Origin of the sequence: Bacillus sp. BHET2, from assembly GCF_005938125.1 — a bacterium.
In the GTDB taxonomy this organism is placed as follows: Bacteria; Bacillota; Bacilli; order Bacillales; family Bacillaceae_B; genus Rossellomorea.
In genome coordinates this window covers 461372-519042 of the sequence record NZ_VCQN01000003.1, presented here as the reverse complement: position 1 = coordinate 519042, position 57671 = coordinate 461372, and the positions used below count along the sequence as shown (strand labels likewise).

56 protein-coding genes (2 of these 56 running past the window's edge) are annotated in these 57671 nt (G+C 42.7%); 12 read left to right on the top strand and 44 right to left on the bottom strand.

Annotation, left to right across the window (positions count from 1 at the left end; all coding sequences use genetic code 11):
- The 6 genes from nagE to mnmH form a co-directional block, all read right to left on the bottom strand.
- Nucleotides 1–376: the start of an N-acetylglucosamine-specific PTS transporter subunit IIBC gene (gene nagE / locus FGG79_RS15145; RefSeq protein ID WP_138779741.1), read on the bottom strand. 1073 nt of this gene lie to the left of the window's left edge; the window shows 376 of its 1449 coding nt (coding positions 1–376); its start codon is at nucleotides 374–376; its stop codon lies beyond the left edge, outside the window.
- 320 nt (nucleotides 377–696) lie between these two features.
- Complete coding sequence (locus FGG79_RS15140; RefSeq protein WP_138779739.1) at nucleotides 697–2184, bottom strand: glutamate synthase subunit beta; 1488 nt, start codon at nucleotides 2182–2184, stop codon at nucleotides 697–699.
- A 17-nt stretch (nucleotides 2185–2201) separates the two neighbouring features.
- Nucleotides 2202–6800 carry a glutamate synthase large subunit gene (gene gltB, locus FGG79_RS15135; protein WP_138779737.1) on the bottom strand — a complete coding sequence of 1533 codons (4599 nt, stop codon included), beginning with the start codon at nucleotides 6798–6800 and terminating at the stop codon, nucleotides 2202–2204.
- Between the two features lie 405 nt (nucleotides 6801–7205).
- Entirely contained in the window at nucleotides 7206–7661 is a 456-nt protein-coding gene (locus FGG79_RS15130; RefSeq protein ID WP_138779735.1) for an SRPBCC family protein, read from the bottom strand.
- Nucleotides 7654–8004, bottom strand: coding sequence for a MerR family DNA-binding transcriptional regulator (locus FGG79_RS15125; protein WP_138779733.1), 351 nt, complete (start codon nucleotides 8002–8004; stop codon nucleotides 7654–7656). Before FGG79_RS15125 ends, FGG79_RS15130 begins: the two co-directional genes overlap by 8 nt.
- Before the next feature lie 99 nt (nucleotides 8005–8103).
- On the bottom strand, nucleotides 8104–9159 hold the full coding sequence (gene mnmH, locus FGG79_RS15120) for a tRNA 2-selenouridine(34) synthase MnmH (RefSeq protein ID WP_138779731.1): 1056 nt from the start codon (nucleotides 9157–9159) through the stop codon (nucleotides 8104–8106).
- Nucleotides 9160–9460: 301 nt separating this feature from the next.
- On the opposite strand from mnmH, the gene FGG79_RS15115 reads away from it, so the two are divergent.
- Nucleotides 9461–11011, top strand: coding sequence for a glycoside hydrolase family 10-like protein (locus FGG79_RS15115; protein ID WP_138779729.1), 1551 nt, complete (start codon nucleotides 9461–9463; stop codon nucleotides 11009–11011).
- Between the two features lie 41 nt (nucleotides 11012–11052).
- Here the strand turns inward: FGG79_RS15115 and FGG79_RS15110 are convergent, their stop codons facing one another.
- From FGG79_RS15110 to FGG79_RS15080, 7 genes are all read right to left on the bottom strand, one after another.
- A complete protein-coding gene (locus FGG79_RS15110; protein WP_171050957.1) occupies nucleotides 11053–11607 on the bottom strand; it encodes a cysteine dioxygenase in 555 nt (184 codons plus the stop codon).
- A 15-nt stretch (nucleotides 11608–11622) separates the two neighbouring features.
- Entirely contained in the window at nucleotides 11623–12546 is a 924-nt protein-coding gene (locus FGG79_RS15105; protein ID WP_138779727.1) for a DMT family transporter, read from the bottom strand.
- A 373-nt stretch (nucleotides 12547–12919) separates the two neighbouring features.
- Nucleotides 12920–14236, bottom strand: a complete 1317-nt coding sequence (locus FGG79_RS15100) for a 6-phospho-beta-glucosidase (RefSeq protein ID WP_138779725.1) — start codon at nucleotides 14234–14236, stop codon at nucleotides 12920–12922.
- A gap of 18 nt (nucleotides 14237–14254) precedes the next feature.
- On the bottom strand, nucleotides 14255–14545 hold the full coding sequence (locus FGG79_RS15095) for a hypothetical protein (RefSeq protein WP_138779723.1): 291 nt from the start codon (nucleotides 14543–14545) through the stop codon (nucleotides 14255–14257).
- A 772-nt stretch (nucleotides 14546–15317) separates the two neighbouring features.
- Nucleotides 15318–16598 (bottom strand): PTS sugar transporter subunit IIC, encoded by a 1281-nt coding sequence (locus tag FGG79_RS15090; RefSeq protein ID WP_138779721.1) that lies wholly within the window; start codon nucleotides 16596–16598, stop codon nucleotides 15318–15320.
- A 27-nt stretch (nucleotides 16599–16625) separates the two neighbouring features.
- Nucleotides 16626–16931, bottom strand: a complete 306-nt coding sequence (locus FGG79_RS15085) for a PTS sugar transporter subunit IIB (RefSeq protein ID WP_138779719.1) — start codon at nucleotides 16929–16931, stop codon at nucleotides 16626–16628.
- Between the two features lie 3 nt (nucleotides 16932–16934).
- The gene (locus FGG79_RS15080; protein ID WP_138779717.1) at nucleotides 16935–17798 is read right to left on the bottom strand and encodes a MurR/RpiR family transcriptional regulator; all 864 of its coding nucleotides are present in this window, start codon (nucleotides 17796–17798) and stop codon (nucleotides 16935–16937) included.
- A 159-nt stretch (nucleotides 17799–17957) separates the two neighbouring features.
- Between FGG79_RS15080 and FGG79_RS15075 the strand changes: the two genes are divergently transcribed.
- From FGG79_RS15075 to anmK, 4 genes are read left to right on the top strand one after another with little or no spacing between them, the layout of a single operon-like run.
- A complete protein-coding gene (locus FGG79_RS15075) occupies nucleotides 17958–18296 on the top strand; it encodes a PTS lactose/cellobiose transporter subunit IIA (RefSeq protein WP_138779715.1) in 339 nt (112 codons plus the stop codon).
- 12 nt (nucleotides 18297–18308) lie between these two features.
- The gene (locus FGG79_RS15070) at nucleotides 18309–19397 is read left to right on the top strand and encodes a DUF871 domain-containing protein (protein ID WP_138779713.1); all 1089 of its coding nucleotides are present in this window, start codon (nucleotides 18309–18311) and stop codon (nucleotides 19395–19397) included.
- 17 nt (nucleotides 19398–19414) lie between these two features.
- Complete coding sequence (locus FGG79_RS15065; RefSeq protein ID WP_138779711.1) at nucleotides 19415–20332, top strand: BadF/BadG/BcrA/BcrD ATPase family protein; 918 nt, start codon at nucleotides 19415–19417, stop codon at nucleotides 20330–20332.
- Nucleotides 20325–21488, top strand: coding sequence for an anhydro-N-acetylmuramic acid kinase AnmK (gene anmK / locus FGG79_RS15060; RefSeq protein ID WP_138779709.1), 1164 nt, complete (start codon nucleotides 20325–20327; stop codon nucleotides 21486–21488). The genes FGG79_RS15065 and anmK overlap by 8 nt, the downstream gene beginning before the upstream one ends.
- A 142-nt stretch (nucleotides 21489–21630) precedes the next feature.
- Here anmK and FGG79_RS21875 read toward each other — a convergent pair whose 3' ends face one another.
- The 8 genes from FGG79_RS21875 to FGG79_RS15025 all read right to left on the bottom strand — a co-directional run bounded on the left by FGG79_RS21875 (nucleotide 21631) and on the right by FGG79_RS15025 (nucleotide 27214).
- On the bottom strand, nucleotides 21631–21795 hold the full coding sequence (locus FGG79_RS21875) for a hypothetical protein (RefSeq protein ID WP_171050956.1): 165 nt from the start codon (nucleotides 21793–21795) through the stop codon (nucleotides 21631–21633).
- Nucleotides 21796–21989: 194 nt separating this feature from the next.
- On the bottom strand, nucleotides 21990–22907 hold the full coding sequence (locus FGG79_RS15055) for a ketopantoate reductase family protein (protein ID WP_138779707.1): 918 nt from the start codon (nucleotides 22905–22907) through the stop codon (nucleotides 21990–21992).
- Between the two features lie 93 nt (nucleotides 22908–23000).
- The gene (locus FGG79_RS15050) at nucleotides 23001–23609 is read right to left on the bottom strand and encodes a class I SAM-dependent methyltransferase (protein ID WP_138779705.1); all 609 of its coding nucleotides are present in this window, start codon (nucleotides 23607–23609) and stop codon (nucleotides 23001–23003) included.
- 123 nt (nucleotides 23610–23732) lie between these two features.
- Entirely contained in the window at nucleotides 23733–25067 is a 1335-nt protein-coding gene (locus FGG79_RS15045; RefSeq protein ID WP_481747288.1) for a nucleoside recognition domain-containing protein, read from the bottom strand.
- A 43-nt stretch (nucleotides 25068–25110) separates the two neighbouring features.
- A complete protein-coding gene (locus FGG79_RS15040; protein WP_138779703.1) occupies nucleotides 25111–25836 on the bottom strand; it encodes a FeoB small GTPase domain-containing protein in 726 nt (241 codons plus the stop codon).
- A 1-nt stretch (nucleotide 25837) separates the two neighbouring features.
- Nucleotides 25838–26089, bottom strand: coding sequence for a FeoA family protein (locus tag FGG79_RS15035; protein ID WP_138779702.1), 252 nt, complete (start codon nucleotides 26087–26089; stop codon nucleotides 25838–25840).
- A 227-nt stretch (nucleotides 26090–26316) separates the two neighbouring features.
- Entirely contained in the window at nucleotides 26317–26865 is a 549-nt protein-coding gene (locus FGG79_RS15030) for a GNAT family N-acetyltransferase (RefSeq protein ID WP_240794301.1), read from the bottom strand.
- Between the two features lie 58 nt (nucleotides 26866–26923).
- Nucleotides 26924–27214 (bottom strand): hypothetical protein, encoded by a 291-nt coding sequence (locus FGG79_RS15025; RefSeq protein WP_138779700.1) that lies wholly within the window; start codon nucleotides 27212–27214, stop codon nucleotides 26924–26926.
- Nucleotides 27215–27389: 175 nt separating this feature from the next.
- Here FGG79_RS15025 and FGG79_RS15020 point away from each other — a divergent pair, with 175 nt between their 5' ends.
- On the top strand, nucleotides 27390–28064 hold the full coding sequence (locus FGG79_RS15020; protein ID WP_138779698.1) for an NAD(P)H-dependent oxidoreductase: 675 nt from the start codon (nucleotides 27390–27392) through the stop codon (nucleotides 28062–28064).
- 47 nt (nucleotides 28065–28111) lie between these two features.
- On the opposite strand, the gene FGG79_RS15015 is transcribed toward FGG79_RS15020, so the two are convergent.
- The 9 genes from FGG79_RS15015 to FGG79_RS14975 all read right to left on the bottom strand — a co-directional run bounded on the left by FGG79_RS15015 (nucleotide 28112) and on the right by FGG79_RS14975 (nucleotide 36861).
- Entirely contained in the window at nucleotides 28112–29356 is a 1245-nt protein-coding gene (locus tag FGG79_RS15015) for an ATP-binding protein (RefSeq protein WP_138779696.1), read from the bottom strand.
- Nucleotides 29357–29394: 38 nt separating this feature from the next.
- The gene (locus FGG79_RS15010) at nucleotides 29395–29964 is read right to left on the bottom strand and encodes a helix-turn-helix domain-containing protein (RefSeq protein WP_138779694.1); all 570 of its coding nucleotides are present in this window, start codon (nucleotides 29962–29964) and stop codon (nucleotides 29395–29397) included.
- A 217-nt stretch (nucleotides 29965–30181) separates the two neighbouring features.
- On the bottom strand, nucleotides 30182–31240 hold the full coding sequence (locus tag FGG79_RS15005) for a C45 family autoproteolytic acyltransferase/hydrolase (protein WP_138779692.1): 1059 nt from the start codon (nucleotides 31238–31240) through the stop codon (nucleotides 30182–30184).
- Between the two features lie 79 nt (nucleotides 31241–31319).
- Entirely contained in the window at nucleotides 31320–31838 is a 519-nt protein-coding gene (locus FGG79_RS15000; protein WP_171050955.1) for a hypothetical protein, read from the bottom strand.
- Nucleotides 31839–32019: 181 nt separating this feature from the next.
- Nucleotides 32020–32601, bottom strand: a complete 582-nt coding sequence (clpP, locus tag FGG79_RS14995; protein WP_138779688.1) for an ATP-dependent Clp endopeptidase proteolytic subunit ClpP — start codon at nucleotides 32599–32601, stop codon at nucleotides 32020–32022.
- A 22-nt stretch (nucleotides 32602–32623) separates the two neighbouring features.
- Nucleotides 32624–33313 (bottom strand): sigma factor-like helix-turn-helix DNA-binding protein, encoded by a 690-nt coding sequence (locus FGG79_RS14990; RefSeq protein ID WP_171050954.1) that lies wholly within the window; start codon nucleotides 33311–33313, stop codon nucleotides 32624–32626.
- 408 nt (nucleotides 33314–33721) lie between these two features.
- Nucleotides 33722–34747: a beta-carotene 15,15'-monooxygenase gene (locus FGG79_RS14985; protein ID WP_138779684.1), complete on the bottom strand. Its 1026-nt coding sequence runs from the start codon at nucleotides 34745–34747 to the stop codon at nucleotides 33722–33724.
- 40 nt (nucleotides 34748–34787) lie between these two features.
- Nucleotides 34788–35882, bottom strand: coding sequence for a serine hydrolase (locus tag FGG79_RS14980; protein WP_138779683.1), 1095 nt, complete (start codon nucleotides 35880–35882; stop codon nucleotides 34788–34790).
- Between the two features lie 112 nt (nucleotides 35883–35994).
- Nucleotides 35995–36861 carry a DMT family transporter gene (locus FGG79_RS14975; protein WP_138779681.1) on the bottom strand — a complete coding sequence of 289 codons (867 nt, stop codon included), beginning with the start codon at nucleotides 36859–36861 and terminating at the stop codon, nucleotides 35995–35997.
- A 298-nt stretch (nucleotides 36862–37159) separates the two neighbouring features.
- On the opposite strand from FGG79_RS14975, the gene FGG79_RS14970 reads away from it, so the two are divergent.
- Entirely contained in the window at nucleotides 37160–38695 is a 1536-nt protein-coding gene (locus tag FGG79_RS14970; RefSeq protein WP_138779679.1) for a multicopper oxidase family protein, read from the top strand.
- Between the two features lie 66 nt (nucleotides 38696–38761).
- On the opposite strand, the gene FGG79_RS14965 is transcribed toward FGG79_RS14970, so the two are convergent.
- The 3 genes from FGG79_RS14965 to FGG79_RS14955 form a co-directional block, all read right to left on the bottom strand.
- Nucleotides 38762–39196, bottom strand: coding sequence for an SRPBCC family protein (locus tag FGG79_RS14965; protein ID WP_138779677.1), 435 nt, complete (start codon nucleotides 39194–39196; stop codon nucleotides 38762–38764).
- Nucleotides 39197–39257: 61 nt separating this feature from the next.
- A complete protein-coding gene (locus FGG79_RS14960; RefSeq protein ID WP_138779676.1) occupies nucleotides 39258–40034 on the bottom strand; it encodes an SRPBCC domain-containing protein in 777 nt (258 codons plus the stop codon).
- Between the two features lie 277 nt (nucleotides 40035–40311).
- On the bottom strand, nucleotides 40312–41169 hold the full coding sequence (locus tag FGG79_RS14955; RefSeq protein ID WP_138779675.1) for an AraC family transcriptional regulator: 858 nt from the start codon (nucleotides 41167–41169) through the stop codon (nucleotides 40312–40314).
- A 305-nt stretch (nucleotides 41170–41474) separates the two neighbouring features.
- On the opposite strand from FGG79_RS14955, the gene FGG79_RS14950 reads away from it, so the two are divergent.
- The 3 genes from FGG79_RS14950 to FGG79_RS14940 all read left to right on the top strand — a co-directional run bounded on the left by FGG79_RS14950 (nucleotide 41475) and on the right by FGG79_RS14940 (nucleotide 43924).
- Nucleotides 41475–41909, top strand: coding sequence for an SRPBCC family protein (locus FGG79_RS14950; RefSeq protein WP_138779674.1), 435 nt, complete (start codon nucleotides 41475–41477; stop codon nucleotides 41907–41909).
- Nucleotides 41910–42266 (top strand): ArsR/SmtB family transcription factor, encoded by a 357-nt coding sequence (locus FGG79_RS14945; RefSeq protein ID WP_138779673.1) that lies wholly within the window; start codon nucleotides 41910–41912, stop codon nucleotides 42264–42266. It begins immediately after the preceding gene.
- 179 nt (nucleotides 42267–42445) lie between these two features.
- Nucleotides 42446–43924, top strand: a complete 1479-nt coding sequence (locus FGG79_RS14940; protein ID WP_346764075.1) for a flavin monoamine oxidase family protein — start codon at nucleotides 42446–42448, stop codon at nucleotides 43922–43924.
- Between the two features lie 53 nt (nucleotides 43925–43977).
- Here the strand turns inward: FGG79_RS14940 and FGG79_RS14935 are convergent, their stop codons facing one another.
- The 3 genes from FGG79_RS14935 to FGG79_RS14925 all read right to left on the bottom strand — a co-directional run bounded on the left by FGG79_RS14935 (nucleotide 43978) and on the right by FGG79_RS14925 (nucleotide 45662).
- Nucleotides 43978–44235: a permease gene (locus tag FGG79_RS14935; protein ID WP_138779838.1), complete on the bottom strand. Its 258-nt coding sequence runs from the start codon at nucleotides 44233–44235 to the stop codon at nucleotides 43978–43980.
- Nucleotides 44236–44345: 110 nt separating this feature from the next.
- Nucleotides 44346–44555 (bottom strand): helix-turn-helix transcriptional regulator, encoded by a 210-nt coding sequence (locus FGG79_RS14930; protein ID WP_138779672.1) that lies wholly within the window; start codon nucleotides 44553–44555, stop codon nucleotides 44346–44348.
- 171 nt (nucleotides 44556–44726) lie between these two features.
- Nucleotides 44727–45662 (bottom strand): NADP-dependent oxidoreductase, encoded by a 936-nt coding sequence (locus FGG79_RS14925; protein WP_138779671.1) that lies wholly within the window; start codon nucleotides 45660–45662, stop codon nucleotides 44727–44729.
- Between the two features lie 189 nt (nucleotides 45663–45851).
- Here FGG79_RS14925 and FGG79_RS14920 point away from each other — a divergent pair, with 189 nt between their 5' ends.
- Entirely contained in the window at nucleotides 45852–47270 is a 1419-nt protein-coding gene (locus FGG79_RS14920; protein ID WP_138779670.1) for an NAD-dependent succinate-semialdehyde dehydrogenase, read from the top strand.
- A 30-nt stretch (nucleotides 47271–47300) separates the two neighbouring features.
- Here FGG79_RS14920 and FGG79_RS14915 read toward each other — a convergent pair whose 3' ends face one another.
- From FGG79_RS14915 to FGG79_RS14905, 3 genes are all read right to left on the bottom strand, one after another.
- Nucleotides 47301–47486: a hypothetical protein gene (locus FGG79_RS14915; RefSeq protein ID WP_138779669.1), complete on the bottom strand. Its 186-nt coding sequence runs from the start codon at nucleotides 47484–47486 to the stop codon at nucleotides 47301–47303.
- 119 nt (nucleotides 47487–47605) lie between these two features.
- Complete coding sequence (locus FGG79_RS14910; RefSeq protein WP_138779668.1) at nucleotides 47606–48073, bottom strand: GNAT family N-acetyltransferase; 468 nt, start codon at nucleotides 48071–48073, stop codon at nucleotides 47606–47608.
- Nucleotides 48074–48190: 117 nt separating this feature from the next.
- Nucleotides 48191–48685, bottom strand: coding sequence for a lactoylglutathione lyase family protein (locus FGG79_RS14905; RefSeq protein ID WP_138779666.1), 495 nt, complete (start codon nucleotides 48683–48685; stop codon nucleotides 48191–48193).
- Nucleotides 48686–48814: 129 nt separating this feature from the next.
- Here FGG79_RS14905 and FGG79_RS14900 point away from each other — a divergent pair, with 129 nt between their 5' ends.
- Entirely contained in the window at nucleotides 48815–49147 is a 333-nt protein-coding gene (locus FGG79_RS14900) for a winged helix-turn-helix transcriptional regulator (RefSeq protein WP_138779664.1), read from the top strand.
- A gap of 80 nt (nucleotides 49148–49227) precedes the next feature.
- Here FGG79_RS14900 and FGG79_RS14895 read toward each other — a convergent pair whose 3' ends face one another.
- The 5 genes from FGG79_RS14895 to FGG79_RS14875 all read right to left on the bottom strand — a co-directional run.
- A complete protein-coding gene (locus tag FGG79_RS14895; RefSeq protein WP_138779662.1) occupies nucleotides 49228–53790 on the bottom strand; it encodes an FtsX-like permease family protein in 4563 nt (1520 codons plus the stop codon).
- On the bottom strand, nucleotides 53787–54479 hold the full coding sequence (locus tag FGG79_RS14890; protein WP_138779660.1) for an ABC transporter ATP-binding protein: 693 nt from the start codon (nucleotides 54477–54479) through the stop codon (nucleotides 53787–53789). The genes FGG79_RS14895 and FGG79_RS14890 overlap by 4 nt, the downstream gene beginning before the upstream one ends.
- 171 nt (nucleotides 54480–54650) lie before the next feature.
- Nucleotides 54651–54989, bottom strand: coding sequence for a zinc ribbon domain-containing protein YjdM (locus FGG79_RS14885; protein ID WP_138779658.1), 339 nt, complete (start codon nucleotides 54987–54989; stop codon nucleotides 54651–54653).
- Between the two features lie 104 nt (nucleotides 54990–55093).
- Nucleotides 55094–57328 (bottom strand): sensor domain-containing protein, encoded by a 2235-nt coding sequence (locus FGG79_RS14880; RefSeq protein WP_138779656.1) that lies wholly within the window; start codon nucleotides 57326–57328, stop codon nucleotides 55094–55096.
- A 150-nt stretch (nucleotides 57329–57478) separates the two neighbouring features.
- Nucleotides 57479–57671, bottom strand: partial view of a transglutaminase domain-containing protein gene (locus tag FGG79_RS14875; protein ID WP_138779654.1) — the end only. 1508 nt of this gene lie beyond the right edge of the window; the window shows 193 of its 1701 coding nt (coding positions 1509–1701); its start codon lies off the right edge, out of view; the stop codon is at nucleotides 57479–57481.

The window sequence follows — 57671 nt, the reverse complement described above, 5'->3', positions numbered from 1 at the left end:
CTGACAGAATCCCCACAAACTGGTTTCCGATTTTATCAAACGCCGGATTTACCGTAGAAGCATCCACTCCTTGAAGCAGTGCCACCGAATCCGGAGAAAGAAGTGTCGTTATCACCAGATACGCCACTAACCCACTCAGAGCGGCGGAACCATCTTTCGCTTTCGCCATCCCGAGGGCTACCCCGACGGCAAACAGAATCGCCATATTATCGATAATCGAGGCCCCTGCCTTGATTAAAAAAGCAGCAATCGGGCTATCCGCACCCCATCCCGTCGGATCGATCCAGTAACCAATCCCCATCAAAATCGCCGCAGCCGGCAAAACAGCAACCGGAAGCATCAACGAACGACCGATGCGTTGTAAATAGTTCATCATTTTGATTTCCCCCTAACAGTCTTCAAGTTTAGTAAACTAGCAAATAATATATGATTCGTTGTCAATCCCCTCATGGACAAAGCCCATACAGTAGACCATATTCCCGTTCTAGTTCGATTAGAAGTGAAAAACAAACCCTTCCCTCCCCATTTTCAGCTCTGAGGGACGGACCTCAAATAAACTAGAATAAATGGCGTGGTTAAAGGGATGGATGGTGTCTGAGTGGCGGTAAGCGAGGTCCGTCCCTATGTGTAGTTCCTATGTATAAACGAAGAAAAACCCCCGTCAGGCTTAAAGCCCGACGGAGGTCCGTCCCTCTATTAAGGCAATTCAGTTGTGCCCATGAGGTAGCGGTCGCATTCGCGGGCTGCTTCACGGCCTTCGTTGATTGCCCAGACGATAAGGCTTTGGCCTCGGCGCATGTCTCCGGCAGCGAAGATACCATCGACGTTGGTCAGGTATTTTCCGTACTCTGCTTTCACGGTTGAGTTGCTGTTAGTCTCGACTTCAAGCTCTTTGATCAGGTCTTGTTCCGGACCGCTGAAGCCGATTGCGAGAAAGACAAGATCTGCTGGCCATACTTGCTCAGTGCCAGGGATTTCATCACGAATTTTGTTCCCATCTTCGTCATAACGTAACTTTACATTAATCGTGTGGACTTCTTTAATGTGACCATGTTCATCACCGACAAATTTCTTCGTCATCACAGCGTATGCACGTGGATCATCCCCAAGTACTTCAGCTGCTTCTTTTTGACCATATTCCACCCGGTGAATGACCGGGTATTGAGGCCAGGGATTGCCAACTTCATCCCGCATGCTCCCTTTTTTATCATAAATATCGAATTGAGTCAGACTTTTACAGTTATGTCTCACAGAAGTGGCCAGGCAATCTGTACCCGTATCCCCGCCACCGATGACGATGACATTTTTCCCTTCTGCAGAGATATAATTCCCATCTTCCAAATTGGAATCCAATAGACTTTTTGTATTGGAGTGAAGGAATTCCATTGCGTAATGAACGCCTTTCAACTCGCGTCCATCCACTTGGATGTCCCGGTGAACGGCAGCTCCTCCGCACAGGATAACAGCATCAAAGTTTTCACGGAGATTTTCAATCGTATAGTCCTTACCGACTTCCGTGTTTGTTACAAATTCAATGCCTTCTTGTTTTAAAATATCAACGCGGCGTTCGACGATAGAAAAGGGGAGTTTCATTTCCGGTATCCCGTACGTTAAAAGTCCGCCTACCCGGTCATTCTTTTCGAACACCGTCACAAGGTGTCCAGCTTTATTCAGTTGGGCAGCGGAAGCCAACCCTGCCGGACCTGATCCAACGACCGCCACTCGTTTGCCGGTGCGATGTTCAGGAGGTTCAGGAACGACCCACCCCTCTTCAAATCCCCTTTCAATAATTGAACGTTCCACTGTTCTGATCGCAACAGGTGGCTCATTAATTCCGAGTACGCATGCCCCTTCACATGGTGCCGGACAAGCGAAGCCTGTGAACTCCGGGAAGTTGTTCATCTGATGCTCCCGCTTCAGTGCTTCTTTCCATTGTCCCTGGTAAACCAAATCGTTCCATTCCGGTATTAAGTGATAAACAGGACAACCGGTTGTCGCACCGTTGATTTCCATTCCAGACTGACAAGTGGGAACGCCGCAGTCCATGCAGCGTGCCCCTTGTTTCATGACTTCTTTTTCCGAAAGAGGAGATGTATAATCGTTCCAGTCCTTCGTTCGTTCTTCAGGATGTCGTTCAGACATCGTTTGCCTACTATATTCCATGAATCCAGTTGCTTTTCCCATCGTATCCCCCTCCCCTTTTATTTCGCAGGTTCTAATATTTTTTTCTCTTCTTTCGTACCTTCTTCAAATGCTGCCATTTCAGCATCGAATTTTTCCAACCCGCTATTTTCAAGCTCACTTATCCGTTCTCTCATCTTGAGATACGATTTCGGGATGACCCGTACAAATTTGGACACGTATGAATCCCAGTTTTCTAAAATTTTCTTTCCATTATTGCTATTTGTATAATGAACGTATTTCTCGATCATACCGTATACTTCTTTCATTTCTTCCGGATCAAATAAAGGCTGAACGAGGACAAGCTCGTGGTTACATCTTGATCGGAAATTTTCATCTTCATCCAGGACATACGCCACTCCGCCTGACATACCAGCGGCAAAATTGCGTCCTGTGAGGCCAAGAACAACTACTTTTCCGCCTGTCATGTATTCACATCCATGATCCCCGACGCTTTCAACGACAACCTGCGCCCCACTATTACGGACACAAAAGCGCTCGCCGGCAACTCCGTAAATGTAGGCTTCTCCACCAGACGCACCGTAAAAGGAAACGTTACCGATGATCGTATTTCTTTCTGGGATAAATGTAGCAGTCGGATCCGGGTGAACAATGATTTTTCCGCCTGATAACCCTTTTCCGACGAAGTCATTGGAATCTCCCACAAGTCTTAGAGTCAGGCCATTTGGAATATAGGCTCCAAAGCTTTGACCTGCAGATCCTTTGAACGTTAAGCGAATCGTATCTTCTGGAAGGCCATCGGCCCCATATCGTTTTGTGATTTCACTCCCAAGCATCGTACCCGTAACTCGGTGAATATTCCGAATCGCCGTTGTCCATTCAACCGGTTCTCCGGTTTCAATTGCTTGACGACAGCGTGGAATCAGCTCTTGATAATCTAGCGTTTTCTCTAGCTCATGATCCTGTTTGCGAGTAGCATATCGGCCAACCTTCTCAGGTACATCCGGCTGATAAAGAAGGGCAGATAGGTCAATGCCTTTGCCTTTCCAATGATCTATGGCTTCATTTGCTTCAAGAACATCGGTTCTTCCAATCATTTCGTTAATGGTCCTGAACCCTAGTTCTGCCATAAGCTCCCTTGTTTCTTGAGCCACAAAGCGCATGAAGTTTGCTACATGCTCAGGATCACCCGTGTATTTCTTTCGTAATTCAGGGTCTTGTGTCGCAATTCCAACAGGACATGTATTCATATGACAAACGCGCATCATGACACAACCAAGGACAACAAGTGGTGCAGTTGAGAAGCCGTATTCTTCCGCTCCTAGAAGCGATGCAACGACCACATCCCGCCCTGTCATCATTTTCCCATCGGTCTCTACGACGATTCGGTCACGAAGACGGTTCAACAGTAAGGTTTGATGGGCTTCGGCCAGACCGATTTCCCATGGAAGTCCCGTATGCTTCAGACTGGTCCTTGGAGCAGCACCAGTACCTCCGTCATAGCCACTAATTAGGACAACATCCGCTCTCCCTTTTGCCACACCGGCAGCAATTGTTCCAACACCAACAGCTGAAACAAGCTTTACACTAATGCGGGCCTGCGGGTTCGCATTTTTCAAGTTATAAATCAACTCGGCAAGGTCTTCTATGGAGTAGATATCATGATGTGGAGGTGGTGATATCAACTCTACTCCAGGTGTGGATCCCCGCACTTCAGCTACCCAGGGATATACCTTTTTGCCAGGGAGATGTCCCCCTTCACCTGGTTTTGCCCCTTGGGCGACTTTGATTTGGATTTCGTCTGCGTTCACAAGGTAGTGACTTGTGACCCCAAAGCGCCCAGACGCTACTTGTTTTATCGAACTCCGTCGTGAATCACCATTTTCATCCGGGGTGAAACGGCTTGGGTGTTCGCCACCTTCGCCTGAGTTGCTTCGTCCGCCGATTTTATTCATGGCAATCGCTAACGCTTCGTGTGCTTCCTGACTGATGGACCCAAATGACATTGCTCCAGTCTTGAATCTCCGACAGATTTCTTCCACTGACTCTACCTCTTCGATCGGAATCGCCTTGGTTTCTTTAAATGATAGAAGTCCTCGGAGTGATTGAAGATTCTGCTTTTCGTCCGTCAACATGTTGGAGTATTTCTTGAACAACTCATAATTATTCGTCCGGCATGCATGTTGAAGTGTGTGAATCGTATTTGGATTGTATGCATGATCTTCTCCGTTTTTACGATATTGGAATTCGTCTCCTGATTCCAACGTTTGTTGATGATCTTTTCGCTCATTAAACGCTTTTCGGTGGCGCATGAGCACTTCTTTCTCGATAATATCCATTCCGATTCCGCCAAGTCTTGACGCAGTACGAGTGAAGTATTTATCAATGACATCTTTATGGATGCCGACCGCTTCGAAAATTTGTGCGCCACGGTAACTCTGAATCGTGGAAATTCCCATTTTAGAGAGAACTTTGACGACTCCGTCTGTCCCAGATTTCACAAACCTCTTCACAGCTTGAAGGTAGCTGATATCTTGTAGTTCACCCTTTTCAATCAGATCACGCAGTGTCTCATAGGCTAAATACGGGTTGATTGCTTCTGCTCCGTATCCAAGTAGGGTGGCGAAATGGTGGACCTCTCTTGGTTCACCGGATTCCAGCAAGATGCTGACGGTCGTACGGGTCCCCTGACGAATTAAATGATGATGAAGACCTGAAACGGCAAGCAGTGCAGGGATCGCTGCCTTCTCCTTCGTAACGCCACGGTCAGATAAAATCAGAAGTGTCGCGCCCTCTTCTACTGCCTGGTCAGCTCTTTCATAAAGCGCATCCAGTGTGTGATCAAGCTGACTTTCTTCATCTGTCACATCAAATAGTATCGATAACGTCACCGTTTTAAAGCCCTTTTCATTTTGATGACGAAGCTTCTCGAGCTCTTCCCCGGTAATGATCGGTGTCTTCAAATGGATATGTCTGCAGCTCTCAGGACCAGGATGAACAAGGTTTCCTTCTGCACCAATCGTTGTACCAACCGATGTAATGATTTGCTCCCGAATCGCATCGATAGGCGGATTTGTGACTTGAGCAAATAATTGTTTGAAGTAATTATATAGAAGCTGAGGCTTTTTCGATAAAACGGCCAGTGGGGAGTCATACCCCATGGAACCGACCGGATCTTTTCCATCCGTCACCATCGGCTTAATGATTTTATTCAGTTCTTCTGTTGTGTATCCGAACGCTTGCTGTTGCAGAAGTATATCTTCTGTTTCAAATAATACCGGTGCATGGAACGTTTCCGGTAAATCTTCAAGTTCAAATTTATTATGATCAAGCCAGTGTCTATATGGCTGCTCTGAAGCAACACGCAGCTTGATCTCATCATCCGGGATGATTCTTCCCTTTTCCAGGTCAACAAGCAGCATTTTCCCTGGCTGCAGGCGATCTTTGTACACAATATCATCGGCAAAAATATCAAGGGCACCTACTTCAGAACCAAGAACAATCATACCGCCCTTCGTTACATAGTAACGGGCAGGTCTTAGTCCATTACGGTCAAGACATGCACCAATCTGATTTCCATCCGTGAATACAAGAGCAGCAGGTCCATCCCATGGCTCCATTAAACAGCTATGGTATTCATAGAAATCTTTTTTCTTTGGATGGATTGTGTCATCATTTTCCCAAGGTTCAGGTACCATCATCATGGCTGTATGAGCAAGGGATCTACCTGATAAATGAAGGAATTCAAAGCAGTTATCAAACATAGAGGAATCACTGCCTGTCTCGTCAATGACAGGGAGGATCTTTTCCAGATCTTCTTCTTTGAACGCAGTCGAATGGCACAGCTTTTCCCTTGCACGCATCCAGTTGACATTGCCTCGTAATGTATTGAATTCTCCATTATGAATCGTATATCGATTTGGATGAGATCTTTGCCAGCTTGGGAAAGTGTTTGTACTAAAACGGGAATGTACAAGAGCTAAAGCTGAACGGAACTCAGGGTGGTTGAGGTCAATGTAAAAGGAATCGAGCTGTTCCGGGATGAGCATCCCTTTGTAAACAATGGTCGTGGATGACAAGCTGCAAAGGTAGACATCTTCTTGGTCCTCGACGGTTGCAACTTCTTTTTCAATTCGTTTCCGGATTACATACAGCTTACGCTCGAAATCCATCCGGGATTGAATGTCGTCCGATGCACCAATAAATACTTGGCGGATAAACGGCTTAGACTTGGAAGCCACTTTCCCAACAAAGGAATCATTGAGGGGAACAGGTCTCCAACCTAGCGTTTTCTGACCCTCTTCATCAATGATGCGCTCAAAGATTTCCTTACTCTTCATGCGCTTCTCATAATTCTCGGGAAGAAACACCATCCCGATTCCATATTCACCTTTTCGGGGAAGAATAATGTCTTCTTTTTCACATTGCTTTTTGAAGAAATGATGAGGAATTTGGGTAAGGATACCGGCACCGTCACCAGTACTTGTATCAGCTGATTGTCCTCCGCGATGTTCTAAGTTACATAGAATATTAATGGCATTTTGAACGATGTTATGACTCTTTGTCCCATCGATATTTGCAATCATGCCAATTCCACATGCTTCATGTTCTTGCGCAGGATCATACATGCCTTGCGCTACAGGAAGATTCGTTTTCATCCAATGTCCTCCTCTACTAAACGTGTATATTTTTTGAATAATTAACCGATTAATTAAATTTTCTTAATTTTCGTTAGTATATCATGAAATTTAGAAAAAACGAAAAATTAAGTTAACGAGAAAAGTTCATTTTTTCCAAGTATACTTGTAATCATTATGATGAAAGCTAATATATAAACGTTATTACTTACTTAATATTCAGAATCTTTTAAAGCTTGATGCAATAACAAAGAAATCGCTTACAAAAATTAACTAAATGGAACATACTTCAGCAAATTCCAACATGAATTTTCATGCAAAATATTTCCTGAAAAAAATTTTTTAAGCATGAAATTTTTTCATGTTTTTGGGGCTTTATAAGAGGGACGGACCTCCGCACATTTGTGCGGAGGTCCGTCCCTCTTTTCACACTTCTTTCATGGCTTCGCTTTCTACGCGGTCCATGAAATCGGTGACGACTTTGTTGTTGTTTTTTTCTCCCCCCAGCTTCAATAGTACTTTCCCCAGGAAGTTCACTCCTCTGTTTTCGCCTTTATAGATGAATCTGGTTTGATTTTCATCGATTTTATAAAAGGTGAATTCAGTTTCGATTTCAAAGGCTTTAGCTAATGTGAAACCGATTTTGTTGTGCTTTTTTTCAGGGGTATTTTCGTACTCGAGGTCTTCCACGATATATGTTTCAATTCTTTTGCCCTCTTTGTATTTCTGTTGATAGGTCGAACCCACTACGCCTTCCTTTTGTTCCAGTACCTTGTTTTCAACGACGTTCGGCATAATGCGTTGAATGTTTTCAATTTCAAATAAATGCCAGATTGTTTCAATATTGACCGGAATAATGCGTTCTTCATGCCAATTAATCATCTATGCCCTCTCCTATTCCCATCTCAAAGAAATCGTCCATTTCTTCGATCACTATTTGTATTCGTTCTATTTCAGCTTCCAATCCCCGTTTTTTTGCGCGGATCAACTTCTCCAGATTGTCGAAGGACTCATCATTCACAACTGCGAGCATTTCCTGGATGGAAAAGTTAAATTTCCTTAAATAAACCAGTAATCGTCCTACAAGATAAGACCCATTATCGTAATAACGATAGTTGTTTGCAGGATCGATATACACAGGTTCAAGAAGCTTAATCTCAGCATAGTAGCGCAGCGTTTCCTTACTCAGACCAGTCATCTTGGAGAACTCGCTCACCTTGTACATCCCTACCACCTCACACCTAAATCATAAACCATGTGGTGCACTACACGGTCAATCACTTGTATAAACGTTTTGTCAAAAAAGATACACCTTACTCCAGCATCATGAGAAGAGGTCATACTGAGTAGATACAAAAACGTCTTTATCCGAAAGAAGTTGTCTAACTCTTTCACACGCTTCTTTAATGGAGTTGACCTTTATCGTGATCCTTTGATCCTCGGGATATTGATTCGCCATATGTAAGTATCTCGGATCATAATAGTATTGGAGTAACAGCTCAAGGATCCGTTCATAGTTTTTCTCTTTTAACTCATCCTCGATTTGATTGGCAATTGGACTGTGAATCCTTCGTTTGATGTACCGGAATGCTTCTACAAATTCTTCATGATGCTCGTGGAGGCGGTACTCTTCTAAAATATGAACGATTCTTTCCTTCATAGGCATTTCAATAAATATATGAAACGCATTTTCTTTTTTCTCTACTAAAAAATCAGGGAGAAGCAGCTTCCCAATTCGCTTACTTTCTGCTTCAAATAGAAGAAATGGAGATGTCTGCAGCTTCATCAAATTCTGTAGAAGGAGGGAATCGAATGTTTTCTGGTTATGTGCCGTAAGCCCGATTTCTCCAAAGATGGAGCCACGATGGTTAGCCAAGCCTTCAATATCAAGGATCGGATACCCTTCCTTTAGTAGTTCCTTCAGAATAGCTGTTTTCCCGATACCTGTCCCACCATTTAATACAAAAGCTTTAGGTTTTATTTCAAAGTTTTCCAATTCATTCAGCACCCAGTGTCGATAGGCTCTTACGCCTCCTCGAATTCGGAACGTTTTGATACCCATTAAATCCAAGAAGGTTGCAGCCGCTTTGCTTCTCATTCCACCACGCCAGCAAAACACCACTATTTCACCCTCAAGCTTCTTGAATTCTTTCACGATTTGAGGGAGCTTCCTTGAGAATATTTCCAGTCCACGATCCGTTGCTGCTTCTTTGCTCACTTGTTTGTAAAGGGTTCCTACTTCTGCTCTCTCTTCATCATCAAACACCGGGATATTATAACTGCCCGGGATCGTCATCTCTCTATATTCAGAAGGAGATCTTACATCCACGAATGTATACGTATGTAAATCACATTGATCAATTGATAGGTCCTTGAACATGTCATCAACTCTCCTCTTCACATCTAACTTCTATTTTACACCAGTTTAGTTACCTTCGTTCGCAACATTCTGTATTCCTCTTTTTCACTTCAGAACAATACGCCTAGTCTAATCTTCCTAGTTATAGATTGAATATTCAGTTTTTTCACCACATTGGTACTATATACCAGTAGTTTCAGACACATTATAATGAAATTAGAAATTATATTTCATATTTTTAAATTATTTCATGAAGTATTATTTCAATAAAATGAAAACGGTTTCTTTCTATGAACCGTAACTGAGAGAGAGGGATTTGTAAATGAAAACATTGAAGTACTTGATCATGGCGGTCATGTTGTTCTCCATGGGTCTTCCTTTTTCTAACGGGAAAGCAAAAGCGGCAGAAACCAGCTCACCTAAGCATGAAATGCGTGCGGCGTGGATTGCAACAGTAGTAAACATTGATATGGCAGCCGGAATGGACGAGCAGGAGTTTCGGGATTGGGCGACGAGCTCTCTGGACGAATTAAAAACCTTGAAATTCAACACGGTGATCTATCAAGTGAAACCAACTGCTGATGCCTTATACCCTTCTAAACTAGCTCCCTGGTCACAATATATTTCTGGAGATGAGCAAGGAACCGATCCAGGCTATGACCCACTTGAAATCATGATAGAGGAATCGCACAAGCGCGGTATGGAGATTCATGCCTGGGTGAACCCTTATCGGATTACTATGCCCAATCAAACGATCGAATCTCTAGCAGAAAATAACGTTGCCAAACTTCACCCGGATTGGGTCCTGAAATACGGAAAGCAACACTATTTGAATCCTGGTATTCCCGAGGTACAAGAATACTTGATTGATACAGTGAAAGAACTGGTTGGCAATTATGACATCGAAGCCGTTCACATGGATGATTATTTCTACCCTTACAAAATTGCAGGAGAAAGCTTCCCAGATCAAGATACATACGAGAAATATGGCAACTCGTTCGATAATATCGACGATTGGAGACGCAACAATGTCGATGAGCTTGTAGCTGATATTAACTTAGAGATTAAAGACATAAAGGACTATGTTCAATTTGGTATCTCCCCATTTGGTGTATGGAGAAATATTGCCGATGATCCGACTGGAAGCGAGACACAGGCAGGACAAACCAATTTTGACGACCTGTATGCTGACACCCGTCAATGGATCAAAGATGGAAGCATTGATTATATTACTCCGCAAATCTATTGGTCTAGAAAACTTGATGTGGCTAACTACTCCGTTCTCCTGGATTGGTGGAGTCAAGAAGTGAGCAAATATGCAGATAATCACCCAGTCAATCTATATATCGGGATGGCGGATTATAAAGTGGGGGACAATTTTGACCAGGAATGGTTCAATCCTTATGAACTTCCCGGGCAAATCATGGATAATCGCGAGAATGGAACGGCTCTTGGACAAATGCATTTCTCTCTCAGACAAATTTTCGAAAACCCTCTTGGATACGCAGATCTATTACGCAGCGAAGTATACACAGAGAAAGCTTTGACTCCTGCCACGCCTTGGAACAACGATAAGCTTCCGAAGAAACCAAATAAAGTGAAAGCAGTTAAAAAACATGACGGCATCAAGTTGATCATCGATGATAAAAAGCATTCCGATGCAAGAAAGTACGTCATCTATCGTTTTGATGGCGTGAAAGAAGGAGATTACGAGAATGCTGCGAATATCGTGGATATTGTGTATTCCGAAAATCATCTTACAACCTACGAAGATACTTCAGCTAATAAAGGCGGGATGTACACTTATGGGGTGACATCCATTTCTCCAACCGGCGTAGAAAGTAAAGATGCAAAAACTGTAAGAGTCCATTGACAAAAAAATGGCGTTCCTCCTTCACCAGAGGAACGCTCTTTCTATTTTAACTGAATTTCCTTCAACTTTTGCTTGATATGATCCGGCCACCATGCCCCGCATTCCTCTGATACCACACAAGCTGCGCACTTTTCCAGGTCGTACACCATCATCCCTTCAATGGGCGGCGAATAAAGATGGAGCGTGACCAGGTCCTCACTGTTTCCCTTCTTCATTTTATGAACAGACTTCTTCGGTGCAAAAAAGAACGATCCCTCCCGATATTCACGATCAAAAATCTCTTCTGGAAGTTGATGATCATTCACCTCAAAGACCGTATTGACAGACGCACCATCCAGGACTTGAATCCATCCCTTGGACTCTCCGTGATCATGTGGTGCACATTCAATGTCGGACCAATTCATCACAAGTAACTCTACTTCTTTATTATGATACAGGAGCTTTCGATAATACGGCTTTCCATCTGGAGAACGCAAGTATGGCTGTAAGTCGTCGAGACTGATTTGCAGAGACTGTAGGGCTTGTTTAAGCTCTTTAGTGGAAGTGGCATTCAATGGCTCTAATCGCTTGGATATCCGTTCCATTAAGGTCAACATGATTCCTCCCTGATGTTATCGTTTCCTCCATAGATACTGATGGAAAATGGAGATCTTCTGGCCATTCACAATCACAACTCCTATTATAATTATGACTCCACCTAGTACGCTTATGAAGAAAATCTTCTCATGCAGAAGAAGTATCGCCGCGACCAACGTGGTGACGGGCTCCAAATACAGAAACATCGACACCTTTGAAGCATCCAGCACCGCAAGCGCCTTTGCCCAATACCAATAAGCAATGCCAGATACAAAAACACCGAGAAATAGCAAATGCACCCACTCCACATTTGTTAAAAGGGAGATGCTTTCCCACCCACGGTTTCTTATGAGGAAGGGGATGGTTAAGCTGAATCCCAATAGACTCATATAAAACGTGATGACGAGTGAAGGCAATTGAATACGGAGTTTTTTCAGTAATACTGAGTAGATTGCCCAGTTTAATGTACTGATGATCATGAGGAAATACCCGATGTTGAAAGCAAATCCAATAGACTGCCCGTTCCTTGCCGACGTGACTATCAGTACCCCTGTAATGGCAACAATCATGCCAATCGCCTTTGGTACAGTCATTTTTTCATGTAAGAACAGCATGGAGAGGATGACGGTGAAGACGGGTGAAAAAGAAATCATCCATCCCGCAGATGATGCATCGATCGTCAGTAGTGCCGTCGCCTGGACGACTTGGTGAATGAACACACCCAGAACACCAAGCACAATCAGATGAGGAATATATTTGAATGGAATCTTGAGTCGGTATCTATTTAGAAGTAGTAAGAAGAGTAGAAATGCTGCACCTATTGCAAATCGAAGAACAAGTAGCGTGTACGGATCAAGCGTCCTTAGCACCGCTTTCGTCGATACGAAGGATATCCCCCAGAAGCTGATCGACAGCGTAGCATATAGTGAAGCGGCAACTTTCGTTCTAACTGGAATCATGGGCGAGCGTATCCTTTCTGATCAAGCGTTCTTTCTAACATGGTATGCTCGTCCCGGGGAAAGATGTGAGGGAAATGAGGGGGGATGAACTATTTTGAGAATATGACGGAATCCTGTCCAACTTGGCAATTGCTTCTTAATCTAAGGTCGATAATAATAGGGGCAAAGTCGATAATATATCCCGAAAGTCGATAATAAATTGGCCGAACTCGATAATATATCTGGAAAGTCGATAATAAACAGTCCAAACTCGATAATAAGACCACAACACCCCTTCATATCATCACTCCTACCCTAAAAATCACTTTCCCATCAAAAAAAAAGCGTCCCAAATCAAGATTTGGAACACTTCTCCCTTTTATCTACTAGTAATTTACTTACCTAACTGCGGCAAATACTCCTTATGCACATCAAGCATGTCATCCAGCAGCTGCTTCGCCTTCACGTCACTCGTCACCAATGGATGAATCGTCATGGCGAGCAATGCTTTTTCATAGGAACCGGTAACAGATGCTTCTGCAGCCACCCGTTCAAAGGATTTGATCTGGTGAACGAGACCACTTACAGAAACGGGAAGCTCTCCGACGGCAATCGGCTTCGGTCCCGCTTTCGTAACGACACAATTCACTTCCACGGCAGATTCCCGTGGTAGGTCACTTATTGCTCCGTCGTTACGAACATTCAGTGTCTGAATATCTCCTCGATCGTTAAAAATAGAGCAAATGAGATTACATGCCGCATCGCTATAATAAGCGCCTCCCCTTTGTTCAAGCTGCGGAGGTTTGACCGCTATGTTTTCATCCTTATACAGTTCAAAAAGTTCATTTTCTAAGTGCTGGACCACTTCCGCACGGGTAGTTCCAGTCTTAAATTCTTCTAATTGTTTTTCCAGAATATCACTCGTTTTATAAAAATAGCGGTGATATGGACACGGTATAACTCCTAAACTCTTGATAAATGCAGGTTCCCATGGAAGTGGTGCGATATTCATCATGCTCACCTGTTTGTGAGGGTCACCCATCATGTCCAAGACATTCCCTAATACGGACTCACCGTCCACCAACACGTCCAGCCCATATACCATATGATTGAGTCCGGCAAAGTCTATATGTAGCCGTTCTAAATGGACGTCGAGAAGCCTTGCCAATGTCATTCTCATATTAATAGGAAGATTACAAACGCCAACGACTTTAGAATGTGATCCATATCGGAGCAAAGCCTCCGTCACCATGCCTGCAGGGTTCGTAAAGTTAATCAGCCATGCATCAGGACAAAGCTCCTCCATTTCATCTGCAATGTTCAAAAGGACCGGAATCGTCCTCATCCCCTTGAACAATCCCCCTGCCCCGTTCGTTTCCTGACCAATCATCCCGTATTTGATCGGCAGGCGCTCGTCCTGTACCCGGGCTTTAAGTTGGCCTACTCTCAACTGTGTAGTTACAAAGTCAGCGTCTGCTAATGCTTCTCTGCGATCCAGTGTAAGATGGATCTCCATCGGGACCCCTGCTTTTTCTACCATTCTCTTAGCTAAATTGCCAACGATGGTAAGCTTTTCTCTCCCGGCTTCAATATCCACGAGCCACAGCTCACTCACTGGAAGCTCATCATAACGCTTGATCAATCCTTCAACAAACTCGGGAGTATAGCTCGAGCCACCGCCAATCGTGACGACCTTGATTCCGTTTCTCATAGTCAATGCCTCCTGTGATTATTTGGCAACAAAGGCCAAAATAAAACTGATTAAGAAACTGACCACAACGGCTAAGACCATTCGCTTCTTCTTAACGGAAACATCTTCAACAGGGCCCTCCAATTTCAAAAGGACAAATGAAAGCCCAATCGAAGCAGAGATGCCCGTTGCAAAAAACACACTCCATTCCTTTGCCAATCCAGTGCTCATGAATGGTTTAGAAAGAAGTAGGAGTCCAATAGATACAGAGATTAATAGAACAAACACACTTTTAAAACCGATTCTCTTTGGCACAACCGATTCTGTCATTCAATTCACTCCTAACGATAGTGAAGAAGCCGGGACATAACTAAAACCATCCACTTTAAAGACGAACAATCGAAAAAAAGTATTTAGTCTTGAAACACCGCTGTTGATTTCCGTGCAAGGCTTCGCTTTCCTCGGGCGGAAGGTGAGCCTCCTCGTCGCTGCCGCTGAGGCCACTGAAAAAGTCCAGCATTTTAAAGATAAAAAATGATGTTTAAAAAACGAGGCTCCAGATTCGCTTCTAAGCGACGATAGACTGGTAGGGAGACATATTTGACCCCCTAAAAAACAGCATTTTTATAAAATGACTACTTTTTCAGTGGCCTCGCAGCCGCTCCTGCGGGGTCTCACCTACTCCGCTTTTCCCGTAGGAGTCTTCGCCTTGCACTCCAATCAACAGCTGGAATCAGCTCCATACATCGATCGTACTTTCAAAATAAAAAAATCCGAACGAATTCGCGTTTCATCAAAGAATCTCGAATATCGCTCGGATTTTCCCTTGCCTCGAAGACTTTTGTCCCAGCCTCTTTCATTTATATAATGGTATTTTGCTAGAGGATTAAGCCCTTTCTTCACAAAAGGCAAAGAACGCCTTTCCGCCTGACTCGTCTTATGCTTGTCGGGGCTGATCAAGCCGCCTCCGCTTTTCTTTGTCCAGCTACGGCGGCTAGCCCCTCGAGGTCATATGCCGATTCAGCCATAAAGGCAAAGAACGCCTTTCCGCCTGACTCGTCTTATGCTTGTCGGGGCTGGTCAAGCCGCCTCCGCTTTTCTTTTAAGCCGCTTGTTGTTCGCTTTCTTCTAACTTCATCATTTTTTTGTCGTACATTTTCAAGAATGGGAAGTAGATGGAAAATGAGATTCCGATATTGATCAGAACCATGACGATGGCTCTCCAGTCACCGCCGGTTGCCAGGTACGCGCCGATTGGTGCCGGAAGTGTCCATGGTGGCATGATATAGGTTGGTGATACTAATCCTACCGTTGTTGCCACATACGAAATAGTTGCTGTTATTAAAGGAACCGTGATGAACGGGATGATCAGAATCGGATTCAATACAATGGGAGCACCGAATATGACAGGCTCATTGATATTGAAGAGACCCGGTACAAGGCATGTTTTTCCTAAAGCTTTTAAATATTTGGAACGGGAGAAGAAGACCATCGCCAGTACCAATCCAAGCGTTGCACCTGATCCTCCGATCCAGATGAACCATTGGTAGAATGTTTCCGGTGCGACATGTGGAATCGTACCACCGCTGGCAACTGCATCAGCGTTATTCACCAGGAATACTTCCCAAAGTGGACGTGCTACCGTTCCAACAACTGATACCCCGTGGATACCGAATGACCAGAAGAAATCAATCAGGAATACAGGAACCAATACCCCGAATATGCTGTCTCCTGCTGTAACCAATGGAGCGACAGCCACACCAACCAACTTATGCAGATCTACTCCGGCTAAGACAGTCACGGATGAAATCAATAAAATAACAATTGCTACAGGAATAAGTGCTTCAAAGCTTCGTGAAACCGATGCCGGTACTTGCTCAGGCATTTTGATCGTGATGTTCTTCGTCTTACAGAATCTGAGGATTTCAACCGCCAGAATCGAGACTACCATGGAAACGAATAATCCCTGCCCACCGAGGTTGGTCATTGGAAGGACCCAGCCTTCTCCGTCCATTACTTTTGGTGTAATCGTTAATAAAAGCGCAGCCACTGAAATTTGTGCACCTGATAAAGGATCCAGTTTATAACTTTTTGAAAGATTGTATCCGATCCCGAAGGCGACATAGAGCGACATAATAAACATAGTCAGCCTGTACGGAATCAGGATTTCGACGATGTTGTCAGCAGCCCACTGTTTGATGTCTCCAAACACGCCCGCGTCTGGAAGTGGCGGGAACGCTAAGATAAGAAAAAATGAACCAACGATAATAAATGGCAGTGCCGAAATAACCCCATCCCGGATTGCTTGCAAATGCCTTTGTTCAGAGAGTCTGGCCATCGGACCGGACAAATTGTTCTCCAGAAAGTTCACAAACTTTTGCATATTACTACCCCCTTGTTTCCTATTAAATTAGTTGGCTAATTCTTTTACTGTTTTCAGTAAAGTAGCCCCACCAAGCGGCGTGTATGCCTGCGGTGGTATCGGCCCGCAAGGAACATTGGCTTCATCGGCGGCTTTCTTTACTTGATCAAAGCGGTGTCTGATCTGAGGAGCTACCATACAAACATCCCATCCCTTTGAGATTTCCTCAGATACTTCACCCGTTCCAATTGCATGGACTTCCATTTCAATCCCCTCTTTTGTTCCCTCTTTCTTCAATGCATTGACGACAATGGCGCTGGACATTCCCCCAGAGCATACGAATAATACTTTCATCTCCTATTCCTCCTCTTTCATTCGTTGTACGACTTCATGTGTATGAATAATTTGCTCGTAGACGCCATGTCCTTTTTTCATGCATAACGCGACGAATAAGGCATCAATTACAACGAGTTGAGCAATTCTTGCCGTCATGGTTCCGATTCGGATATTGTGTTCTTCCTCGGAAATGGTCAAGACGATATTGGCGAGCTTTCTTGCCGGTGATTTCCCGTGCTGAGTCAAGAGAATGATGGTCGCACCCTTTTCTTCGGCAACATGCATCAGCTTCAGTATTTCCTTTGTCTGTCCTGAGGTGGAGACAACGAATAGTACATCTCTTTCTGTCAGGTTTGCAGCCATCATCATTTGCACATGGATATCACTGGCTTGAAACGCCAGGTAGTTCAGTCGCAATAGCTTTTGTGTGAAGTCTTCAGCTACCACTGCAGAACCTCCAACCCCATACAGGTATACTCTTTCTGCTTTATGAAATGCCTCTACAGCCCGCTCCATTTCAGCTATAGAGAAGAGCCTTTCCGTGTTTTTAATGGCTTGATGAGTGTTTGCCAACACTTTGTCGAAAACGGTTTCTAGATTATCTTCAAAATGCAGAAGGGTATTAATGTCATGACTCTTTGACACTTCACTATTCGTACTTTTGGCAAGCTCAATCTTCAAGCCGCTGAAACTGTTGATTCCGATCCGTTTGCAGAATCGGATGATGGCTGCTTCACTGCTGCCACATGAGTTTGATAATTGCTTTGTAGTCATTTCCATTACTTTCTCTGGAAACTCCAACACGTATTGCGCAACCGCTATTTCAGACGGCGTGTAGTTTTCCATCTGACCTTTGATGTGTTTTAATACCTGGAATTCCGTCATGGTCACCTCCAAAAATTGATTGTCTTGAAAGGGCTTTCAGTTTAATATGATTATATGCGATAATGAAATTAAATTTCAATATTATTCTAAAATATCTAAACTTTTATTTTAATAAAATAGTAGAAAGTTGTTCTAAACAGGATTGGGGAGGAATACACAATGTCAGAAGTTCGCAACGTAGAAATGGAAATTTTCGAAATCATATCAAACGGAGGAAACGCGAAAAGTACGGCGTATGAAGCTCTCGCGAAGGCACATGAAGGAAAGTTCGATGAAGCGGAAGAGATGCTAAAAGCCGCTCATGAAGAAATGAATAAAGCCCATAAAACACAAACAAGCTTGATACAAGCTGAAATCAACGGTGAAGAATTTGAAAAATCCCTTCTCATGATTCATGCACAGGACCACTTAATGACTTCCATAAGTGAAATCTCGTTAATTGAACAGATGATTCCGATGTTAAAAAGAATCCATGCACTGGAAACCAAAGCAAACTAAGGAGGCATCCCAATGAGTAAAAGACTAGGCGTTTCAATCTATCCAAACCATTCTACTACAGAGAAAGATAAGGAATATTTGGCACTAGCCGCTTCTTTCGGATTTAAGCGTGTGTTTACCTGCTTACTATCAGTCGAAGGGGACAAAGACGGGATCATCTCGAACTTTAAAGAAACGATTAATTTTGCCCGCGAGAAGAACATGGAAGTAATTGCCGACATCAGTCCCCGCATTTTCAAAGAACTGAACATATCCTATGATGATCTATCCCTCTTTGCCGATTTAGGTGCCCACGGTATCCGACTTGATCTTGGGTATACGGGACAAGAAGAATCGATGATGTCGTACAATCCTTATGATTTAAAAATTGAATTGAACATGAGCAACGCTACGAAATACATCGACAATATCATGACCTATCAACCCAATAAGGACCAATTATTAGGCTGTCATAATTTCTATCCGCACCGCTACTCCGGTTTATCTTATCCATTCTTTATCGAATGCAGTAAGAAGTTTAAAGACTTCGGCATGAGAACGGCAGCCTTTGTGTCTTCGTCAGATGCAACATTCGGCCCTTGGCCCGTTACAGAAGGACTTCCCACGTTAGAGATCCACCGCAGCCTTCCGATTGATGTTCAAGCAAAGCACCTCTTTGCCACCGGATTAATTGATGATGTGATCGTCAGTAACGCGTATGCTTCTGAACATGAAATGCAGCTGCTAAGCGAACTGAACACATCGAAACTGACCTTTACAGTAGAAACCCATGAAACGACAACCGATTTAGAAAATACGATTATATTTGAAGAACCTCACTTCTACCGTGGAGACGTGTCCGACTATATGATTCGTTCGACTCAAAGCCGCGTGAAATACCGCGGAAGGGAATTCTCACCTCACAACACCGTAGACATTAAGCGCGGAGACATTATAATCGAGAACGACCTATATGCCCAATATGCGGGAGAGCTTCAAATCGCCATTCAAGATATGGAGAACTCAGGTAAAACCAATGTCGTTGGACGTATCCGAGAAGAAGAAATCTTCTTATTGGATTATCTTAAGCCATGGGGTAAATTCGCCTTTCAATCTAAGTAATATGGAGGTTTCTTTAGATGACTAGAGTAATAGGAATCGATGCAGGTGGGACGAAAATACAAGGACTCGTACTTGATTTAGAGAAGAACATCCTATTTCAAAGCTTATCCGGACACGGAAATCCAACAGTTTCCTTTGATGAGGCATTAACTAATCTCTCATCTGTGGTTCAGCAATGTCTTGATCACTCTTCTTCTGAAGACGTTTCCCACATTATAATCGGAATGGCAGGTGCTGAATCTGGTAATCTCGCTCATCGAATCAAGAAAGAATTGGAAAGAATGACCTCACTACCCATCATCCTATTAAATGACGCCACTCTTGCCTATTTCAGTTTGATTGGGAACCAGTGCGGGGTGATAACGATTGCGGGGACGGGCTCGATTTGTTATGGACGAAATGGCAAACGGGAAGGAACGACCGGTGGCTGGGGACATATACTTGGGGATGAAGGCAGTGCCTATTCCCTGGCGATCGAAGCAAGTAAACAAATTGCCTGGGAGTTCGATTCCCACAAACCTATCTCCCCCCTTTCCCGTAATCTGCTGAACGAAATTGGAGCAAATGATGCCAAAGATTTTAAAGGATTTATCTATTCTTCTACTAAAGGAAAAATTGCTCAGCTTGCGAAAGTGATTCACGAGCAAGCTGAGGCTGGTGATGAAGCGGCCATTCATTTATTCAAGACAGCCGGGGAGCAGCTTGCCAGGCAGACGATTGCATTAATTGAAAAATTACAGATTGAAACAAAACCGGTCGTCGCCTTAAAAGGCAGTGTACTTGAGCATAATCCGGTTGTACAATCCGTTTTTAAAGAAATAATTTCAGATTGTTTTAAAGACACGGCCTATATTGTCGATTCCACATCCCCTGCCACTGGCGCAGTGGGTGTTGTTGAAGCCATCAAGGAAGGAAGGATGCTATATGATGAATAAGCGCTTAGCTGTCGGATTGATGTCGGGAACGTCAGTCGATGGAGTGGATGCTGCACTGGTATCGATTGAAGGAGCAGGCACGGGTACAATTGTAGAGCTAGTACATTATTCGTCAACCCCCTTCCCTCAGAAGGTGAAGGAGAAAATATTTGACGTGATGAGCCTCACCGCTTCTTCCACTCCCCTACTATCCAGCTTGCATTTTGAGCTGGGAGACGCATATGCTGATGCTGTTTTGCAGGTTTGCAAGGAGGCAGATATTTCAGTTGAGGAACTCAGCTTTATCGGATCTCATGGCCAAACGGTCTATCATCAGCCTTTCCGTACGGAAGATTCGGTACCGTCCACCCTTCAAATCGGTGAGCCGAGCGTGATCGCTTATCGTACCAATACACAAGTTGTATCGAATTTCCGTTCCATGGACATGGCTGCCGGCGGTGAAGGCGCCCCCCTTGTCCCTTATACAGAATACCTTCTCTATCGGAAAAAAGGTACGGGGAGACTCCTTCAGAATATCGGCGGTATCGGAAACGTATCGATTCTTCCAAAGGACTGTTCCCTTGAAGATGTGTCCGCATTCGATACCGGACCCGGAAATATGGTAATCGACGGGCTATGCGAAAGGCTATTTGAACGTTCCTATGACGAGGATGGGACGATTGCCGGGAAAGGAACGGTTCACAAACAGGTCGCACAGAAATGGATGGATTGGGAGAAGGATTTCTTCCTCAAGGTTCCTCCTAAATCCACTGGTCGGGAGTTGTTTGGTGAGGTATTCGTGAATCGGATCCTCGAGGAGTTTGGGCATCTTCCAAAAGAAGACTTAATCGCGACTGCCACTCACTTCACAGCACTTACCATTGCCGATGCTTACAAGCGATTCATTTTGCCTGAGCACGTCGTGAATGAAGTCATCGTTGGCGGCGGCGGGAGCTATAATGAGACGCTTCTACGAATGATCCGGGAGCTCTTGCCAGAGTTAACGGTTCTCATCCAGGAAGACATCGGTTATTCTTCAGATGCGAAAGAAGCGATTGCCTTTGCCCTCCTTGCAAACGAAACACTTCATAGTAATCCGGGTAATGTCCCAAGAGCAACCGGAGCAAGTAAGCCCGTCATATTAGGGTCCATCACTCCCGTCCCCGGATTAAGATAATTGCGTAGAACATAGTCCATCATAAAATCCTGACTATAAACAGACACTCTCGCAAACATTTAGGAGGGACGGACCTTTCCGATGTGCTGTTAAATCAACGTTCTGATTAGGTACATGGGGTGGGTGGAGGTCCGTCCCTCTTTTATTGGCGTTTCTTGATACTAAAGAATGAAAAGTAGACGAGGAAGGATAGGATGATTCCGTAAGCTGCCAGTAGTGTGAGAGCGTTGGTGGCGTTGGTTGTGAGCCAGATGGTGATGGTTGCGATGAGTACGAGCAGTGCGCTTATTCCGATTAGTTTGTTCATGTAGTCCTCCTTTTCGGATTGGCTGGTTTATAGTGTTATATACGTTTCATTTTGGGGAATGGTTTCCATTTTTTCAGAAGAAGTCTTTGTCATGGGGATTCTAGCTGAATCAGCTACTGATTTTCCCGAAATAATGAACAGCTGAACAAAAAAAACACCAAACACCCTTCACAGGCATTTGATGTCCTTCATTCTTATTTATTGGCAATCTCATAAATTTTTAAATTTCCATAAATCAAGCCCAAATCAGGAGCTTTTACCTGCTGTTTTTCGGCTGCCTCCAATAAATAGCCGTATAAATGATCGGCTTCCACGGCAAGATTTTTTTCCATATCACGCTGTAAGGAAGATTTCATACTATATCCCATTTGGCTGATTTTATCGTATTGAGCGCTTTCAATATTTTCAGCGAGAGGCGCCTCAATATTCCTCATGATTGTTGCTGCTTGTGAAAGGACCGCTTTGATTCTGTCTGCTCCATCCGTGGTTTCTCTAATCGGACCAATCGGTGCACGGTGGAGGGACGTGACACCTGATAATGTAGTGATGAATAAATATTTATGCCACATATCCTGCTCGATGGTGTCTGATAATCGGAAGTTTGCTTTCGTTCCTGAAAATGCCTGTTCAAGGCTCATGATTCTTTCTGTTCGTTCGCCACTTCTCTCCCCAAACACAAGATCATGAATAGGACTTGTCTGAATGACGTTTCCTTTTTCGTCCAACGTCGACTCGACAAAGCAAAGGCCACCTATTACCTTTTCTTCACCGAAGGCTTCTATCAAGTCATCTACGTGGGACATTCCGTTTAATAACGGGAGGATCATCGTATGCTCTCCAACAAAGGAGTGAAGACTTTCGATTGCTCCTGTAAGATGATAAGCCTTGGTTGATAGAATAATGGCATCAAAAGGCTCTGCTTTTTCTTCTGCTCTCAAGGTTTGCGGCATACATTGAAAATCGCCATGGATGCTTTCGATATGTAATCCATGTTCTTTCAGCTGATGCTCTCTTTTTTCCCGAACAAGAAAAGTGACATCTTCACCCTTCTCTATCAACCTACCTCCGAAGTAACCTCCAACAGCACCTGCACCTACAACTAAAATTCTCAATTCATCCGCCTCCTCTTCTTTTCTGGATCTTCTATCCCTATTCTCCAATATGAACGCGTATAAATCAAAAATTCTGACTGTTTTTCTTTTTTCTCAATACATCAACCCATACACCAAAAATCGCTCGTACTCATTCTGTTCATATTCTCCAGACAAATGGATCTCTTTTTTCAATTCAAATAAAGGGTGATCCTCCAAATAATGAACATAGTCATCAGAGCTGTAATAGAGTAATATCTCAATGTCACGTGGAAAGGTTTCGACCGAAAGGAGAATGTTATTGAGGATCTTCATGAAAATTTGAACAGAAAACGGATTAAAAAAATAGAAGCGGTTATCCTTCCGATGAACAGCATATTCCTCTGCCAGGCAATGTTCGAAAGAAATAGTTCCTCCTAGAACTTTCGCTTTTTGACGATAGTTTGTCAGGTTCTCCATGGCTTCATCATAAAACTCGTCGTTCATCTCCACCCCGATCGCGGTCGATTGAAAAAGATGATGAATGAAAAAATTCAATCGACCTTTCCCACAACCAAAATCAACCACCCGGTCACTGCTCTTCAACTTATATTGTTGAAATAATTCCTCGAGTGCAACATATGGAGTAGGTTCGTAGCGATGATAGTGAAATGATCGATGGAATCCTATTTGATTCTGCCGCGTTTTTATGTTCAATAATTTATCATAATAGTATTCTTTCATCGTTTACTCCTTCAATACATCTACTTCTTATTGTCTTTATCGTAACACTTTTTATAGGACCTTTCAGTTATATAAAAAAAACAAACCCCCTTTTAAAAGAGGGTTTGCTTTCTGAATCTGTATTTACACCCAACCCATTGCTTTCACAATAGTCGCTACTAAGAATGTAACTCCGATGGCAATTGCAGTTGGAATCGCAAACGCCAGGAACGTCCATTTCTTGCTTTTCGTTTCCTTGTAAATATTCACAAGGGTCGTTCCGCATGGGAAGTGAAGTAACGAAAATAGCATCATATTCAGTGCCGTTAACCAAGTCCATCCGTGGCTGACGAAAACCGCCTTTAATTCTGTTAAATCATCAAGCTCCAACATAGCTCCTTGAGAGAGATACGCCATGATTAAGATGGGGACGACAATTTCATTGGCAGGGAGCCCGATGATAAAGGCTGCCATGATGAAGCCATCCATTCCAAGAGCCTGCCCAAATGGATCAAGGAAATTGACAAAATGCATGAGAATGCTCGTGTCGCCTATGAAAATATTGGCGATGATCCACGTGATGATCGATGCAGGTGCGGCAACAATCACGGCTCTCTTTAACACATACCAAGACTTATCAATACTAGAGCGTAATACCGTATTCCAGATTTTCGGACGACGGTAAGGTGGTAACTCAAGTGTATAATGAGTCGGTACTCCTTTAAGTGCTGTTTTGGACAGCACCCATGAAACGCTAATGGTTACAACAATCCCGATCAACACCATTGACATAACAGTTCCTGCTGTCACAAGGGAAGCCATACCACCAGCATATCCTGCTGCCATAAATAGCGAAGCCAGTAAGATAAGCGTCGGCCATCTTCCATTACACGGAACAAAGTTATTCGTAAGAATGGCCAGCATCCGTTCTCTTGGCGATTCTATAATTCGAGTAGACATGATAGCTGCTGCGTTACAGCCGAATCCCATGGCCATCGTCAATGACTGTTTACCGTGGCCGCCTGCTTTCTTAAAGAGGCGATCCATGTTAAATGCCACCCTCGGTAAATATCCGTAGTTCTCAAGTAGTGCAAATGCTGGAAAGAATATGGCCATAGGAGGAAGCATAACACTGATTACCCAGCCCGTTCCCCTGAAGAAACCGAGAACCAGTACTCCATGCAGCCACTCAGGTGCATTCATGGCGGCGAAGAGCAGGGTCAGTTGCCCTTCCAGCCATGCGAATCCTTGAGCAAGCATGCTAGATGGAACATTCGCACCTGCTATGGTCAGATAGAAGACGGCTCCAAGCATCGCAAGCATGATCGGGAATCCCCAAATCGGGGAAGTTAACACTTTATCAAGTTTTTCCGAATGGATTCGCTCTTTGCTTTTGTACTTTACAGCTTCTTTGCAGATTCCTCTGCTCGTTGAATAAATGTTTTCTACAATCTCATCCCGGAGATTGGCACTCGACATCCCTTTTGCATGATTGAACAAATGAGCCAGGGATTGATCTCCCTCATGTGGTTGCATTGATTGAGACATTGGAATATCCTCCTCTCTTTCGTTCCTTTTGAAAGTAATCATTCAACGAGTTGAGAATACTTTCATCTCCATCTAATAAACGCAAGGAAATCCATCGAATCGGAAACTCATCACCAATCATCTGCCTTACCTTAGGTGCCAGTTCTTCAATCTTTGTTTCGATTTCATCTGAATACGTCATACGATATGGATCCGTTGGTACATTTCCCTTTGACATTTCATGAACTACATCCAATAGTTCCTTGATTCCCGTATTATTTCTTGCTGATATCTTCACAACAGGAACCCCAAGCTTCTTGCTAAGCAATTCACTATTCACTTCGATTCCCTTTTTCTTTGCTTCATCCATTAAATTCAAGGCTACGATGACCCGATCTGTCATTTCCATTACTTGAAGTGCAAGGTTCATATTTCTTTCCAATGAAGTGGCATCCAGTACAACAAGTGTCACATCCGGTTTATCAAAGACAATGTAATCCCGTGCTACTTCTTCATCGGTTGAGTTGGAATAAAGAGAGTACGTACCAGGTAAATCGACAATCGTGAAATCCGTATCATTGTGTTTGAACTCACCTTCCGCGTGTATAACCGTCTTACCAGGCCAATTTCCTGTATGCTGGCGCAAACCCGTCAATAGATTGAATAACGTGCTTTTTCCTGTATTCGGATTTCCGGCAAGAGCAATCCTGTATGAACTCATTTTACGCACCTCCTAATTTCTGAACATGAATCTTTGAGCTTTCTTCTTTCCTCAAAGCAATCGTTGTGTCACTCACCCGGAATGCCATCGGATCTCCCAGAGGACTTTTTTGGATCACATATACTTCGGAACCCCTCACAAATCCTAAATCTAATAATCTTCTTCTCATGGTTCCTTCTAATGATAATGATGTTATAAGAACGCGTTCCCCAGGCTTACATTCTGAAAGAAGCACTGACTTGACTTCGGACATGTTTCATTCCTCCGGTAAATTATATTGTCTTTATATTAAAAAGTTTCCCTTACGCAAATTATATGTTCATCTTATTCCCTTCACCCCCCAAATGTCAATATTAGTTTCATATTTTTATAGAATTTTTACATGAACAGACTCATTTGGATTGTCCATTCCACCACGACAAAAAAGGCATCTGGCAGCCAGACACCTTTTTTGAATCACATCTTATTACCTCAACCCGCTTATCCCAAATACCCTAATAAATCCAGCTCGCCATCTTCCCATTTTTTCTCGCCAACCGATTTCACCATCAGCTCATTGATTGTTTCACAGCCGATCCCTTTTGTGGTTAGATTCACATCATTGATCTTCAACCATGTGCATTTGCTTTGAACTGATTTGAATCCATTTCGTTCATAAACAACAGGGTTATCAGCAAATAACACGATAAAATCGATGTCCTTATTTTGGCAGAACTTATCTGTTTCAGATAATAATTGTGAAGCTATTCCCTCTGAACGTATCTCTGCGGATACACAAACATCAATTAGACTTAATGCGTTGATGGGATGACCATTTAGATTCATTGTTCGATAATCACATGCAATATGCCCTATCAAATGATTACCTTTGTAGGCCAGGACTCTAAAGTGAGGTCTTTGCTTGAAATAGATTCTTTCCTTAGGATAGTCTTCTCCAAAGCACTCACATAATAATAATTGTAGTTCGTCCCGCATTTCTTTGTTCACATCAAACTCCCACACGATCTTAATTTGAATATCACGTTTCATTTAATCCCTCCTCCAATTTGATAGCTTTGAAACTTTATATGTATTGCCATGCACGCCTTCACTTCTTCACGGGCTTTAAAATGGTACGTTGCATGGGAACCCCGCCCATTGAAACATTCCGCTCAATAAACAGATACGTTTGGCCATCTACAATAAATTTCATGTTCCCCATATATTCAACTTGCCTTCCTTGTTCTTCAAGTTCTCGTGTGATCGCATCAATGTAATCCTTTTCGTTAAAATACCGTTCCTCAAAGTCGATTTGAATATGCCCTTTCCGATAACCCATCACCCAATTAAATAGGATGAGAGCACCTAGCCCGGCAAGTACGATCCATAAAAATTCCATCCGTCACAACTCCCTCTTTATGTTTCCATCCTTATATTACGGTTGAAAGGGGACTTCCGTTTCGTTTTTTTACATATTTAGGAGAAGAGTTTCCCAAGTCACATCACATGATTAACCTTCCGGACTTGTGGTAAGTTAAACTTGATTGAATCAAAAGATGAGGAGTGGATGTTCAATGACTAATAAAAACCAAATCAAGCAGGACATTTTAGATGCATACCATTTCAGACATGCAACAAAGGAATTCGATCCAAATAAGAAAGTGTCTGATGACGATTTTCGCTTCATAATGGAAACAGGTCGGCTATCGCCGAGTTCTTTTGGCTTCGAACCTTGGAGATTTGTGGTCATTCAAAATCCAGAGCTGAGAGAAAAAATTAAAAATACTGCTTGGGGGGCTTACGGAAAACTTCCTGAAGCCAGTCATTTCGTTGTGATTCTTGCCAGAACCAAGAAAGATACTAAATATGATTCACACTATTTACAGGATCACTTCAAAAATGGAAAGAAACTTCCTGAAGAACATATGGCTAAATACTTAGAAAAAATTGAACAGTTCCAAAAAGTTGATTTCGATTTACTAGAAGGCGATCGTCCTCTATATGACTGGGCCGGTAAACAGACTTACTTAGCCCTTGGGAATATGATGACCGCTGCAGCCCTTATCGGGGTCGATTCCTGTCCGATCGAAGGCTTTGATATTGAAAAAATGAATAAGCTATTGGATGAAGAAGGTTTACTGGAGGACGGAAGCTTCGGTATTTCCGTCATGGTCGCATTCGGTTACCGCGTCAATGAACCAGGACCGAAAACCCGTCGTTCTTATGAAGATATCGTGAAGTTTGTATAAAAATAATGAAAAAGGAATCTGGCCAAATGGCCAGATTCCTTTTTCATTCATGTACTATTCAACGTTGAAGAATGAAATTCAATATAGACCGTTGTGCCTTTATTCAACTCACTTTCCACACGTATATTACCTTTCATGGAATGAACAATGATGTTTGCCGCCATAATCCCTAGACCGGTTCCTTCATCTTTCGTCGAGAAGAAAGGTTCCCCAAAGCGTTCAATTTGCTCCTTAGTCATGCCCCATCCTGAATCAGAAATGGCGATGGCCAGGTTTTCATTTACCACCATCGTCACTGTCAGTTCCCCGCCCTGAGGCATAGACTCTATCGCATTTCTTATTATGTTTCCTACACATTTACGAAAACTAAGAGAATGACCATCAACATATATGCCATCCATAAGCTGATAGCGAAATTGAACGTGCTGAGCTAGGGGCTTTACCGTTTCGATCATTTCTAAAATGGTGTCTTTAACATCGATCCTCTCTTTATTGTCAGGAGACGACCTAGTAAAGGTCAGATATTCTTCAATGACAGTAGTTGCCTGATCGATTCCACTCAAGGATAAGTCAACAAATTCTCTTTGCATCTCTTCATTATTTTCTTCCCTCATGAGCTGTAAGTATCCTTTTGAAGTAGTCAGAGGATTTCTTATCTCATGAGATATGCTTGCCGCTAGTCGACTAACAACTTGAAGTTTTTCCCGCTGATTCAACATTTTCTTCATCATCATCAGTTTGCGAATCATCTCTGCCATCATTACGCTGATTACCACTGCGGTTAAAGGTATGAAAACAAGATATACGTACTCATCCAGTGGAATTTCAGTGTGATAGATAATGCCAAACACTAGATTAAAGATCGTCATACTACAGCAGACCACAATCATAAAGATCATTTTCACTTTATTCTTAGCTTGTAAAAATCTTTTCGAAAATGCCGCCAATATTAAATAAGCAATAAAATAATTTAACATCACGAGATGAATAAACTCGCTTCCGAGGATGAGGTAACGTACTGCTATGATGACAACCATTAAAACAAATGAAACGACAGGACCAAAATATAGACTACCTAAGAAAAAGGGGATCATTCGCAAATCTAAGTAGACTCCATTGGTCAGTTTATTGCTAAACACCACACATAATAGAATCGTAATGGTAGAGAAAAGGATGATCATTCCTTTAGTAGGCGCCTTTCTGGTGAAATCAGAATAAAGGCCGAGAAGTAAAAGTCCTACTACAATAAATAGGAAATTCAATAATAAATTTGTTAAAACAGAATCAACCATATGAACACCCCTATCTTATTTCTATCAGAACGAACTAATCAGGAGTGAGTTTCTTGACCAGGATCCGTAACTTCTTCTTTAATTAATTGAATAGAGGCGGAGCTTCCTCCAATCAGTTCACCTTTATGATTAAATAACGGATGACAAGTGACATCATACTCGTATGTAGTATCCGATAGTGGAAAGATAATTTTTTTTCTAATTGATTGACGAACGTTGATGACTTCTTCTTTTACTTTCATTAATTCCCTAGTTCCATCATTATCCTCTAACTCTTCATCCCGCTTCCCAATCACGAAAACAGGATCAAAATCTGGGTGGGGATTAAAAATCCAAGTATATCTTAGCTCTAAATCAAAATGGGCAATAACCATGGGGGAATCCTGAAGGGCAAAATAAAATGGACTAACCTCTAATTCGAAGATAGAAACATGAAAATTCAATATATCTGCTAAATGTTCTGCAAGCTTTCTACTTGGTACTCTCACACCATTTTCAATCTTTGAATAGTAGGATCTGTCGATATGAATGGAAGACGCAATGTCTTCTTGGCTATAGCCCTTCAATTTCCTTAATCGTTCAAGCCAATTTCTTTTTTGTTGACTCATTCGCATCCCTCCTACATAAACCTCTCTAGTTCTATTATACTGATACGAAATTCAAAAACTATGTGACTATTTTGTCACTATTGCAAAAAATCGTAAAACCGACTAAAAGTCCTACAATTAAGGAAAAAACAGAAAGTATTTCTAGTAAACTGGAATTTAATTCATTGATTCTTCTCAAAAAAAAAGAACCTCAGGAATATTCCTAAAGTCCTACCATTTATTTCTGAAACCAATCCGCTCCCTCATCCATATGGACGAACGGAATATCTGTATCTACTTCTCCAATGATCTTCTCACAGTCTACATCGTTTCCATCAAGCCACTTAGCAAAATCAAAGACAGCCGGTTCTCGGTCCCCTCCAAGGGAGAACCACGCCTTCATATCTTTCGGAAAATAGGCAGATGTGTGAATCGTGCCAGCCCAACTCCCGTATAAATTGGAGAAGACCCCCTTATCCGTGTCGTTCATTAAGCGGAAAGAGTCATAAGCATTCTCCGCCTTCTGTTCCTGAATGACGCTCAATCTCCGCTTCGAATCGACGAGGTGATGTCTATTTTCATGGGTCATCACTTCAAAATGATTGGTACACGCATTAGATTGGCGGACCTCGACTCCACGGGGAGACGTTTCCACGATAAACGTCTCCCCGCTTCTGTCGTACACAACATAACTGAATGAGTGTCTGTGAGGAATTTCTTTTAACATCTCAACCGCCTCTGTAACGTCTCCACATGATTCGAGAATCAAACGTCCAATCATACAACAAATGAAACCGTCACCAGGATTCTTCCTGTGCATAAAGTTATATCCCAATGCCAGACCTTTTTCGTTCATTCCATCCATTCGCCCGGTGACGCGCTGACTCGGTCCGATAATACTATACCCGCCATCGGTCGGCTGATAAAACGTATATCGTCCCTCATACGTTTTCGGGTGATAGTCATAATTCCTGATTAAATAGTTCTCCCCCGTCATGATCGAGCAACCGGATTTCACATACTCAACCCGGTACCCTCCAAACTCTTGAAGCACCCGCTCCATAGGCCATTCAAGGGATTCCTGCAAGCCAATGAGTTCTTCCCAGATACCAGGGGCAAATCTCTTGATTGCACCCTTTGTTTCCTCGATACTGATGGAAAATCGCGGTTTTCTTACTTTCCACTGATTCTCCCTATTCTTCACCGTGATCGAATCCTTAATCCTTTTCCCCTGCATGCGGCCAAACTCATAATGAGAACCCCGAAATTGTATCACATCGCTATGTATCGTTTTCATCTGTAAACCTCTTTTTTGTCAGAATGTATTCTTTAAGGATAATAGAAAGGATGATAAAAAGAAAGGAATGGAAATCCTGCTACATACGCCTATGGTTCGGAAGAAAAACTATCATCAGAAAGCATATAACGAAGGCCATTCCCGTTACCAATAACCCAAGAAAAAACCCTATGGCGGCCATAAACCCGTCCTCACCTGGATACTGGGGTACATAGGTGACCCATTTGTACAGGATAAACAAAAAAAAGAACAAATAGAAACTGCTCCCGACCATACCGGCTTTCAGTCTCTCGCCTTTCATCCACTCCCTCGTATAGACAATCGATTGCCACACGAGAATACTCGCGACTGGTGCAGTTACCATGATTACAAGGTGGATGTATGGAATCGTCATGAAGGTAATAGCGTACAATATCAAGGCAGTTGTACCAAATAACAATAGATTCATACCAAATAAAAAAACTCCGATCATCCAGGAATTTTGAAACCACCTATACTTATTCAGTGAAGTAATCCATTTAATGGAATACGTTTTTTCTCTGGACCTTCTCATAAAAAAGAACAGTCCAATAAAACTCAATACTAACATCAGTGTCACCAGCCACTCCCCTCCTTCCTTTTGTTGATTTAAACCTCATATCCAATCACGGTTCATTTTACCATATTATTCTTAAATGATTACATTTTATGGAAAGACGAACCTCCACCTCTTCTATTTCCTTTATTTGAATGCTGAATGACATAAAAAAGAACGGCCATATCGACCGTTCATTCTCCAATCATTTCTTCTCAATAATCTCATCAATGATCCCGTATTCCTTCGCCTCATAGGCACTCATGAAATAATCCCGGTCCGTATCGAAAGCGACTTTCTCAACAGATTGACCGGTTTTCTCCGCGATGATTTCATTGATATGTTTCCTTAACTTCAGGATACGCTTCGCTGAAATCTCAAGGTCAGTCGCCTGCCCCCGTGCCCCTCCCAACGGCTGATGAATCATGATTTCACTATTTGGAAGGGCAAATCGTTTCCCCTTTGTCCCTGCAAGTAACAGCATCGCTCCAAACGAAGCCGCCATCCCAGTGCAAATCGTCCTTACATCGGGATTGATGTATTCCATCGTATCAAAAATGGCAAACCCCGCCGAAGTCGAGCCACCCGGACTGTTGATATATAAGGAAATGTCTTTTTCCGGATCGTCTGCTGCCAGGAATAATAGTTGGGCAACGATACTGTTAGCCATATGGTCGTTCACTTCATCGCTCACCATGATGATACGGTCCTTTAGCAGTCGAGAATAAATATCATAGGAACGTTCTCCTTTACCAGACTGTTCAATGACATAAGGTATGGTACTCATGTGTTTTTCCTCCCTCATTTATTTACGCGGCTAGTGAGAGGACGCTTGAAGGAGAGGCAGACGTTCGTGCTAATTGTATATGGACTGGTGCCTGTGCGAGTAAGGTAGGAATGTATGCTATGAGGAGACTTGGATCCTGCGCTTTCAATGTGCGGTATAAAATGGCGGTCAGCTCTTTTTGAAGATCTTCATCTCGATTGGTTTGAACACCACCCCACCATTCATCATGGGAAAGTTTTTCGATTCTTGCCCTTGAGCGATTAAGCAAGGCTTTCACAGCCGTTTCCGTCATGCTCAACACTTCGGCAATCTCAGAAATTTTGTACTGAAATGCTTCCTTTAAAATGAAGGTGACCAATTGTTTTGGTGTCATCTTCCTTGAAAGCATGTCAATCGTATCGATACTCATCCCTTCACCGGGGCTGTCTTCCACCTTCGTTTCTGGAACAGGTCCGATAGTCTCCTTACCCTGCTTCCGGACTTTATCAATCCACAGATGGTAGGCCATTTTATTAAGCAAGGAAGAGCTCCAATTCAAGCAATCAGGGTAATGGCTCAGTGCCTTACAAATGGACTCCTGAGCGATATCCTCTCCGTCCCACTTGCTCTTGGTCAGAAAATAACAATATCGATAAAGTTTCGGAATCAGTTCCTCCATTCCTTCCTCACTCTCCTGATACTCATTCCTGGTTACAATCGATCTCGTTTGCATTGTCTTCACTCCTTTACATCCTCTCATGGTTATAACGGATACATATGTGAAAAAGATATGGGTAAAAGGATGATTTTATTAATAGTATATCCAACAGAGGAGCGATGTGTAATAAATGGGTTCAGCTCCGCATCTTGTGCTAAAGTGAAATCAAAAAATATCGTTTATGGAAAAGAGGGGGCAGTTATGATTTCAATACGATATAAAATTTAAATCTGGTGCGACATCATACAAATAGGGAGAGAAGTCCTCACGAGTTTTAGACCATATTTCTAATGAGGGGGAGTAACAGCGGGTTGCAATCGCCCGTTCCGTCATGAAGGAATCGATGATCGGTGTGTGTGATTGGGTTTATAGAATGTCGTAAAAAAAGGAAAGAGCCTCGAACGTCGGGCACTTATTTTATACTTAACGGCCTATCCTTGCCTCCAATAACTGTTTTAACCTCTCGGGCTCATCCACTCTCAGTGCCAACTTTGACACCTTTTTCTTCCTCCCCATGAACATTGTCGCTTCCACAGGATCTTTCAAGAACAAGATAGCTTGAGGATGAATCTCTTCAAAATCTTTATGCATGAATATCATGGTATCTTTACTTGGTTTTGTTCCCCATTCGATGTGGTCGATAGCTGAAAGAGGGAATGCCAATCGCTGCCTGAGTCCTTGAACCACATAAAACTGATTATCTTTCACTTCTAACGGATGCAATCGTGTAATCTGAATTTCGGCTATGACGAGAAGAACAGAGTACACGTTCAAAATCAGTAAGACAAGAGACAATATCGGAACTTTCGAATGTAGCCACCAATGAAGGCCGATCGTTTCGATGACGACGGCATGGATAAGCATGATGTTCATGGCGACGGAGCTCGTCTTTTGATGCATCGTGACAACACCATCATGAACAGGCGATTTACTGCGCCAGCTGAAGAATGCATAATACACCATCAGAAGCTCTGACGAAACTACCCTTATCATTGGATGTCCGCTTACTTTTCTCTCGACGGCTGGCATGAAAGAATAGATCGGCCCCACTCCCGATGATCTCATGGCGGTTCGGATGACAGGAATTTTCCGGAACAACAGAAAGATCATTCCCAATTCCGTTGCTAGGAATAGAGCTTCCACCCCTATCCCCGAGTATAAGAGGATTGTATAAGGGGTGAAGAATTCTTCGGGTATGATTACTCTTGCTATCACCAACCCAAATACCATTAATCCAACCGCCTGCTTCTTTGACAGTTTAAAAGCAGCAGAGGCGAGAACAGGTGAAATAATCACCAAATCGATTAAGGATCCAAACACCACCCCATCTTCAAGTTCAATGGCGAAAAACTGCTGCACAACAGTTTGATACAGTAAAAGATTACTCAGGATCACGACTGATAACAGGGCAAGTGCCCATGATGCCCATTTCGTTTCACGGAGAGTCATCAGAAACACATCCTCCTAATATAAATTCCATTTACTTACATTATAACTTTTCCAGCTTCTTTCGTAAATCTTCATCTCTTAAAACTTTTAGAATGAATTCATTCAGATTGTTAAAGATTTTCTCCATCTCTGCTGCCTCCAGATCATCTGTAAAAAAGGCAACCTCTGTCGAATTTCCTTCTTTATCAGTAGCATACGCAGCATTCGTGACGAGGAATGCCGTCGCTCCCCCTTTTTGTCCGGCATGCTTTAACCACTTACGATTTTTAGGATTCTCCATAAGTCCTTCCATGACCGAATCCAATCGCTGCTGTGTTTCCTTTTTAAAAAAAGTCTTTGAATTCAATTTCTCCATTAGAGTGGCATACTCAGAAGTTGTACTGCGGGTCAATCTGTCCGACCATATTCTCTGCAAGGAATCACTCGTGTGTAGATTTTCAATGTAGGTATCTTTTTCTCCCTTTTTTAATTCATTGGAAACAACTTGCGATACTTGTATGTAGTCTTCTTTTGACATTTCCTTTATCTTCGACTCGATATAATCATCTGTATAAGAAGGATGATTCAGTTTGAAATAGGTTGGAACCAGCATGGCTCCGACAATGAGGTAAAGCGCCTCATGCTTTTCGATCCCCATCTCATCCAGTGACCCGTTGATTTCATCGATTCCCAGAAGTTCCATTAAATACTCGGTGTTTGCGTTGGAACTGAATAAGATCATTCCTTTCACTACATTTTCAAGATTAGTAGAATCCCCCAATAGTAAGCCATGTTCTTTTGAATAATCTAACCAGCTTATGTGGGCTCCCCCATCCGTATCCGGAATATAATACTGATCCAGTTCACCAAGGGAAACATTATGGGAAGGATCGATTTTCTTTTCTTCACACTGTCTGGCGTATTCAATCGCCACTATCGTCTTCACCGTACTCGCTAACGGAAACATATCATCTTCCCGGACTGCCGCCAGCGTTTCCCCATTTCGATAAACAGTTAAGCTCGTATTCTCGTTATGTTTCAAATAGTCTATCAGATAGTCGGGATCCACTTTCCCCGTGAACTGCCTAATCCATGTCACAATAAATATCAACCCGATGACCAAACAAACTCCAATGATGATTAACGCTACCTTCATCCTATTCTCTCCTATTATTGTAAGTTGTTAATTCATATACGATCACCATAAGGAAAATGTTTCATTTTACCAATGTAAAAAACCTATCCACCAAATGATGGATAGGTCCGTTTTATGATGCCTGCTTTTTACCAGCCTCATTATTTTTCAAGAACATATATAATGATGCCCCGAAAATCACAACGTATCCAATGATGCTGTATACATCAGGGATCTGACCGAATAAGAAGATGCTGATGAGAGCTGAATACACGACAGTCGAATAGAAGAAGATCGATATCTCTCTAGCCGGTGCAAACTTGTACGCTATCGTGATCCCGAACTGACCTACTGTCGCAAATACGCCGGCGGATAATAGATAAACCCATTGCTTCACACTCATCGGTTCATAAAATCCGATGACAAAGGGAAGCAGCACGACCGTCGTAAAGAATGAGAAGTAAAAGACGACCGTATAAAACTTCTCCCTGCTCCCGAGTACACGCAGGACCGTATAGGCACCTGCAGCGAAAATGGCGGAAAATACGCCTGCAAGATACGGAATGACGTCAAATGTGAACGCCGGTTTGATGATGAGCAGTGTTCCAATGAAAGCAATGATGATTGCAACAACCTGAAAAACCCGCGTCCGTTCTTTCAAGAATAGAGCCGAGAAGATAATGGTCAAAAACGGGCTCAGCTTGTTCAACATATCGGCATCGGATAACACAAGATGATCGATTGCATAGAAGAACAATACGATTCCGACAGCTCCTAGTGCCGAGCGAAGCAATAAGAGCTTTTGATTTTCCTTCTTCCCGAATAATCGTTCCTTATGATACCGGACAAAACCAAATGCGATGAATGCAGATACGATGTTCCGGAAAAAGGTTTTCTGGATGGTAGGTACATCTCCAGACAGCTTCACAAATGCCGCCATCAGTGAAAAACCAAAAGCGGATACCAATAATAGTAGAATTCCTTTATTTCGATTTGACATAACTTCCTCCAGTGATTAAACAATATAGCAACTTAAATAGTGTAACAAAAAATGGGATGCCAAGGAAAAAGAACGTATCATAGTCAATACTCTTTTCCCAATAAGGGAATGTCCTTTGAACCAGTCGGGTTTAGAAACTAAGAGGATGGAGAAACAAACTGATCAGCAGATATGCTATTCAAGCTCCTCTTCCTGTAGGGGAACCAATTACTCCAATTAAGACGAGAACTAAGAATAGAGGATATTTCAAAGTCAACTGCAATACATATGGAGTAATAGCGCCATTAGAGGAGGACCTATGATGCTTGAGAAATTCGTCGACCAGCTTCCTGTTATGGAAACGATTCATCCGATTTCTACTTACAACGATTCCGACTATTACGTAGTGACCATGAAGGAAGCGAAGCAGCAACTTCACAGGGATCTTCCCCCTACGACAATATGGGGGTACAACGGACAATTCCCTGGCCCTACCTTTAAGGTGAAGCGTAATCAAACGGTACAGGTATTATGGAAGAATGACCTTCCAAAGAAGCATTTCCTCCCTATCGATACCACCGTTCATGGAGCAGGAAAAAACCAGCCCGAGGTTCGTACTGTCGTCCATCTTCACGGAGGGGCGACACCTGATACCAGTGACGGTTATCCGGATGCCTGGTTTACTAAAGGATTTCAAGAGACAGGACCCTTCTTTGCAGAGAAAGTTTACACATACCCGAACCAGCAACAAGCCACTACCCTCTGGTATCATGATCATGCTGTCGGGATAACCCGCTTGAATATATACGCAGGGCTCGCCGGAGCGTATATCATTCACGATGAAGAAGAGAATGCATTGTCACTGCCTGCTGGTCCATACGATATTCCATTAGTGGTTATGGATAGGTCATTCAATAATGATGGATCACTCCATTATCCTTCCGAACCTGACCCTCCCACTCCTGGTGTCCGTCCCTCCACCCTCTCGAACTTCTTTGGAGATACGCTTCTGGTAAACGGGAAGGTATGGCCATACGCTGATGTCGAACCACGCCGCTATCGCTTTCGATTGATCAACGCTTCAAATTCCCGGACGTACCAGCTTTCCCTTTCCAATGGCACCCCGTTTATACAAATAGGGTCCGATCAGGGCCTTCTCTCTGCTCCGGTCCGTGTCCAGGAGATCTTGCTCGCTCCAGCTGAACGTGCAGATGTCATCATTGACTTTTCTTCCTTATCTGGAGAATTCATCACCATCCACAACCTTGCCCCGGCCCCATTTCCAACCGGGAAGGTACCAGATCGTGATACGACGGGGGTCCTGATGCAGTTTCGAGTGATTAAACAGCTTTTAGGTAAAGATACGAGCAGAATTCCATCGGCATTACAACATGTACCAAGATTGAAGAAAAGAAATGCATCCGAGACGAGGAATCTTCTTTTGAATATGGTGCATGATCAATATGGGCGGGAGGTTCACCTCCTGAATAACCAGTTGTGGTCGGATCCAATTACAGAAATGCCACGTCTTGGGAGCAGTGAAGTGTGGAACTTTATCAACACAACGGAAGGATCCCATCCCATCCATTTACATTTAGTCAGATTTCAAATTCTTGACCGGCAACCATTCGATAAAGAAATCTATCAAAAAGAGGGTAGATTCGTCCCAATCGGACCACGCATCAAACCGAAAGCGAATGAACAAGGGTGGAAGGACACGGTTTGTGCAAACCCTTGGGAAATAACGCGAATCATCGTTCCATTTGGGCCGTATACCGGATTGTACGTTTGGCACTGTCATATTTTAGAGCATGAGGATTATGAAATGATGAGGCCATATGTGGTGATTAAGTGACAGGATCATTGCGTATACAAAACAAGGAAGGAGATGTTCCTCTAAGAGGAGCATCTCCTTCCGGCATTAGCTTTCTAGAATCTCTTTGATTTTCTTTAAATCTTTTCTATTCGCCTTCTTCATCATAGTCGACATCAATGGAGTCATCCATTTTGAAAAACCAGTGGGGTTCCCTTCGTTTCTGAGCGTCATCTTTGTGATGTCTTGATCAACTTCTTCCCACGTATAAGTGGTCTTCATTGGAAACGGTCCATTAGCTGTTTTCATCACAAGCTTTCGTCCAGGAACATACTCGATTATTTCATACACATAGGATAGATCTCGTCCCAGAAATTTAGCTTTAAAAGCAATTTGAGAGTGTAGGGACAACGGTTTACTCGTGATCCATTCTGATGAATTAATATTGATGTACCAATCAGGCGCGTTGTCGGGATTACTTGCATACTCTGAAACCTTTTGAAGTGGGCAGCGGATTGTAATTTCCGTTAAAACATCTACCATTTTCTTTTCTCCTCTAGCGGAAACAGATGCAAAATCTGCACCTGTTTTCCATTGTTTGCTATCATTTATTTTCTACATAATTTTTCAGCAGTGTTCCCAATAAGTAGGTCCACCCCTCTGAATGTTTCTCTTCCCAATCCTCTTCAAGGACACCGGAAGCGGCATGGGATAATTGAAGCAAGGTGGAATCTCCCTTTTCAATCAACCGATAGGTATATGCAGAGTTTACTGCCCCTTGCATCCCGAGATGACCGTGAAGACGAATTTCTTCCGGAGCATTCACGTAATATACCGTTCCCCAGAGAGCTCCTTCATCCTTCCGCCATTTCTCGATGAATTGTCCTCCAGGTACAGGATCAAATGAGAATTGAGACGTTACTCCCTCAGGTGCCAACTTAAATTCCCACCAGTCACCTGCTTGTTCTGTTAAGGCTTTAAATACCGTCTCCCTTGGTGCATCAATCATGACTTCTTGTTCAATACGAAACACATTACTTTGTTCCATATGTTCTTCTCCTCCTTTATTTTCTGCCAATGCTCGAAGCTTCAGCAGTGAATTAGCAGTAGACTCCATAAATTGGCCTACCCACCGGTTATGCATTTCTTGAAGTGGAACTGCGTTAAGGTAATTGCGCCGAAACTTTCCTTCCCGCTTTACCAACACCAAATTCCCTTCTTCCAAGATCGTCAAATGCTTCATTATCGCGTATCTTGTCACCTCAGGAAAATGTTCATTCAGTTCACCCGTTGTTCTTGCTGACTTCTTTAAGAGGTCAAGGATCTCCCTGCGAATAGGATGGCCCAGCGCCTTAAACAAGGTGGAAAGTTCGTCCTTCATATTAACGATCCTTTCGTTGGGATTTACATGTGAATAAATGGTCACATGTAATGTGTGACTTTATAGTAACATGATGAAATTGGAGAGTCAATAGCAGCAGAACACTTGAAGTTGATAATATCTGATCCGAAGTTGATAATAAAATAGGCAAACTCGATAATATATCGGGAATCTCGATAATATATTTAAAAAGTCGATAATAAATCCATTTCCAAGCGACCACCACTCAGTTTCCCATAATAAAATAGCCCCCATTTCTCAATGGAGGCACACTTCCTTACTTCTTCTTAATCGGAACCCAAACCTCACAACGATAATTCTCACCATTCGGATTCCCAGGAGGGTACAATTCGAATTCAGGACCGCCTGCATGCTCATAGCCCGTGGAAGGGAACCATTCCGAGAAGATACGCTTCCATACAGCTTGAATGGCATCCGGCATCGGACCCACTGATTCAAAGACAGCCCATGTGGCGGCTGGGATCTCTTTTTCCGCTAATACACGATCATTTCCACTCTTCTTCTCCGCCCCGATAAAATACGTGAACTCTTCATTTGGATGATCAAATTCCATACAGATTCCAAGCATCTCATCATTACCTGCAGCTTCACAAATCTTCCTGTCTAATTCCGTCGTGTTTACCTCATCCCAAAATACAGGAATGTCCTTCATGTTCTGCCCGTTACCCGTTGAAACTCTTTTTCCTTTTCCAATCACTTGGAATGCTTCTTTATCCACAATTTTATAATCCATTTCGACTTCTCCTTTAAGTTGGATTTGGAAGGAGATGCGTGGAAATGCTTTCAATGGCGTTCCCGATTCTCTCACTTGGGATGGAGATACACCGTGGGCCCTTCGAAAAGCCTTCGAGAAGGATTCCGGTGTTTCATATCCATAGTTAAAAGCAACATCGATGATCTTCGCATTCGAGTTGATCAGTTCCTGAGCCGCGAGAGTAAGTCTTCTCTTTCGGATGTAGTCGGCTACAGTGCAGCCCGTAACAAGAGAAAACAGCCGTTGAAAGTGAAATTTCGAGCTGAGTGACAACCGAGCAAGCTCTTCCATCTCGATCTCTCCTTCAAGATTGTCCTCAATATATTGAATGCAATCATTCATCCTATGCAGCATTTCCATCGCTTCTTACCTCCCTGCAATTCTAATGTACCATTCAGATTGTATGTACTCCTGTCATTCTGTGCTATTGTATGGCCGGTTGATATAACCCCAAAAATTCTACCCGGTATGATCAATTAAATTTCTCCTGTTAAACAAATACTACAAGTCCACATCATATTTCCTACACCCGACTCTACTTCTACAACTTTTAATCAAATTCCTTCTTTTGAAAAGCGTCCATTGACGTGAAACCATATGGTGTTATAATATAAAAAAAGAAACCATTTGGTGTTATTTAAACTCACAGAAAGTAGGAGACATGTATGAAGTCAAATCAAAGTAATCAACTCGAAGATATTAAGCAAATAGTTCTTTTTAATGCCCCTATTCAAAAAGTATGGGACACCGTCTCTACTTCAGAGGGTATTTCCTCTTGGTTTATGCCTAATGATTTTCAACCGGAAGTCGGACACGAATTTCATATTCAGTCCCCTTTTGGCCCGTCTCCATGTAAAGTATTGGAGATAGATCCACCCTATAAGCTTTCCTTCTCATGGGATACTGATGGCTGGTTCGTTTCGTTTCTGTTAAAAGAGGTGGGAGATCAAACAGAGTTCACCCTTATTCATGGTGGCTGGAAGCATGATGATGCGGTTGTTTCGAAACCGAACGAGAAAAGCTCTGTGATTCGGGAACGTATGGCTGGCGGTTGGGTAGGCATTGTCGACCAAAAGCTTCGGAAGGTTGTCGAAGGATAAGTGGCTGCAATCAAACATGATGTGTTTCAAGCAATTGCAGACCCGACCCGCAGAGAAGTGCTTCGATTACTCTCTGAAAATGAGATGCCCATTTCTGCTTTAACATCCCATTTTCCCATCAGCCGAACGGCCATCGCCAAGCATCTCACCATTCTTTCTGAAGCTGAATTGGTAAGCGGAGTAAAAGTGGGAAGAGAAAAAATCTATCGTTTGCAGCCTGAGCCATTGGCGGAATTAAAGGACTGGCTTTCTTATTATGAACAATTTTGGACCAATAAATTGTCTAAGCTTAAATACCTTGTGGAAGACGGCCAAGAAAAAACTCAACTCAAAGTGGTTGAGGTAGACGAAGATTGATCATAAACAGGGACGGACCTTTCAAGGTCCGTCCCTGTTTATGATTTTCTCTTGAACTAATTCTTGGCTCCACATCTTTTCATTAGTTAGAGAATATGAACTACACCTAAACCGTCTATTCTCCTTCTCCCTTATCATATACATAAGTAGTGTAGTTTTGGCTTAAGGGGGCGAAAGAATTGAGGAATAGAGCTGATAACCACAATTACGGTAATCTATCCTATCCAGATGACATGGTGTCCATCGTGAAAAATGGTTTGGTTCCCGCAAAAGAATCTAAGAATGTAATCATTATTGGGGCAGGCATGGCTGGATTGGTTGCTGCTTCACTTTTAAAAAAGGCCGGTCATTCCGTTACCATCCTTGAAGGAAATGACCGTATAGGTGGACGGGTGTTAACGCTCCGTGAACCTTTTTCTGAAGGTCAATATTTAGATGTCGGAGCCATGCGTTTCCCTGAAACGCATGATTTAGTATTCGAATACATTCGTAAATTCAACTTACCAACAAATGAGTTTATTAATAAAAGCGACCTCTACCTCGTAAATGGAATACAAACAACAGATTCTTATTACAGCACAAACCCTGATGTATTTAACTATCCATTACCTCCTGAAGAACAGGGAAAAACGGCGATTGAATTATTATCATCTGCAGTGCAGCCGTTCTTAGACTTGTACGAAAAAGCTAGCCCTGAAGAACAGGAGAGATTAAGAATAAAATTTGATCATTATTCATTTGATGTCTTCTTACGATTCAATCCAATCGGAACCTCATTATCTCCTGAGGCGATTCGGATTGTGAAAGTCATTTTAGGCATAGAGGGATTCCCGGAACTATCATTCGTTGATATCCTCCTGGACATTGTTCGTACCGTCTTCAATGAAGAATTAAAGTTTTTTGAAATTGATGGAGGAAATGATAAACTACCTCACTCCTTTCTGCCTGAACTCCAACAGAATATTCTCTATTCTCAAAAAGCCCATCAGATCGTTCAGAAGGATGACGGTGTTGAAGTGATAGTAAGAGATCGTACCACGAACCGTTATCATCGTTTTCAAGGTGATTACACCATTGTTACCGTCCCCTACTCTGTGTTTCAATTTATTGATGTTCATCCCTATAATTCTATTTCCTTTCGAAAATGGAAAGCAATACGGGAGCTGAACTATGTATCGTCTGTGAAAATAGGTTTGGAGTTTAAAACAAAGTTTTGGGAAACCTTCAAAATCGGGAACATTATTACCGATCTCCCTATTCGGTACACGTATCAACCAAGCCATAACATAGGAGAAAAGGGTCCCGGCGTCATGCTCGGCAGTTATAGCTGGGGGCAAAATGCGAATTTGTGGAACAGTCTGCCTGAAGATGAACGTATACGTGAGGCCTTGCAAGGTCTTTACCGAATATATGGTGATCAGGTTTATAAAGAATATTCTAAGGGTGCTTCTTACAGCTGGGGGGAAAATCAATTTTCTGCAGGCTGTTTCACCCTCTTTGCTCCCAACCAGGCTTCCGACTTTTCAGATGACCTTTACTTGCCTGAACAACGCATTCACTTTGCAGGCGAGCACACTTCTCCCTTTCATGGCTGGGTGGAAGGAGCAATCGAATCCGCCATCCGAGCGGCTTATGAAGTCAACAACAGAACCGACTGAGAAGAGAGGAGAAGAGAGGGACGGACCTTGGTCGCAAGGTCCGTCCCTCTCTTCTAATAGATTTTCGCCATGATCACCATAGAGATGAACACGGTCATTATGATTAGGCTGGTCAGGATATTTAATAAATTCATTGCTGTTAGCTGGATAAGGTCAAACTGCAGAATCGTCATAAAAATAACGTGAAATACCATGATAGCAAAATACGAGTAAAAGATTCCCTTCTCCCTGATCATCTTCATCCGCTCATCCTTTTGCTTAAACTGAGGATAGAGATAATGCATACAAAAACTTAAAACAGTCAAGGACATGGGAGTAAGAGCGAAATATGGAAATTCCTTTGCCGTTATGCCAACAAAGAATAAGAAAGCCGTCTGGATGGCCAGAACCCAACCTAAAATCAGATATGCCTTTGTGTACACTATTTCTTCTCCCCTTTCTCTTCGTAAACAAAAATCTCTTCAATTGACGTTTCAAACACCTTGGCCAACTGAAAAGCGAGATTCAAAGAAGGATCATACTTCCCCTTTTCAATTGAAATGATGGTTTGTCTCGATACCCCTAATACAGCTGCCAATCTCTCCTGGGAGTAACCACATGTTTTGCGGTATTCTACTAATTTATTTTTCACAGCAGGATACCTCCTTATATTTCCATATTTTATTGTAAAGGAAACTTTACGTCAAGCGCACTTTACATATTTCAGGAAAAAACCTTTCTGATTGTTCAACCGTATATACTTTTAACTATAAAAAAGAGGAGGGACGGACCTTGAATTCAAGGTCCGTCCCTCCTCTTTCGTTTATTTCACCTTTATCACAATTTTCCCTTGTGCGTGATGGGTCTCGCTTAAGGCATGAGCATCTTTTAAGCCTTGTTCACTTAGTTCAAAGGTTTCTCCAATGACTGGTTTCAATTGCCCTGACTCGTAAAGATGGGCTAGCTTTGATAGCTGTTCTCCCTTGGGATCAAGCCATAGAAATTCAGCTTTCACTCCATACTTTTCAGCTTCGTCCTCACTTGGAGGCTGTGCGATGGATACAAGTTTTCCATTTTCCTTCAGCACTTTATAGCTATTGGACTGGATTTCACCACCCATGGAGTCAAGTACCAGATCGAAATCCTTCAGCACTTCACTGAAATCTTCCTCTTTATAATTAATGAATTGATCTGCACCCAATGATTTGACGAACTCTTCATTTTTTCCACTAGCTGTTGTCGCGACATAGGCACCGAAGCTTTTTGCAATCTGAATGGCGAAGTTCCCGACTCCACCGGAACCCGCATGGATGAGGACCTTATCACCTTCCTTAATTTGTCCGAAGTCAACCAAGCATTGCCAAGCCGTCAATCCTGCAAGGGGAATGGCTGCTGCCTCCTCAAAGCTCATACTATCTGGCATTTTGGCCAGAAGTTCCTCGTCCACTGCCACATACTCGGCATATGTACCTTCTCTAGTTGTCGCAGGTCTTGCAAATACCCTTTCTCCTACTTCAAATCCCTTAACATTCTTTCCCTTATCAGCGATCACACCTGCTGCATCCCATCCTAAGATGATGGGAAATTGGAAGTCGAGCATTTCTTTTAAATATCCTGCTCGCACTTTCCAATCGATTGGATTGATCGATGTCGCATGATTTTCTAATAAGATTTGATTGTCTCCAATCGATGGTTGATCGATTTCTTGTTCCTGTAATACATCTTTGTCTCCGTATTGGTTGATGATGATTGCTTTCATGTGGAAGCCTCCTTGGTTTAGGTTAATACGGTTTATGTTCCCTCTAATTGAGGGTAATTAAACAGTGAATAGCCTATCGGAATATAAATAGGATGTATTACTGGATTCTTCCCTTTCACTATTGTAAATTTAAGACAAACCTACATAGTAATCAGCATATGGGAATCTCATTTCAAAAGGAGGAACACTATGCAACACTACAATATGATCATCAACGGAGAACAAATCGGATCGGACCTTTCAAAGAGGGATGTGACAAACCCTGCCACTTCCGAAGTCATCGCTACCATACCTTATGGAGGTAAAAAAGAGGCTGAAAGTGCAGTAGACGCAGCTCATGATGCATTCAAGGACTGGTCCCAATACTCTGCTTATGAACGAAGTGAACTCATCCGCAAATGGCATGACCTGATCAACGAGAACAAAGAAGATCTTGCACGCACCATGACCATTGAGCAAGGAAAACCATTAAAAGAAGCAACTGGTGAAATCCAATATGCCAATGGCTTCATCTCCTGGTACGCAGAAGAAGGAAAGCGCGTGTATGGTGAGCAAATCCCTGCTACTCAGCGGAACAAGCGATTATTTGTCCATAAGCAACCTGTTGGGGTCGTTGCCGTCATCACACCTTGGAATTTCCCTGCTGCGATGATCACACGTAAAGTTGCTCCGGCTCTTGCTACCGGATGTACAGTCGTGATCAAACCTGCGAACCAAACGCCTTTGACCGCTTTAAAAATGGCGGCACTTGCTGAAGAAGCGGGTATCCCTAAAGGTGTCATCAATGTGGTGACAGGCGATTCAAAATCCATCGGAGAAGCGTGGATGGAAGACGCCCGCGTACGCAAACTGACATTCACTGGTTCTACCGAAGTTGGCAAGGTTCTGATGAAAGGGTCAGCAGATACTGTCAAGAAAATATCGTTAGAACTTGGAGGCCACGCACCAGTAATTGTAATGGGCGACTCTGATTTAGAGAAAGCCGTGGATGGCGTCATTGGCTCCAAATTCAGGAACGCCGGCCAAACCTGTGTCTGCTCCAATCGTATCTATGTTCATGAATCCATCGTAGATTCATTTACGGAAAGACTGATTGAAAAAGTGAAAGGATTGAAAGTAGGGAACGGGCTGGAAGATGGCGTCGACATTGGTCCATTAATTGATGAAAATGCAATCGAAAAAGTCCAGAAACATGTGGAAGACGCAGTAAATAAGGGAGCCTCAATTGCCTACGGCGGTAAAGGAAAAAGCGGATTGTATTTTGAACCCACTGTGCTTACGAATGTGAATGATGACATGCTCTGCATGAAAGATGAGACGTTCGGTCCAGTCGCTCCGATCACCACGTTTAAAACGGAAGAAGAAGCGATTGAACGGGCAAACGACTCCATATATGGGCTTGCTGCGTATGTATTCACCGAGAATATCACAAAGGGTATCCGGATCTGCGAGCAATTGGAATATGGAATCGTCGGGTTGAATGATGGCATGCCGTCCACCCCGCAAGCGCCATTTGGCGGATTCAAGCAAAGCGGACTCGGCCGTGAAGGTGGACATCAAGGTATCGAAGAATATTTAGAGGTTAAGTATATTTCAGTTGGACTATAAATAGAGAAAGGCACGCTTTTCATGCGTGCCTTATTTTTTATTTATTTTATCCATAATGCGATCTTTAAGATCATGATATAAATAAAAGCCCCCCGCCATAAAGAAAAGGAAAATAATAAAATTCATATTGTCAGGACCAGTAAACCCTTCAAACCCCTGTAAAAAAATGAACAACATCCCAAACGAAAGATAAACCGCCGCCGATACCTGCCTCACAGCTTCAACCCCCTCATGAATTCTTTTGTCTATATTTATTCTGAATTCAATGAGTGCATACCTAAAAGAAGAGGGACGGACCTCTCTTGGTGAGGTCCGTCCCTCTTCTTTCTCTTCACTTATGAATTAGGATGGGATGATTTTTGGTAGACTTTAATGGAATCTCCGCTCAGCCCAATCGCTTCTGTTGCATGAATCCATCCGTATTTTTCATAATAACCTTCGAGGTCCGTTGAGAGATATAGATTTTTATAGCCTTTTATTTGTGTTTTTTGCAGGCCGTGTTCCAGTAACTTGGAGCCAATCCCCCTCCCTCTATAATCCGAATCAACGTACAGACACGCCAACCAAGGAAACAGATCTTGCCGACTATTCAGATCATTTCTTAGAAGTGCGTAAGTACCTACAATGCCCCCATCTTCTAGAGCGATATAAAATCGTGGCAAATCTTCTTCGGTACGGCATGAATGAAAGATACAATCGTAGTAGAACTTATAATTTTCTCGATTTCCCCATTGTTCCCAAAACACTTTCACTGATTCATAGAAAAAGTTAGAGGTCTCTTCCAATTCCATAATCTTCAACATGTCTTCCCCCCTCTTTACTGAATACATTCACCAATAATAGATTCTTCATAAGTGAGTAAGAACCTTTATTTCAAAAAAAGACACGTTCTTCAATGAACGTGTCTTTCTTCTATGGAATCAGTAAGCGCCATCGGAATATGTTAATTCGTAGCTATGTGAGTAGATCTCAAAAATATTTCCAAATGGGTCTTCTACGTAAACCATCCGATATGGTTTTTCACCAGGGTAATATTCTCGTATCGGCATGCGCTGTTTTCCCCCATGTTGTTTGATTTTCTCTACCATACCTTCTACATCAGGATCCTGAATACAGAAATGGAATAACCCTGTTTTCCAGTATTCAAAGTTATTTTCAGGCTTTTCGTTTTGTGGAAACTGGAATAATTCCACTCCAATTTTATCACCAGTCGCCAGATGAGCAATTCTGAACTTCTCCCAATCATTCCCGAATACATCACGGCACATCTGTCCGATTGCAGTATCATCGTTTTCAACATCGGAAGGTTCCATAATGGTGTACCACCCGAATACCTCAGTATAAAATGAAATCGCCTCTTCCAGGTTAGGTACGGATAGTCCGATATGTGAAAAAGATCTTGGATATGGTAACATCAATCATCACTCCTATTTTAAATTAGCTTTATCTAACTCGCCCTCATTATACGGCCAAGCGCTTCTCAATGTAAGAATGCACTTTTTTGTGAGAAACTAACCTAAAGGTAAGAAAGGAATGAACAGGATATGGGTACCCCAATCGATAAAAAAGGAAAGTTAAAATGCTCCATCGAATACACCCTGAAGAAAATCGGTGGTAAGTGGAAGACCGTCATACTCTGGCATCTTGGCACAGACGGGACCCTCCGTTACAACGAATTGCGAAGATTGCTACCTGGAGTATCCCATAAAGTGCTGAGTCAGCAGCTAAAGGAACTGGAAGAAGACAGATTTATCCTCCGTACACAATATGACACCATCCCTCCAAAAGTAGAATACTCCATGACCGAACTAGGCTCGACCCTCATGCCGATCCTCAAACAAATGCACACCTGGGGGAATGAGCACAGTGATTTTTAAGGGACTATTTCTTAGGGACGGACCTCCAATTGCTCAATCCGCTTATTTTCCTCACCCCATTTGGAGGTCCGTCCCTCTCCCTATTTAAGCCATTGGTTTAAGAATTCTTCTTGGTTTCCCTCGTAATACTCTTCAAGGAAGCCAGCAAATGTATTTGAGTCTACGTGTTTGAATTGATACTTTTTGTAGTAGTCTGACAGGAAGCGTAGTGCTTCTTTTCTTCCCCCATTTTGCTCGAAGAAATCGTTCAAAAGGATGGGCGCTTTCCCATATACGGTTGAAATGTATTGTTGATCAAATTCACTCAAAGGTGTATTAACAACTTCAGCTGGTTTCACCGTATTTAAGACTTGTTTAGAATAGGCAAACCCTTTCAAATCATTCTTATTCTCATAGGACAGATATAAGGCTGTTATCAATTCACTGAGACTTTCATCCAGCCAGGCATCATGATAAGAATCATTAGCCACAGTTTGATAAAACCATTGATGTGCGATCTCATGAACAAGAGTATGCTCATACTCCTCAGGGTTATTTGATACTTCAACGATATTGGAGTATTCCATATCCCCATTATTCGCAATCATATCTATTTCATTAGAAGGATTTTCTCCTATCATATCATTGTAGAACATATAGGCTTCTGCCGACTTTTCCACCATTTCGTCGATAATCAAAGATTGATCTTTCGGCATAAATACCCGCAGATCCACATTCCTGACGATTCCACTTGTCACAGTCATGCTCTTTTTCACCCAGTCCTCCGGGTTCAGGAATGCGATATAGAAATCCCTAATGTTATTTGCTTCTACCTTTCCTTGTTTTAACGGCACATCATTTTCATCCATCCCCGAAGTGACTACCAAATATTCTTTCGGAGTATTATAAGTTACAGAGTATCTCCCGTAATTTGTATAATACGATTCTCCCTTCGGATCAAACGGCTCAATATTCCAACCGTCCTGATATGTCGCAAGCATCGGATACCATTGGGCAAGAAAATAATCTTCATTGTTTTGAGATAATCGCAACCCGTTTTTCGGGATTTTCATACTATATTCAATCTTAATCGTTTTCGAATCCCCAGGTTCTACCTCTTCGTCTAAAGTGACCAGGAGGTTATTATTTTCTAATGAATACTTCAAATTCATCCCTGAACTAACAATCGAACGGATGGAAGCTTGTGCAGGATTTTTTATGAAATCAGGCTTATTTTCTTCTGTAAATGCATTAGGGATGAAGTAAAAGCCGACATCCTTCCAAGTTTGGTCAGACTGATTTGCAACCGTAATATCCGCCTTGACTTTCCAATTACCATTGTTGTCCAATTCCAGGTTCAACTTGTAATCGGCAGTCGCTCCTGGTTCAACTCCACTCTGCTTTAATGTATAAGGTTTCCTGGTTTTCTTCGTATCCTGAGATGTAATCTCGGCTACTACATTCCTTGAGCTATCAGGTATCGTTCCACTGATCAGAAAACGATCAAACTTCTCCGGAACTTCGTATGTCAGCAAAGCAGTAAGGTGTCCGGGAATACCCAATCTCCCTCCACGATAACTTTCAGCATCTACAATGTCTATTTCCATGGGATAATACTTCTTATCTTCCGGGTCTAAAAGGGTATATAAATTAGCCTTAAACTCAGTCGTAGTTGCATCTCCATATCCATCCGTATATTTCAAGTCCCAGGTGACAGGAATCGTTATGAGTTGGTGATTTTTTTTCTTCGGTTTTAACACGGATGGTGTTTCACTTGGTGATTGAATTAGGATCGTGACACCATCAAGGTCGAGCTTTTCTCCGATGGTTGCTTGTTTTCCGGCAAGTTCTTTCGCCTTCAAAAATGCCAGTGGTTCGTCTTGCGGTTCGTCTATCTCTTCTTTCTCTGGAGTAGTGTAAGCTGAAATCGTCTCCCCTTTCGTCCCTTCCTCTTTCTCCGGGGAATCCATATTTACCGTTTCCACTTGATGCACTTCGGGAATGCTTCTGCCAAAGAGGACCATGATGCCAATTAAGAGTGCAACCGCCGCCGTTGAAAGAACATATTTGAATTGCTTTTCCACATTTTCATTGTTGCTGTATCCCCCGCTCAACCCTTGATATGGTGGGGTATTTGCAGCTTTTTCCGCAGGCAGGATTGCAGCAATCATACCTGTCGAAATCGGAATCAGGATGGATGTGACATACATCCATGCCTGATTAAAGGGAAATTGCCCATAGATTTTAAAGACAAGAATGAAAGCAAAACATAAGCCAATCAATCCTGCAATCATTCCCGACAACAGCCCTTCTAAGATCACGAGCAGACGGATTGTCCCATTCCTCCACCCGAGTGCTTTCAATACGGATATTTCTGGCTGCCTTTCTGCAACGTTCTGCCAAATGATTTCTGCCGTAGTGAGGACCGCGATAGTCAGAGCGATTCCCATTGCCACATAATGCATAGAACTTACTTCCATGGCTACATATTCTCCAAGCCAGCTCGTATACATAACTCCTTTTAAGCGGATGGTGATAAACAGGTAAAAGAGCAGAAGCCCAGTGGGGATCCCCATGGAAATAACGGATAAAGAGGTTCTCTTCCACCTCGACAGCATCGAATTTACAGCCATGCCCCCTACTGATTCAGACTTCACCATTCTCTTTTGTTTTAAGGATATTTCTCCAGATCTCATCGCTTCATACGGCATGATTTTTCTGACGAGGTGCGCAGGGATCACGGCTCCGGTCATATAAATCGTCAATCCTATCAACCCAATGAGGATGACACGCACAGGGGATGGATCCAGATCATTTGATAAGGTAAACCATCCTAATATGAGCCAGCTTACCATAGACACGACCGTACCCAGTATAAGAGCTTCTATGAGTAATAATTTTGATAGCTGGTTCGGTCTCCACCCTAAAGAAAGTAAAACGGCAAATTCCTTCTTGCGTCCATACATCATGATCAGGTTCGACGAAAACACATATACAATGGCTACCGCAACGACACTTCCAACTACCCCTGAAATTCCAAGTTTGGCTTCTTTAAAAATCGTCATGGAGGAACCGATTTTGATCCACGGTTGCTCAATCCACCCAAAGCTTTTCTCTCCATCAATTCCAGGAATATGTGTCAAAGCAGGCTGAGGGGATGATCCCAATGTTACATCGACCATCAACCCCGTTGCTGATTGTATCTCCTTTGCCACTTTTTGAAGAATAGCCTCGCTTTCCTCATTGAATGTGTCGACCCCCTTCACATTGACCCGTATAGCTGAAATCGGTTTATCACCAAGTACATGTGCTGCTGCATCAATGGTCGTCAGCATGAGTGGGGGCTTTGTAAGGAAACCATACGGATTGTTGACGGGCTTCATAGGTACAGGGGGATTGACAGGATTCCCATCATCGTCCAGCACCAAGCTGGCTTTAGAAGGGAAATATGTCTCCACTGGAAGCTCGGTCAATGGATCTTTGGAGATTTTGAGTTTCTGAGTATCAAAGATTCCGATATAATCCAACCTCAATCTTGGCCAGCTTGAACTTTCCTCTCCAAACGTTTCTACTTTCCGGTACGCCTCGTCTACTGCCAGAATTGAATCCTTAGGTACACTATAGGGGCTTACCTCGTAGCTGAATGCCCACCTCTTTCCAAAAGGACTTGTGACAGGACGATATTCTACCGGTGATGGCTTAAAGCTCATCCAGTTCATGTTATCCAAATTGCTTGTATAACTTGGGTGCGTTACTTCATTCACGATTTTTTTGTGCGCTTGTTCTGTGGTGAAGCGTTTTTCTTCCACCACAGTGCCTTTTTGTTCATCAAGGTATTTCTGGCCGCCTTTTTGTTTCACTCTTTCCATCGTTTCACTTTGTATTTCTGCCTCAAAAGGGATATCCAGTTTTTCCACAATGAATTGAATTTCTCCATCTACAAACTCACGATCACTCATAATGACCGAGATTGCCGAGTCGGTTAGATTATCTCCTACGGGGAAATCAGTTACTTCGTCCTTCTCAGAAAAATATCTACTGGCTTGGCTTTTTACCATCGCCTTATCTAAACCAACTAGCTTCGCTTCCTGTTCCGGATCAATCCCCGCAACGAGGACCTGTGTTCCATAGGATAATTCACCTGAAAAATAGCCAACACCATATCCCTTGTCCATTGTTTGAGTAGCGTCCCACCCGCCGATTGTGAAATAAAAGTCACCTTCGTTCACATCCTCTTTCGCACCTGTCTGAACTACTTCTTTTTCCTTAAGACGATAGATGCCAGGCTCAGTGATGGACAATTGCCCCATATTCACTTGGTTATAGACATATCCCATCATGGAAATCGGTGCAGCGATTTCCACATCACTCAATTTTTTTATGGTTTCATATTGTTCAAGTGTGATCCCACCAGATAGTCCACTCAAATAATTGGGTTCCAGTAGATTCATTTCCTCTGTTACACTTCTTGAATCGGGAGGACGGACCACAAGATGATAGGAGGATTTCCATCTTTTCTGAAGTTCGTTGACGATTGTTCCATTATTGCTTTGTGTCACTCCCACTAAGTAGCTCAATCCAACACTTAAGAGCAGAACGCCGATAATCAATAGCGTGAAGCGCTCTTTGTTTCTCCACCATGAATTCCAAATAAACCGGATCATATCGGGGCCACTGCTTGATCAGATATGATCTGACCGTCTTTCATCTCAATCATTCTGTCCGCCTTCTTAGCAATGTCAGCATCATGAGTGACAAAGATGACACCACAGCCTTTCTCCACATTAAGTGATTTCAAGATACTAAAGATGATTTCCCCCGTTTCGGTATCAAGATTACCTGTAGGCTCGTCTGCCAATAGCCATTGAGGCTCATGCACAAGAGCCCTTGCAATTGCCACCCGTTGCTGTTGGCCTCCTGATAATTGTGAAGGAAGAGAGTGCAATTTATCACCGAGGCCAATCGCTTCCAGTAGCTCTAATGACCGATTTTTTTTGTTGTAAGGAACCTTTCTTGAGAAGAGCGGTGCCATCACATTTTCTAAAGAGGTCATCGTGGGGATTAAGTGAAATTGTTGAAAGATAAAGCCAATGTTTTCAAACCGAAAATCTGCAAGTTCTTTCTGATTGAATTCCGTGATATTCCTGGACCCAAACTGAATGTCACCCATGGTCGATTGATCTAATGTCCCAATCAAACTCAAAAGCGTAGACTTACCAGAACCCGATGCGCCTACTACAGACACGAACTCACCTTCCTCAAACTCAACTGACACATTCAATAAAGCATGAGTCTCTACCCCTTCTCCCTTATACGTCTTCGAAACATGATCAAGCTTGACTCCTAAACTCATTCCCCTACCTCCAATAATTGTTGTTAGAATTTTTAAACAATTATAACAGAAATGTAACGAAAATATTACAAATATTTGAAAACCAGAAACATACACAGAAAGAGGGACGGACCTCCAATCAGCCAAATCCAATAGGATAATCGCTAATTAGAGGTCCGTCCCTCTTCCTTTTTATATCTTTTTCACAAATTCGGATTTTAGTTTCATGGCACCGAAGCCGTCGATTTTGCAGTCGATGTTGTGGTCGCCTTCGACGAGTCGGATGTTTTTGACTTTGGTTCCCATTTTGAGAACGGATGAGCTCCCCTTTACTTTCAGGTCTTTGATGACGGAAACGGAGTCTCCATCGGTCAAGGCATTCCCGTTTGAGTCGTTGACGACTGTTTCACTTTCTGGCTTTTCTACTGCTTCTGCCGTCCATTCGTGTGCACATTCGGGGCAAACGTAAAGACTTCCATCTTCGTATGTGTATTCTGAGTTGCATTTTGGGCAATTAGGCCACTCTGACATAATGTTGCGTCCCTCCAATAGTTGTTTGACTAAAGAAAAGTGAGACTTCTCCCTCTACTATAGCTGATCTTTTTCAAGAATTACCTTATGTTTCATAAATATGGTTATTGTTCTAAATGACTGACAGACCGGTTTTCTTCCCTATCCACCAAAAAAGATTGCAACGCGGAAGCAGGCATTGGTCTGCCAAAGTGATAGCCCTGACCTACCTGGCAGGCATTTTCTCTCAGGTAGACTACTTGATCTTCCGTTTCAATTCCCTCCGCGATGACTGTGAAGTTCATATTTCGACTCATATCAATGATCGCTTTTACAATGGACACTTGATTGGAGTCTTTCGTAATATCATCAACGAACGATTTATCGATTTTAATGCTATCAATCGGTAAGTGTCTTAAATTATTCAATGATGAGTATCCAGTCCCAAAATCATCCATGGAAATGATAACGCCTATTTCTTTAAGCTGATTGAGGACCTCGGTTGATTTCTCAAAGTCCTGCATGATGCTCTCTGTTATCTCAAGCTCAAGTCGACTCGGCTCAAACTGCATTTCTGATAAGGTTTCTTTCACCATTTCTACGAATCCGTCATCCTTAATCTGTCTGACGGAAATATTTATGGCTACAGGGATGATCCCTAAGCCCTGTTTTTCCCATTTCTTACTTTGCATACATGCCGCCCGAAGCACCCACTTCCCAATGGGAATGATCAATCCCGTTTCTTCTGCCAAAGGAATGAATTCATTTGGCGGGGTCAATCCTAAAGCAGGGTTTTCCCAGCGGATCAAGGCTTCTACACCTAGAATATCAGATGTTTCCAAGTCCACTTTGGGCTGATAATAGAGAGTAAATTGATCCAACTCCAATGCTTTTCTTAACCCATTTTCCACTTCCATATGTCGTGAAGAAGTTGTTTCAAGGCCAGGAAGATAAAATTGATAGTTGTTCTTTCCACGTTCCTTCGCCAAATACATGGCAGTATCGGCGTGTTTGATTAAGCTTTCCTGATCTTCTCCATCATCAGGATAGATGCTGATACCGATACTTGTCGTGACGAAGAACTCCTGCTCATGAATCGTGATCGGGCTTGTGAAACTTTCTACTATACTGCCGGCTATTCCTTCGACATCCGCAAGATTTAATTTAGAGAGTAGGATGATAAATTCATCCCCTCCTTGTCTAAATACAATTCCATTGTCTTGCACAACATCCTTCAATCGATTGGCAACCCTTTCCAATATCATATCTCCAGTAGAGTGCCCCTTCGTATCATTGATGACTTTAAATCGATCTAAATCCAAAAATAAGATGGCAATGGATTGCTCAGGGGACGCAAGAATAGATTCATTTAAATATTTCTTGAATTTATTTCGGTTTGGCAGCCCCGTTAACGTATCATAATAGGCCATGGTACGGATGGTTTTCTCTGCTTTTTTGCGATCGGTAATATCTCGCCCCACCAACTGAATTGCCATTCGGCCGCCATATAAAATAGGCATAGCAGAAATCTCCACATCGATTTCTTCACCGTTCAGGCGATAAATCGTCAGATCAAATCGTACTCCTGTAATTGACTCTTTTGCCATTTCTCTTACTTTGGTGATATTGGTAAGACTTGTAAAACGAGAAACATCCTTGTTTATGAGCTCTGACGGGTTATTGGCACCAATCAACTTGCTACCGGCTTTGTTGATATAATCAAATTTCTGATTGCTGATCACCGCAATGATATCAGGGGACATTTCTACTAAACTCCGGTACTGGTCTTCACTTTCTCGCCGGTTGGTAATATCAAATAACACACTTGTAAAAGAAATCATTTCCCCGCTTTCATCAAAAGACGGGATCCCCCTATCCTGGATCCAGCGAACCTGACCATTTGGCTTGATAATCCTATAAATACTCACACATGGTTGTCCGGAACCGAGGGTTTCTTCCCGTTCCTTTAACACTTGGCTATCCTCAGGATGAATGACTTTCTTCCAGAGTAGAGTATCACGGTAAAATTCGTTCAATGAATAACCATACAAGTTTTCAATTCCAGGTGTAATCAAGAGAACGTCCGATTTCATATCATGAGACCAAATCGCTACATCCAACGATTCAAAAATATTGTTTAAGTTTTTATTACTTTTCGTTAATTCTTTGGAAGCATCAGCATTCCCTTTAAATAAAAGAACTAATAACGCAAGCATGCATACGACTAATCCTATATGCAGGAATAGGGCCATCCCACCATTTCCGGGATTATTGGTTTTCCAGGAGACGTCTGCCAATTCTAATAGAATCATTATTATAAATAGTATGATGATGGTTTTCTTGTTTTGAGTAAAATTCATTCATTACTCTCCTATAAATAGTAAGAATTCTTTCTTTATATAAGTGTACTATTTATAGCTATCAACCACAATATTACATATTTAGACTGCTATGCTCCTAAAAAAAAAGATGCCAACTCTATTGCCGTTTAGTTGACATCTTCATTTGTTCTAATATGCCACACCCGTGCGTGTATGCGTCTTCTTAAATTCATCCATATCCGGATCAAAATAATCTTCATTAAACGCCGGGACGAATGTACCATCCTTTAAGTAACCAGACCCCCATGTAGGATCAAGGGTCACCCATTCTCCTTCAAGGTTCGCTTCCACCCATGCGTGTCTGCCTGGAAATACCCCTCCT

What these genes read in the sequence shown, in the direction of transcription:
- FGG79_RS15140 (WP_138779739.1), bottom strand. Translation starts at nt 2,184, where the DNA reads ATGGGAAAAGCAACTGGATTCATGGAATATAGTAGGCAAACGATGTCT.
- gltB (WP_138779737.1), bottom strand. Translation starts at nt 6,800, where the DNA reads ATGAAAACGAATCTTCCTGTAGCGCAAGGCATGTATGATCCTGCGCAA.
- FGG79_RS15130 (WP_138779735.1), bottom strand. Translation starts at nt 7,661, where the DNA reads ATGATTAATTGGCATGAAGAACGCATTATTCCGGTCAATATTGAAACA.
- FGG79_RS15125 (WP_138779733.1), bottom strand. Translation starts at nt 8,004, where the DNA reads ATGTACAAGGTGAGCGAGTTCTCCAAGATGACTGGTCTGAGTAAGGAA.
- mnmH (WP_138779731.1), bottom strand. Translation starts at nt 9,159, where the DNA reads ATGTTCAAGGACCTATCAATTGATCAATGTGATTTACATACGTATACA.
- FGG79_RS15115 (WP_138779729.1), top strand. Translation starts at nt 9,461, where the DNA reads ATGAAAACATTGAAGTACTTGATCATGGCGGTCATGTTGTTCTCCATG.
- FGG79_RS15110 (WP_171050957.1), bottom strand. Translation starts at nt 11,607, where the DNA reads ATGTTGACCTTAATGGAACGGATATCCAAGCGATTAGAGCCATTGAAT.
- FGG79_RS15105 (WP_138779727.1), bottom strand. Translation starts at nt 12,546, where the DNA reads ATGATTCCAGTTAGAACGAAAGTTGCCGCTTCACTATATGCTACGCTG.
- FGG79_RS15100 (WP_138779725.1), bottom strand. Translation starts at nt 14,236, where the DNA reads ATGAGAAACGGAATCAAGGTCGTCACGATTGGCGGTGGCTCGAGCTAT.
- FGG79_RS15095 (WP_138779723.1), bottom strand. Translation starts at nt 14,545, where the DNA reads ATGACAGAATCGGTTGTGCCAAAGAGAATCGGTTTTAAAAGTGTGTTT.
- FGG79_RS15090 (WP_138779721.1), bottom strand. Translation starts at nt 16,598, where the DNA reads ATGCAAAAGTTTGTGAACTTTCTGGAGAACAATTTGTCCGGTCCGATG.
- FGG79_RS15085 (WP_138779719.1), bottom strand. Translation starts at nt 16,931, where the DNA reads ATGAAAGTATTATTCGTATGCTCTGGGGGAATGTCCAGCGCCATTGTC.
- FGG79_RS15080 (WP_138779717.1), bottom strand. Translation starts at nt 17,798, where the DNA reads ATGACGGAATTCCAGGTATTAAAACACATCAAAGGTCAGATGGAAAAC.
- FGG79_RS15075 (WP_138779715.1), top strand. Translation starts at nt 17,958, where the DNA reads ATGTCAGAAGTTCGCAACGTAGAAATGGAAATTTTCGAAATCATATCA.
- FGG79_RS15070 (WP_138779713.1), top strand. Translation starts at nt 18,309, where the DNA reads ATGAGTAAAAGACTAGGCGTTTCAATCTATCCAAACCATTCTACTACA.
- FGG79_RS15065 (WP_138779711.1), top strand. Translation starts at nt 19,415, where the DNA reads ATGACTAGAGTAATAGGAATCGATGCAGGTGGGACGAAAATACAAGGA.
- anmK (WP_138779709.1), top strand. Translation starts at nt 20,325, where the DNA reads ATGAATAAGCGCTTAGCTGTCGGATTGATGTCGGGAACGTCAGTCGAT.
- FGG79_RS21875 (WP_171050956.1), bottom strand. Translation starts at nt 21,795, where the DNA reads ATGAACAAACTAATCGGAATAAGCGCACTGCTCGTACTCATCGCAACC.
- FGG79_RS15050 (WP_138779705.1), bottom strand. Translation starts at nt 23,609, where the DNA reads ATGAAAGAATACTATTATGATAAATTATTGAACATAAAAACGCGGCAG.
- FGG79_RS15045 (WP_481747288.1), bottom strand. Translation starts at nt 25,067, where the DNA reads ATGTCGAGTGCCAATCTCCGGGATGAGATTGTAGAAAACATTTATTCA.
- FGG79_RS15040 (WP_138779703.1), bottom strand. Translation starts at nt 25,836, where the DNA reads ATGAGTTCATACAGGATTGCTCTTGCCGGAAATCCGAATACAGGAAAA.
- FGG79_RS15035 (WP_138779702.1), bottom strand. Translation starts at nt 26,089, where the DNA reads ATGTCCGAAGTCAAGTCAGTGCTTCTTTCAGAATGTAAGCCTGGGGAA.
- FGG79_RS15030 (WP_240794301.1), bottom strand. Translation starts at nt 26,865, where the DNA reads ATGAAACGTGATATTCAAATTAAGATCGTGTGGGAGTTTGATGTGAAC.
- FGG79_RS15025 (WP_138779700.1), bottom strand. Translation starts at nt 27,214, where the DNA reads ATGGAATTTTTATGGATCGTACTTGCCGGGCTAGGTGCTCTCATCCTA.
- FGG79_RS15020 (WP_138779698.1), top strand. Translation starts at nt 27,390, where the DNA reads ATGACTAATAAAAACCAAATCAAGCAGGACATTTTAGATGCATACCAT.
- FGG79_RS15015 (WP_138779696.1), bottom strand. Translation starts at nt 29,356, where the DNA reads ATGGTTGATTCTGTTTTAACAAATTTATTATTGAATTTCCTATTTATT.
- FGG79_RS15010 (WP_138779694.1), bottom strand. Translation starts at nt 29,964, where the DNA reads ATGAGTCAACAAAAAAGAAATTGGCTTGAACGATTAAGGAAATTGAAG.
- FGG79_RS15005 (WP_138779692.1), bottom strand. Translation starts at nt 31,240, where the DNA reads ATGAAAACGATACATAGCGATGTGATACAATTTCGGGGTTCTCATTAT.
- clpP (WP_138779688.1), bottom strand. Translation starts at nt 32,601, where the DNA reads ATGAGTACCATACCTTATGTCATTGAACAGTCTGGTAAAGGAGAACGT.
- FGG79_RS14990 (WP_171050954.1), bottom strand. Translation starts at nt 33,313, where the DNA reads ATGCAAACGAGATCGATTGTAACCAGGAATGAGTATCAGGAGAGTGAG.
- FGG79_RS14985 (WP_138779684.1), bottom strand. Translation starts at nt 34,747, where the DNA reads ATGACTCTCCGTGAAACGAAATGGGCATCATGGGCACTTGCCCTGTTA.
- FGG79_RS14980 (WP_138779683.1), bottom strand. Translation starts at nt 35,882, where the DNA reads ATGAAGGTAGCGTTAATCATCATTGGAGTTTGTTTGGTCATCGGGTTG.
- FGG79_RS14975 (WP_138779681.1), bottom strand. Translation starts at nt 36,861, where the DNA reads ATGTCAAATCGAAATAAAGGAATTCTACTATTATTGGTATCCGCTTTT.
- FGG79_RS14970 (WP_138779679.1), top strand. Translation starts at nt 37,160, where the DNA reads ATGATGCTTGAGAAATTCGTCGACCAGCTTCCTGTTATGGAAACGATT.
- FGG79_RS14965 (WP_138779677.1), bottom strand. Translation starts at nt 39,196, where the DNA reads ATGGTAGATGTTTTAACGGAAATTACAATCCGCTGCCCACTTCAAAAG.
- FGG79_RS14960 (WP_138779676.1), bottom strand. Translation starts at nt 40,034, where the DNA reads ATGAAGGACGAACTTTCCACCTTGTTTAAGGCGCTGGGCCATCCTATT.
- FGG79_RS14955 (WP_138779675.1), bottom strand. Translation starts at nt 41,169, where the DNA reads ATGGAAATGCTGCATAGGATGAATGATTGCATTCAATATATTGAGGAC.
- FGG79_RS14950 (WP_138779674.1), top strand. Translation starts at nt 41,475, where the DNA reads ATGAAGTCAAATCAAAGTAATCAACTCGAAGATATTAAGCAAATAGTT.
- FGG79_RS14935 (WP_138779838.1), bottom strand. Translation starts at nt 44,235, where the DNA reads ATGTCCTTGACTGTTTTAAGTTTTTGTATGCATTATCTCTATCCTCAG.
- FGG79_RS14925 (WP_138779671.1), bottom strand. Translation starts at nt 45,662, where the DNA reads ATGAAAGCAATCATCATCAACCAATACGGAGACAAAGATGTATTACAG.
- FGG79_RS14920 (WP_138779670.1), top strand. Translation starts at nt 45,852, where the DNA reads ATGCAACACTACAATATGATCATCAACGGAGAACAAATCGGATCGGAC.
- FGG79_RS14910 (WP_138779668.1), bottom strand. Translation starts at nt 48,073, where the DNA reads ATGTTGAAGATTATGGAATTGGAAGAGACCTCTAACTTTTTCTATGAA.
- FGG79_RS14905 (WP_138779666.1), bottom strand. Translation starts at nt 48,685, where the DNA reads ATGTTACCATATCCAAGATCTTTTTCACATATCGGACTATCCGTACCT.
- FGG79_RS14900 (WP_138779664.1), top strand. Translation starts at nt 48,815, where the DNA reads ATGGGTACCCCAATCGATAAAAAAGGAAAGTTAAAATGCTCCATCGAA.
- FGG79_RS14895 (WP_138779662.1), bottom strand. Translation starts at nt 53,790, where the DNA reads ATGATCCGGTTTATTTGGAATTCATGGTGGAGAAACAAAGAGCGCTTC.
- FGG79_RS14890 (WP_138779660.1), bottom strand. Translation starts at nt 54,479, where the DNA reads ATGAGTTTAGGAGTCAAGCTTGATCATGTTTCGAAGACGTATAAGGGA.
- FGG79_RS14885 (WP_138779658.1), bottom strand. Translation starts at nt 54,989, where the DNA reads ATGTCAGAGTGGCCTAATTGCCCAAAATGCAACTCAGAATACACATAC.
- FGG79_RS14880 (WP_138779656.1), bottom strand. Translation starts at nt 57,328, where the DNA reads ATGAATTTTACTCAAAACAAGAAAACCATCATCATACTATTTATAATA.